This is a genomic window from Amycolatopsis sp. NPDC051071, assembly GCF_040682875.1.
Lineage (GTDB): Bacteria > Actinomycetota > Actinomycetes > Mycobacteriales > Pseudonocardiaceae > Amycolatopsis.
In genome coordinates, this window is record NZ_JBFBBY010000007.1 from 55,933 (window position 1) to 107,451 (window position 51,519).

General features: G+C 66.6%; 43 protein-coding genes. 17 read left to right on the top strand and 26 right to left on the bottom strand.

Annotated features, from left to right (window positions below):
- Positions 1–36: 36 nt before the first annotated feature.
- The gene (locus AB0M65_RS04115; RefSeq protein WP_364021059.1) at positions 37–636 is read right to left on the bottom strand and encodes a formylglycine-generating enzyme family protein; all 600 of its coding nucleotides are present in this window, start codon (positions 634–636) and stop codon (positions 37–39) included.
- A 46-nt stretch (positions 637–682) separates the two neighbouring features.
- On the opposite strand from AB0M65_RS04115, the gene AB0M65_RS04120 reads away from it, so the two are divergent.
- Complete coding sequence (locus AB0M65_RS04120) at positions 683–1,321, top strand: GNAT family N-acetyltransferase (protein WP_364021062.1); 639 nt, start codon at positions 683–685, stop codon at positions 1,319–1,321.
- On the opposite strand, the gene AB0M65_RS04125 is transcribed toward AB0M65_RS04120, so the two are convergent.
- On the bottom strand, positions 1,251–2,399 hold the full coding sequence (locus tag AB0M65_RS04125; RefSeq protein WP_364021064.1) for a Cmx/CmrA family chloramphenicol efflux MFS transporter: 1,149 nt from the start codon (positions 2,397–2,399) through the stop codon (positions 1,251–1,253). The two genes, AB0M65_RS04120 and AB0M65_RS04125, sit on opposite strands and share 71 nt — an antisense overlap.
- A gap of 722 nt (positions 2,400–3,121) precedes the next feature.
- Here AB0M65_RS04125 and AB0M65_RS04130 point away from each other — a divergent pair.
- Positions 3,122–4,201, top strand: a complete 1,080-nt coding sequence (locus AB0M65_RS04130) for a dihydrodipicolinate reductase (protein ID WP_364021067.1) — start codon at positions 3,122–3,124, stop codon at positions 4,199–4,201.
- Positions 4,198–4,677: a carboxymuconolactone decarboxylase family protein gene (locus tag AB0M65_RS04135; protein WP_364021070.1), complete on the top strand. Its 480-nt coding sequence runs from the start codon at positions 4,198–4,200 to the stop codon at positions 4,675–4,677. The genes AB0M65_RS04130 and AB0M65_RS04135 overlap by 4 nt, the downstream gene beginning before the upstream one ends.
- A gap of 41 nt (positions 4,678–4,718) precedes the next feature.
- Here AB0M65_RS04135 and AB0M65_RS04140 read toward each other — a convergent pair whose 3' ends face one another.
- On the bottom strand, positions 4,719–6,347 hold the full coding sequence (locus AB0M65_RS04140) for a GMC oxidoreductase (protein ID WP_364021181.1): 1,629 nt from the start codon (positions 6,345–6,347) through the stop codon (positions 4,719–4,721).
- Positions 6,348–6,504: 157 nt separating this feature from the next.
- Here AB0M65_RS04140 and AB0M65_RS04145 point away from each other — a divergent pair, with 157 nt between their 5' ends.
- The 3 genes from AB0M65_RS04145 to AB0M65_RS04155 all read left to right on the top strand — a co-directional run bounded on the left by AB0M65_RS04145 (position 6,505) and on the right by AB0M65_RS04155 (position 10,898).
- Positions 6,505–6,870 (top strand): RNA-binding S4 domain-containing protein, encoded by a 366-nt coding sequence (locus tag AB0M65_RS04145; RefSeq protein ID WP_364021072.1) that lies wholly within the window; start codon positions 6,505–6,507, stop codon positions 6,868–6,870.
- A gap of 252 nt (positions 6,871–7,122) precedes the next feature.
- Positions 7,123–9,450 (top strand): cellulose binding domain-containing protein, encoded by a 2,328-nt coding sequence (locus tag AB0M65_RS04150; protein ID WP_364021075.1) that lies wholly within the window; start codon positions 7,123–7,125, stop codon positions 9,448–9,450.
- A complete protein-coding gene (locus tag AB0M65_RS04155) occupies positions 9,447–10,898 on the top strand; it encodes a cellulose binding domain-containing protein (RefSeq protein ID WP_364021078.1) in 1,452 nt (483 codons plus the stop codon). The genes AB0M65_RS04150 and AB0M65_RS04155 overlap by 4 nt, the downstream gene beginning before the upstream one ends.
- Before the next feature lie 43 nt (positions 10,899–10,941).
- Here the strand turns inward: AB0M65_RS04155 and AB0M65_RS04160 are convergent, their stop codons facing one another.
- A complete protein-coding gene (locus tag AB0M65_RS04160) occupies positions 10,942–11,682 on the bottom strand; it encodes a class I SAM-dependent methyltransferase (protein ID WP_364021184.1) in 741 nt (246 codons plus the stop codon).
- Between the two features lie 113 nt (positions 11,683–11,795).
- On the opposite strand from AB0M65_RS04160, the gene AB0M65_RS04165 reads away from it, so the two are divergent.
- Complete coding sequence (locus AB0M65_RS04165) at positions 11,796–12,395, top strand: TetR/AcrR family transcriptional regulator (RefSeq protein ID WP_364021081.1); 600 nt, start codon at positions 11,796–11,798, stop codon at positions 12,393–12,395.
- On the opposite strand, the gene AB0M65_RS04170 is transcribed toward AB0M65_RS04165, so the two are convergent.
- The 4 genes from AB0M65_RS04170 to AB0M65_RS04185 all read right to left on the bottom strand — a co-directional run bounded on the left by AB0M65_RS04170 (position 12,376) and on the right by AB0M65_RS04185 (position 15,891).
- On the bottom strand, positions 12,376–13,209 hold the full coding sequence (locus AB0M65_RS04170; RefSeq protein WP_364021084.1) for a bifunctional 5,10-methylenetetrahydrofolate dehydrogenase/5,10-methenyltetrahydrofolate cyclohydrolase: 834 nt from the start codon (positions 13,207–13,209) through the stop codon (positions 12,376–12,378). The two genes, AB0M65_RS04165 and AB0M65_RS04170, sit on opposite strands and share 20 nt — an antisense overlap.
- Entirely contained in the window at positions 13,206–13,829 is a 624-nt protein-coding gene (locus AB0M65_RS04175) for a cyclodeaminase/cyclohydrolase family protein (RefSeq protein WP_364021087.1), read from the bottom strand. The genes AB0M65_RS04170 and AB0M65_RS04175 overlap by 4 nt, the downstream gene beginning before the upstream one ends.
- Positions 13,830–14,013: 184 nt before the next feature.
- On the bottom strand, positions 14,014–14,844 hold the full coding sequence (locus AB0M65_RS04180) for a peptidoglycan-binding protein (protein WP_364021090.1): 831 nt from the start codon (positions 14,842–14,844) through the stop codon (positions 14,014–14,016).
- Positions 14,845–14,925: 81 nt separating this feature from the next.
- Positions 14,926–15,891, bottom strand: a complete 966-nt coding sequence (locus AB0M65_RS04185; protein ID WP_364021093.1) for a tetratricopeptide repeat protein — start codon at positions 15,889–15,891, stop codon at positions 14,926–14,928.
- A 147-nt stretch (positions 15,892–16,038) separates the two neighbouring features.
- Here AB0M65_RS04185 and AB0M65_RS04190 point away from each other — a divergent pair, with 147 nt between their 5' ends.
- The 5 genes from AB0M65_RS04190 (at position 16,039) to AB0M65_RS04210 (ending at position 21,782) form a co-directional block, all read left to right on the top strand.
- On the top strand, positions 16,039–16,482 hold the full coding sequence (locus AB0M65_RS04190; protein ID WP_364021096.1) for a hypothetical protein: 444 nt from the start codon (positions 16,039–16,041) through the stop codon (positions 16,480–16,482).
- 187 nt (positions 16,483–16,669) lie between these two features.
- The gene (locus AB0M65_RS04195; RefSeq protein ID WP_364021099.1) at positions 16,670–19,009 is read left to right on the top strand and encodes a chitobiase/beta-hexosaminidase C-terminal domain-containing protein; all 2,340 of its coding nucleotides are present in this window, start codon (positions 16,670–16,672) and stop codon (positions 19,007–19,009) included.
- Between the two features lie 560 nt (positions 19,010–19,569).
- Positions 19,570–20,028 (top strand): MarR family transcriptional regulator, encoded by a 459-nt coding sequence (locus AB0M65_RS04200; RefSeq protein WP_364021102.1) that lies wholly within the window; start codon positions 19,570–19,572, stop codon positions 20,026–20,028.
- 26 nt (positions 20,029–20,054) lie between these two features.
- Positions 20,055–21,455 carry an MFS transporter gene (locus AB0M65_RS04205; RefSeq protein WP_364021105.1) on the top strand — a complete coding sequence of 467 codons (1,401 nt, stop codon included), beginning with the start codon at positions 20,055–20,057 and terminating at the stop codon, positions 21,453–21,455.
- Positions 21,456–21,488: 33 nt separating this feature from the next.
- Positions 21,489–21,782, top strand: a complete 294-nt coding sequence (locus AB0M65_RS04210) for a DUF1330 domain-containing protein (protein WP_364021108.1) — start codon at positions 21,489–21,491, stop codon at positions 21,780–21,782.
- A gap of 246 nt (positions 21,783–22,028) precedes the next feature.
- Here the strand turns inward: AB0M65_RS04210 and AB0M65_RS04215 are convergent, their stop codons facing one another.
- The 6 genes from AB0M65_RS04215 to AB0M65_RS04240 all read right to left on the bottom strand — a co-directional run bounded on the left by AB0M65_RS04215 (position 22,029) and on the right by AB0M65_RS04240 (position 31,442).
- Positions 22,029–22,235, bottom strand: a complete 207-nt coding sequence (locus tag AB0M65_RS04215) for a ferrous iron transport protein A (RefSeq protein ID WP_364021110.1) — start codon at positions 22,233–22,235, stop codon at positions 22,029–22,031.
- Positions 22,232–22,471 carry a glutaredoxin domain-containing protein gene (locus tag AB0M65_RS04220; protein ID WP_364021113.1) on the bottom strand — a complete coding sequence of 80 codons (240 nt, stop codon included), beginning with the start codon at positions 22,469–22,471 and terminating at the stop codon, positions 22,232–22,234. The genes AB0M65_RS04215 and AB0M65_RS04220 overlap by 4 nt, the downstream gene beginning before the upstream one ends.
- A gap of 3 nt (positions 22,472–22,474) precedes the next feature.
- The gene (locus AB0M65_RS04225; RefSeq protein ID WP_364021116.1) at positions 22,475–25,363 is read right to left on the bottom strand and encodes an AAA family ATPase; all 2,889 of its coding nucleotides are present in this window, start codon (positions 25,361–25,363) and stop codon (positions 22,475–22,477) included.
- 89 nt (positions 25,364–25,452) lie between these two features.
- Positions 25,453–25,647: a hypothetical protein gene (locus tag AB0M65_RS04230; protein ID WP_364021118.1), complete on the bottom strand. Its 195-nt coding sequence runs from the start codon at positions 25,645–25,647 to the stop codon at positions 25,453–25,455.
- Between the two features lie 13 nt (positions 25,648–25,660).
- Positions 25,661–28,540 (bottom strand): type 2 lanthipeptide synthetase LanM family protein, encoded by a 2,880-nt coding sequence (locus AB0M65_RS04235; protein ID WP_364021121.1) that lies wholly within the window; start codon positions 28,538–28,540, stop codon positions 25,661–25,663.
- Positions 28,541–29,513: 973 nt separating this feature from the next.
- Positions 29,514–31,442 (bottom strand): tetratricopeptide repeat protein, encoded by a 1,929-nt coding sequence (locus AB0M65_RS04240; RefSeq protein ID WP_364021124.1) that lies wholly within the window; start codon positions 31,440–31,442, stop codon positions 29,514–29,516.
- 243 nt (positions 31,443–31,685) lie between these two features.
- Between AB0M65_RS04240 and AB0M65_RS04245 the strand changes: the two genes are divergently transcribed.
- The 3 genes from AB0M65_RS04245 (at position 31,686) to AB0M65_RS04255 (ending at position 33,997) form a co-directional block, all read left to right on the top strand.
- Complete coding sequence (locus AB0M65_RS04245) at positions 31,686–31,916, top strand: hypothetical protein (RefSeq protein ID WP_364021127.1); 231 nt, start codon at positions 31,686–31,688, stop codon at positions 31,914–31,916.
- Positions 31,917–32,424: 508 nt separating this feature from the next.
- The gene (locus AB0M65_RS04250) at positions 32,425–33,102 is read left to right on the top strand and encodes a hypothetical protein (RefSeq protein WP_364021130.1); all 678 of its coding nucleotides are present in this window, start codon (positions 32,425–32,427) and stop codon (positions 33,100–33,102) included.
- A 25-nt stretch (positions 33,103–33,127) separates the two neighbouring features.
- Positions 33,128–33,997, top strand: a complete 870-nt coding sequence (locus AB0M65_RS04255; protein ID WP_364021133.1) for a 3-hydroxyacyl-CoA dehydrogenase family protein — start codon at positions 33,128–33,130, stop codon at positions 33,995–33,997.
- Here the strand turns inward: AB0M65_RS04255 and AB0M65_RS04260 are convergent.
- The 11 genes from AB0M65_RS04260 to AB0M65_RS04310 all read right to left on the bottom strand — a co-directional run bounded on the left by AB0M65_RS04260 (position 33,988) and on the right by AB0M65_RS04310 (position 48,054).
- Complete coding sequence (locus tag AB0M65_RS04260; RefSeq protein ID WP_364021136.1) at positions 33,988–35,382, bottom strand: lysine 2,3-aminomutase; 1,395 nt, start codon at positions 35,380–35,382, stop codon at positions 33,988–33,990. The two genes, AB0M65_RS04255 and AB0M65_RS04260, sit on opposite strands and share 10 nt — an antisense overlap.
- Positions 35,383–35,668: 286 nt before the next feature.
- Positions 35,669–36,457 (bottom strand): enoyl-CoA hydratase, encoded by a 789-nt coding sequence (locus tag AB0M65_RS04265; RefSeq protein ID WP_364021139.1) that lies wholly within the window; start codon positions 36,455–36,457, stop codon positions 35,669–35,671.
- Positions 36,458–36,479: 22 nt separating this feature from the next.
- Complete coding sequence (locus AB0M65_RS04270) at positions 36,480–37,688, bottom strand: YbfB/YjiJ family MFS transporter (protein WP_364021141.1); 1,209 nt, start codon at positions 37,686–37,688, stop codon at positions 36,480–36,482.
- Between the two features lie 185 nt (positions 37,689–37,873).
- The gene (locus AB0M65_RS04275) at positions 37,874–38,266 is read right to left on the bottom strand and encodes a cupin domain-containing protein (protein WP_364021144.1); all 393 of its coding nucleotides are present in this window, start codon (positions 38,264–38,266) and stop codon (positions 37,874–37,876) included.
- Between the two features lie 54 nt (positions 38,267–38,320).
- The gene (locus tag AB0M65_RS04280) at positions 38,321–39,301 is read right to left on the bottom strand and encodes a methyltransferase domain-containing protein (protein ID WP_364021147.1); all 981 of its coding nucleotides are present in this window, start codon (positions 39,299–39,301) and stop codon (positions 38,321–38,323) included.
- Positions 39,298–41,169, bottom strand: coding sequence for an FAD/NAD(P)-binding protein (locus tag AB0M65_RS04285; RefSeq protein ID WP_364021150.1), 1,872 nt, complete (start codon positions 41,167–41,169; stop codon positions 39,298–39,300). Before AB0M65_RS04285 ends, AB0M65_RS04280 begins: the two co-directional genes overlap by 4 nt.
- A complete protein-coding gene (locus AB0M65_RS04290; protein ID WP_364021152.1) occupies positions 41,162–42,061 on the bottom strand; it encodes an N-acyl homoserine lactonase family protein in 900 nt (299 codons plus the stop codon). The genes AB0M65_RS04285 and AB0M65_RS04290 overlap by 8 nt, the downstream gene beginning before the upstream one ends.
- Before the next feature lie 405 nt (positions 42,062–42,466).
- A complete protein-coding gene (locus tag AB0M65_RS04295; protein WP_364021155.1) occupies positions 42,467–43,372 on the bottom strand; it encodes a streptomycin biosynthesis protein in 906 nt (301 codons plus the stop codon).
- A gap of 587 nt (positions 43,373–43,959) precedes the next feature.
- Positions 43,960–44,664 (bottom strand): helix-turn-helix domain-containing protein, encoded by a 705-nt coding sequence (locus AB0M65_RS04300; protein WP_364021158.1) that lies wholly within the window; start codon positions 44,662–44,664, stop codon positions 43,960–43,962.
- A gap of 477 nt (positions 44,665–45,141) precedes the next feature.
- Positions 45,142–46,677 (bottom strand): N-acetylmuramoyl-L-alanine amidase, encoded by a 1,536-nt coding sequence (locus tag AB0M65_RS04305; RefSeq protein WP_364021161.1) that lies wholly within the window; start codon positions 46,675–46,677, stop codon positions 45,142–45,144.
- A gap of 372 nt (positions 46,678–47,049) precedes the next feature.
- On the bottom strand, positions 47,050–48,054 hold the full coding sequence (locus AB0M65_RS04310) for an aldo/keto reductase (RefSeq protein WP_364021164.1): 1,005 nt from the start codon (positions 48,052–48,054) through the stop codon (positions 47,050–47,052).
- Positions 48,055–48,149: 95 nt separating this feature from the next.
- On the opposite strand from AB0M65_RS04310, the gene AB0M65_RS04315 reads away from it, so the two are divergent.
- Positions 48,150–49,028, top strand: coding sequence for an AraC family transcriptional regulator (locus AB0M65_RS04315; protein WP_364021167.1), 879 nt, complete (start codon positions 48,150–48,152; stop codon positions 49,026–49,028).
- Between the two features lie 464 nt (positions 49,029–49,492).
- On the opposite strand, the gene AB0M65_RS04320 is transcribed toward AB0M65_RS04315, so the two are convergent.
- Positions 49,493–50,011: a PadR family transcriptional regulator gene (locus AB0M65_RS04320; RefSeq protein WP_364021170.1), complete on the bottom strand. Its 519-nt coding sequence runs from the start codon at positions 50,009–50,011 to the stop codon at positions 49,493–49,495.
- Between the two features lie 45 nt (positions 50,012–50,056).
- On the opposite strand from AB0M65_RS04320, the gene AB0M65_RS04325 reads away from it, so the two are divergent.
- Positions 50,057–51,430 (top strand): MFS transporter, encoded by a 1,374-nt coding sequence (locus AB0M65_RS04325; protein WP_364021172.1) that lies wholly within the window; start codon positions 50,057–50,059, stop codon positions 51,428–51,430.
- Positions 51,431–51,519 lie beyond the last annotated feature (89 nt).

Below are 51,519 nucleotides of genomic sequence, written 5' to 3' on the forward strand. Positions count from 1 at the left end.
ATTCAATCGTGTGATCGTCGGGCGTTGCCGCCGGGGTCACAGCGTCCGCGCGAGACGGAAACCGACGTCGTCGACGCGGAACGTCGGGTGACTGCGCCGCCGCACCGACGCCCGGCAGCTCCAGTGCTCGTCGAACCAGCCACCACCCCGCAGGACCCGGTACTCGCCGTACACCTCGGCGTCGTAGATGTCCCAGCACCATTCCCAGACGTTGCCCAGCATGTCGTGCAGGCCCCACGCGTTGGGCTTCTTCCCGCCGACGTCGTGCGCCGACTCCGTCGAGTTCTCGCTGTACCAGGCGATTTCGTCCAGCGGGCCGTAGCGAGGGCCGGTCGTTCCCGCTCGGCAGGCGTGTTCCCATTCGGCCTCGGATGGCAGCCGGTAGCCGTCCGCGGACGTGTCCCACCGCAAGGAATCAAGTCTGTACGCAGGCGTCAGGCCTTCGCGTTCGGACAGCTCGTTGCAGATGCGGATGGCGTCCAGCCACGAGACGTCGACGGCGGGTCGCCGGCTCGTCTCGCCCGCGGTGACCGGAACCGGCGAGAGCAGAAAGGACTCGACGCCGACCGTCCAGCTCCGCTCCGTCCGCCGGTCCGAAAGTGTCACCTCACCCGCCGGAACAGTGATCATCTCCATGGTCAGGCCGATGTTACTCAGGCCGCCGGTGCGTCATGATGAGCGCGTGCCCCTGCTCATCGAGCCGGTCCTGCCGTCCGGCACCTTCCGCGACGCGGGCCAGCCGTGCCTGATCGTCGACGAAAGGCTCGTGCTCCGTCCGTGGTGCGCCGAAGACACGGAGGCCGTCGAAGCGGCCTTCGCCTGCCCCGCGATCCAGCGTTGGCACGTCCGCCGCATCGACGGCGAAGACGAGGCACGCACCTGGATCGACGGATGGGACCGGCGTTGGACGGCCGAGACGGACGCGAGCTGGGCGGTGGTCGACGCCCGTGACGACCGGGCGGTCGGGCAGGTCGGCCTCCGCACCATCTCGCTTTTCGAGGCTTCAGCGCAGTTGTCCTATTGGGTTCTCCCTTCCGTCAGGGGCGCCGGGATCGCGTCCGGCGCGGTGGCGGCGTTGACGCGGTGGGCGTTCGAGACAGCCGGCCTGAACCGGCTCTCCCTCCTGCATTCCACCGCGAACGCCGCCTCCTGCCGTGTCGCGGACAAGGCGGGTTACGGCCTCGAAGGCACCCTGCGGTCTTCGATGCTGCACGCGGACGGATGGCACGACGTCCACGTGCACGCGCGGCTCAGGACCGACTCGGCACCTTCACCCGCCGGATCAGCAGCAGAAGCGGAACGACGGCGATCGCCGCACTGATCCAGATGGCGTAACGGTATTCGTCCGTCGCCTCGGTGACGAAACCGGCGAGTACCGGTCCCAGGAACGCGCCCGCGTTGAGCGCGACGGTGGCGAACGAACCGCCGAGTGTCGAAGCGCCGGAGGCCACGTGCATGACCCGGGCGACAAGTGCCGACCCGCAGCCGAACGACAGTCCACCTTGGACGGTCGTCACGACGAACAGGGCGACCGGATGTGCGCTGGTCGCCGCCAGCAACGCCCAACCGGCGGGCAGGGCGCACAACGCGACGACCAGACCCCGCCGGAGTCCGCCGTCACCGGTGCGGCCCGCGACCGTGACCCCGAGGAACGCGCCGGCACCGAAGGTCGCCAGCAGACCGGAGACCGCGCCGCTGGGAAGCCGGGCGACGTCGGTCGCGATGACGGCGAGGAAAGCGAACGTCGCGAAGGTCGCGCCGTTGACCAAGGCCGCGAGGATCATCGCCTGCCGCACGGAGTGATCCTTCAGCTCGCGCGTTTCCCGCTTGATCGAGATCCCACCGGGAGCGGCCGCGTCGGCCGGCGCCGAACGGAACACCAGCACCAACGCGGGCAGGCATAACGCGGCGACCGCCAAGAAGGCCGATCGCCAGCCGGCGAGGTCGCCGAGCGCCGCTCCGGCGGGCACACCGGCGACGCACGACAAGGTCACGCCCGCCAGCAGGACCGCGGTCGCTCGCGCCTGCTTTCCGGGTGCGGCCAACGAAACCGCGACGGGCATGGCGACGGCGAGGAATCCGGCGTTGACGACCGCCGCGACGATCCGGGTGCCGAACAGCACCGGGAAACTCGTCGTGAGCGCGCCGATCACATGCACCACCACGAACGCGGTCAGGAACCCGGCCAGCGCCCGGCGGCGTGGCCAGCGCGCGCTGAGCACGGCCATGGCCGGCGCGCCGGCGATCATGCCGACGGCGTAGGCGGACGTCAGCGCGGCGGCCGCACCGACCGGTACCGACAGGTCACCGGCGATACCCGGCACGAGACCGGACGCCATGAATTCGGAGGTGCCTTGCGCGAAGACGGCAAGGCCGAGGACGTAGACGAACAGGGGCAACGGACGACTCCCAAGCAGAAGGTGAGCAGGAGGAGCCGTGCACTGGACCGGGGAGAACCCGGCCGGGCGCACGGAAAAGCGCTGCGGTCACCGGGAAGCGAGAGAGAGGCCGATACCTAACGGCCGGACACGACGACTCGCCGCCGGATGACCGGCGGCGGGGTTCTGTCCGACTCGGGGCTCGTCACGAGAAGGCACACTACGCGAGCTCAGGTCCTCGTGAGTGATTTGGGTCGTTCTAGCGAAAGATGTTTCAGGTGCCTACGGCGGGTGAGCCGGGTAGCGGCCGGTCTTTGAAGGACTCCTTGAGGGACCCAGAGTCCTTCAAAGTTCCCCCTCACCCGTTCCGGAAGGCCATCACGAGCCCCCACAGCACCACCAGTCACCACGGTGGCGCGTGAAGGACCCCTTCCCCCCAGTACATGAAGGCCCCCTTCCTTGCGCCTAGGTACAGGAAGGGGGCCTTCCTGTACCTAGGCAAGGAGACATCACGGACCTGACCCACGATCAGCCCCGCAGCCAAATCCAGTAGGTACCCAAGACACGCTTGGCCCTAACGACCCAAATCACTCACGACCCACCTCGAAAAGCGGCCGTCGTTCCGCGTACCGGAACGCTTTCGTTGCCCACTTGAATAAAGCCGAGTAGTGCGTTCTGACCTGCGGTTTTCGTGATTGTTTCGGTACTGGGAACCGATCTTCGAATCGGTTAACCTCGACTTCATGATTCCCACAGTTGTCTGGGGTACAGGCAACATCGGCCGTGCCTCCATCCGGGCCGTCGACGCGCATCCGGCACTGGAACTCACCGGTGTGCTCGTGCACGACCCCGCGAAGGTCGGTCGCGACGCGGCCGCGCTCGCCGGTGTCGACGGTGAGCTGGGTGTGGCGGCGACCGATGACGTCGAAGCGATTCTGGCGGCGGGTCCGCGGGCGGTGGTGTACGCGGCGTCCGGCGACATCCGGCCCGCCGACGCGCTGGCCGATATCGTCCGCGCGATCCGTGCGGGCGCGGTGGTGGTGACGCCCGCGCTCTACGCACTGTACGACCAGCGCAACGCGCCCGAAGAACTGCGGGAGCCGGTGCTCAGCGCGATCGCCGATGGCGCTGGTTCCCTGTTCGTCTCCGGCGTCGATCCCGGCTGGGGCAACGACATCCTGCCGTTGCTGATCAGCGGGCTCGGCACCACCGTGGACGCGGTCCGCTGCCAGGAGATCTTCGACTACTCCACCTACGACCAGCCGGATTCGGTCCGTTACCTGGTCGGCATGGGGCAGCCGATGGACTACCAGCCGCCGATGCTGGCCCCCTCGGTCCCGACCATGGTGTGGGGTGGGCAGGTGCGGCTGATCGCCCGCGGTCTCGGCGTCGACCTCGACGAGATCCGCGAGACACTGGACCGCCGTCCGCTCGAAGAGACCGTGACCACGCGGGCGATGGGTGAATTCGAGGCGGGTACGCAGGGTGCGGTCCGGTTCGAGGTGCAGGGCATCGTGGACGGCGAACCCCGCATCGTCATCGAGCACGTCACCCGCATCCACGCGTCGTGTGCGCCGGACTGGCCGGCACCGCCCAGCGGCGACGGGGCGCACCGGGTGATCATCGAAGGCCGCCCGAGGATCGAGGTCTCCGTCGAGGCCATCGACGAGGGCGAGAACCGGTCGGCGGGCGGCAACGCGACGGCGGTCGGCAGGCTGGTCGGCGCCATCGACTGGCTCGTGGACGCCAAACCGGGGCTCTACGACGCCCTCGACGTCCCGTTGCGACCAGCCATCGGCAAGCTCGGAAGGAGCGCGCGGTGAACATCGACATCCCTGAGGGCAAGGACCCGATCGGCTACGTATGGGGTGAGATGGTGCCCGGCATCGGTGTCGCGGCGTCCAAACTCTCCCTTGCGGTCTACTCGCATACGACGCTCGGCCTCCGCGAGTTCGAGGCGGCGCGGCTGCGGATCGCGCAGATCAACGGGTGCGTCTTCTGCCTGGACTGGCGGACCGATCGCGACGGCGAGAAGGTCGAGGAAGGGTTCGCCGACGCGGTGACGGAGTGGCGGACGACCGAGGCGTTCGACGAGCGGACCCGGCTGGCCGCCGAGTACGCCGAACGCTACGCCCTCGACCACCACGGCATCGACGACGACTTCTGGAAGCGGATGGGCGAGTACTACAGCCAGCGGGAAATCGTGGAACTGAGCATGAGCATCGGTTCCTGGCTGGCCTTCGGGCGGCTGAACCACGTTTTGGGTATCGACACGGTCTGCGTGCTGCCGAAGATATGAGAATGGGCCGGGGCGCCGCCCCGGCCCATTCTTGATCGTCGTCACAAATCGGTGGCGACGATCTTTTCGATGTTCCGTTCCGCCAGTGCGGTAATGGTGACGAACGGATTCACCGACGTATTTCCCGGAATCAGCGAGCCGTCGATCACGTAAAGCCCAGGATAGCCGTTCAGCCGTCCGTAATTGTCGGTCGCCTTACCCAGCACCGCGCCGCCGAGCGGGTGATAGGTGAGATGATCGCCCCAGATCTTGTACACGCCGAAGAGGTCGGTCCGATAGATCGTCCCCTCCTTCGAGTTGATCTTGTCGAAGATCGTCTTGGCCATGGTGATCGACGGCTGTTTCCACGCCGTCTGCCAGTCGAGGTCGACCTTGTTCGCGGCCGCGTTCCAGGAGAACGACGCCCGGTTGGGGTTCTTGGTGATCGACAGGTAGAAGGACGCGTAGGTCTCGATGCCGGTCGGCAGCGGTGCGACCTCGGCGAACGCGCCGCCCGCGGCCCAGTTGTCGATGCCGGCGGTGGGGATGGACGACTGCAGCGCGCCGGTGGCGTCCCACATATGGTTGGCCCGGCCGCACATGACGTTCCCGTTGTCGCCCCAACCCTTCCCGACCTCGTTGCCCAGGTTGGGCAGCGCGCCGGTCGCCTTGAGCTTGACCAGCAGTTTGCTCGTGCCGACACTGCCCGCGGCGAAAAACACCTTGGCCGCTGTCACGGACTTCGTCGCCGTCACCGCGCCACTGGTGTTGAGCTGTTCCATCACGACGGTGTACCCGCCGCCGGACGACGGCGTGACCGACGTGACGCGGTGCAGGGGAGAGATCGTCACCCGCCCGGTAGCCCGGATACGCGGAAGATACGTCTGCTGCAACGACTTCTTGCCCGCGTTGTTGCCGTAGAGGATCTCGCCCGCCAGCGCCGACTTCGGGACGGTGCCCGCCTGTTCCTTCTTCATGTAGTCCCAGTCGTACACGTCCGGGACGAACATGAACGGGAAACCCGACCGCTGCGCGTGTTTCCGGCCGACGCGGGCGTACTGGTAGCACTCGGCCGTCTCGAACCAGTTCTGATCGATGGTGGAGACGCCGAGACCCGCGTTGGCGCGCGGATAGTAGACGCCGTACATCTCGTCGGCGTTGACCGTGGGCAGTACCGTGCCGAAGTTCTCGCGTTTGGGCGTGACCGCCATACCACCGTTGACCAGCGAACCACCGCCGACACCGCGGCCTTGGTAGACGGTGATCCCGCTGAACTCCTCGGCGTCGAGGATGCCGGTGTGACGTGGGACGTCCTTGTCGATGGGGAACCCGAGGAAGTTGCTCAGCGGCTGTTTGGTCCTGGTCCGCAGCCAGAACGACCGGTAGTCCGGGGTGGTGGTGTTGGCGAAGATCTTGCCGTCCGTCCCCGGGGTGTCCCAGGACATCCCCAGCTCGACGAGTTGGACGTCGACGCCCGCTTCGGCGAGCCGGAGCGCGGCGACGCAGCCCCCGTAACCGGATCCGATGACGAGTGCCGGGATCTGCGCCGCGTCCGCGATCGAGCGTTTCGCGGCGGGGCTGTTCCCGGCGGAGGCGAAGGCCGTCCCACCAAGCGCCGCAGCGCCTAAGATAGAACCAGTTCCTGTGATGAAAACGCGGCGGGATAATCGGCCAGAATCACTTCTCCGCATGGGTTCGTCGCTCACGTGATCTTCCTCACCGTTGAGGGATTTAGAACAAGTTATACCTATCACCCGGACGGGTGGCAAGAATGGCGAGGCTTCTTTTCTGCACACTCCGGCCAGGTAGGCGGGCATCGCGGGTGCGGATGGGCCACTATGTACGGCTGTGGAGTCCACTCGAGTTGATCGCTGGCTGTGGGCCGTCAGGCTGACCAAAACGCGGCCGGACGCGGCCGCGGCGTGCCGTGGCGGCCATGTGCGCGTGAACGGCAAGCCCGCCAAACCCGCGACCACGGTCGTCGCGGGCGACGAGGTACGCGCCCGGGTCAACGACACCACGCGGATCTTGGAAGTGACGCGGGTGATCCAGAAACGCGTCGGTGCCGCCGACGCGGCGACCTGCTTCATCGACCGGACACCCGCGCCTCCGCCCGAATCCGCCATACCGGTGGCGCGGCGCGAGCGGGGTGCGGGACGGCCGACCAAACGGGAGCGGCGCGTGCTGGACCGCTTCCGTACCGGAGAGGGCTAGCCACGACACTCACGTGCTTGGAGACGGATCTCGCGTGCTCAGAGACGTGACTCGCGTGCTTGGAGACGTGACTCGCGTGCTCAGACTCCGGCCAGGTCTCTGGTAGGCGGCGAGGGCGGTACTCAGGGCTCACATTCACATACATGGATGTCATTCACATCCGTTGACGGACGACAGGGACGTGAACTATAAAGACTGGGTCCGGGTGTACACGCCGCAACACCTTCCGTCAGTCCGTCACGGAGGTTTCGGGTGTCCCGAAAAAGCCCTCTTCGTCGTGCCGTCCTACCGGCGGTCGCCGCCGTGGTCGCCACCGCCGCCCTCCTGCAGCTGCCGCCCGGTGCGGCGGACGCGGCACCGGGTCCGGGTGCGCTGACCGGCCTCGATGTCGGCGCGGCCAACCGCCGCGCGCCGGTCGCGGGGCTCTACGATTGGTCCAAGGCCGGATACCGGGGCGGCGCCGCGCTGCCCGGGTCCGGTGAAGTGAATCCGAGCGCCACCTGCCAGGTCACCGCTGCCGAGCTGGCGAGTCAGTACAACGTCAAACCCGACGACGGCGCCGACGACACGAACGGGATCCAGGCGGCGATCGACGGGGTCAAGACCGCGTGCTCGCCGTCCGGGAGTTACACCAAGCTCAGCACGATCACCTTCCCGGCCGGGCGATTCGACGTCACGCACGAGATCCACGTCGACGCCGACTACCTGATCCTGCGCGGCGCCGGCAAGGACGCGACGAAGTTCGTCTACAAGCCCGACGCGAACACGCTCTACGACGCTCTCACCCCGGACGGTTCCGACTGGGACGAGGACGGGATGACCTCGGGTGCGGGCAAGGGTGGCTGGCTGTGGCCGGGCCGCGGCCTGTTCCGCGTCCAGTCCAGGGGAGTTCACGCGTCCTACGCGAGCGACTACGCCGCCGCGCCCGCCAATCGCAAGGACATCTTCGAAGGCACGGTCAACGTCCACTGGAAGGCCGGGGTCAAGCTGCGGGGCAAGGCCGGTGACACCGCCTTCGCCGCGCGGATGGGGGACCGCGTCGTCCCTCTCGCGAGCAGCGGTGCGCTGACCTCGCTCGCCGCCGGAAACCTGGTCAACATCCGGGCGGCCAACTCGCAGAAGTTCTACGAGCAGCAGCAGGCGACCCCGACCACGTTCCCGTTGCTGAACATGCATATGCGCCAGCAGATCTTCACGATCACCGCGCTCGACACCTCCGCACGCACCATCACCCTCGACAAACCGCTCGAGTACGACGTCCCGGTCACGTCCACTTCGGACGGTTCGGCCCCGATCGACGGCGCCACGTACGACTCCAAGGCGGCTCCGCTGGTCGACCCGGTCCTCGGTGTCGGCTTCGAGAACCTCGGGTTCACGCAGGACATGCCCGGCCTGAACCCGGCGGAGGCGAACAACAACTACGGCAACATGGCGCCCGCCGCCGAGATGCACGGCATCGTGTTCAAATGGGCGGCGAACTCGTGGGTCCGCGGCATCCGCGCGGAGATGACCGGGTCGCATCCGATCGTCACGGAGGAGGCCAAGAACCTCCAGATCGTCGACAACGAACTCAACGGATCGTGGAACAAGGGCAAGGGCGGCAACGGCTACTTCCGCGGCTCCCGCGTCTGGGACTCGCTCTATGCCGGGAACACCTCGACCCTGTTGCGGCACTTCACCTTCCAATGGTCCGCGTCGGGCAACGTCGTGATCGGCAACTCGTTCGACTCCGACCTGAACCTGCACGGCGGTTGGGAGCGCAACAACCTCTTCGAACTCAACACGGTCAAGGTCCCCTACGCGCACCGCTCCGGGAACTGCCGGGCCAACTGCGGCGAGGAGGGCGGCGGCGGACCGGACGACTCGAACTGGTTCCCGATCTGGTGGGGTGCCGGCAAGAAGGCCGTCAAATGGTCGGGTGCTTCCGGCTACCGCAATGTCTTCTTCAACAACGCCATGACCAAGCAGGCGACGGACGGCGGCCCGTATAACGACTTCTACGCCGACCGTCATCGCGTCTATGTCTTCGGCTGGGACGGCACCGCGTACAAGCACCTCGACATCGGCGGCACCACGATCGCCGACTGGGCCAAGAACGAGCAGCGGGACTACACCGGCGGGCACGGGGTCGACGCGACCAAGACCGACGCCACGTCGTCGCTGTTCCTGAAGTCCGTCGACGGGACTCCGCCGTCCTCGTCGACGGGCCAGACCAGCACGCCCACCTCGGCGACGCCTACCTCCACGACACCGCCGAACCCCGCTGCGTGCCTGAACGCGACGTTCACCCGCAAGTCGGTATGGGACAGCGGCTACGGCGGCGGGTTCACCGTCACCAACACCTGCTCGGCCGCGGTCACCTCGTGGGCGGTCGAGTTCGACCTGCCTGCCGAGACGACGATCAGCAGTTCGTGGAGCTCGGTGCTGACCAAGACCGGGCAGCACTACAGGTTCGGGAACGCGACGCACAACGGGAGCGTCAAACCCGGCGGCACGGCGACCTTCGGCTTCAACGCCGCCGGACAGGGGCTCCCGGCCGCCTGCACGATCGCCGGAACGAAGTGCGGAGGCACGGAATGACGAGGAAACGACTGCTCGCCGCGATCGCGGCCACGGTGTCCGCGGCGGGGCTACTCGGCGCCGTCGTCACCGCCGAGGCCGCCGCGCCCAGCCTGGCCGCGACGTTCAGCCAGGGTTCGGTATGGGGCAGCGGCTACGGCGGGAAATACACGCTCGCCAACTCCGGCGACGCGAACAGTACACAGTGGACGATCGAGTTCGATCTGCCTGCCGGGACGACGATCACCACGTCGTGGAGTTCGGTGCTGACCAGGACAGGGCAGCACTACAAATTCTCCAACGCGGACTTCAACGGCACGGTCAAACCCGGCGGCACGGCGAACTTCGGCTTCAACACCAGTGGTCTCGGCGTGCCGACAGGGTGCACGGTCAACGGAAACCCGTGCGGGGGAGGAACACCGACCTCGACCACCACGTCACCGACCACCACGAGCAGCAGGCCGCCGACGTCCACCACGACCACTGTCCCGCCGGGCGAGGTCGTCGAAGTGGACACCGCGGTGGAACTCCAGGCCGCGCTGGCGGCCGCGAGCCCCGGACAGATCATCCGGCTGGCCGCCGGGACCTATCGAGGTTCCTTCGTGGCCACGAAACCCGGGACGGCGAACGCGCCCATCACGGTGACCGGTCCGTCCACCGCGGTCCTGATCAACGACGGCCCGTCGGGTGAGGCGCCGTCGTGTCCGGTGCCGACGGCGGGCTGGGACCCGGGGTACGGGTTCTGGTTGTACGGCGCGCCTTACTGGCACCTCAAGGGTTTCACCGTGCAGGAATCGAAGAAGGGGATCGTCGCGGACGACTCCCAGCACACCGTGATCGACGGGGTCGGCGTGCATCAGATCGACGAGGAAGGCGTCCATTTCCGGCGTTCCTCGGCCGACAGCGTCCTGCGTGACTCGACGATCAGCCACACCGGCCTCGTGCAGGCTGGCTACGGGGAGGGCGTCTACCTCGGGTCGGCGAACTCGAACTGGCCATGCCACGGGAATTCCGGCGGCGTCGACCGCGGTGACCGGATCCAGGTGCTGAACAACCACATCGGACCGTACGTCGCGGCGGAGAGCATCGACATCAAGGAGGGCACCGCCGACGGTGTCATCCGCGGCAACACCTTCGACGGCCAAGGGGTCTCCGGCGAGAACTCGGCCGATTCCTGGATCGACGCCAAGGGAACCGGCTACGTCATCGAGGGCAACACCGGTACGTTCGCGTCGCCCGGGACTTTCGTGAACGGCTACGAGACGCACAATCCCGGAACCACGCCGTCCTTCCCGAACGGCTGCGGCAACGTGTGGCGGAACAACAAGTCCGATCTCGGCGGCGTGGGACAGTACGCCATCAAGATCACGTCGACGTCGAAGTGCTCGGAACGGCCCAACGTCGTCTACGCGTCCAACACCGTGTCGAGGGCGGTGAACGGGCTGACGAACATCCCGGTCACGCCCTGACGGACGCCGGTGGCGGGGGCGCGCGGCTTCCGCCACCGGCGGATCAAATCCGGACCGCGGTGATCGCGACGGTGGCGTAGCGCACGGTGAACCGGCCGCCCAGCCCGTCGATCGCCGCGCTGACTTCGGCGAGAATCTCCAGCCGCACAGCGGGTTCGACCCAGGTGAGCGAGCCGAAAGTCGGAAGCTGGTCCAGCCATTCGTCCCGTGTGTAGACCCGTTCCCAGTCGTAGCGACTTCGCTCCGGCTCGCCGAACCCGCCCGCCTCGCGGAGGCCGTCGGCGGCCTTGGCGATGAGCGGTCCGTAGGGGTCGGCGGACTGTTTCGGCACGCTCTTGAGATCGATCGGGGCATCGGGCACGAGCCGCCGGTACGCCTCCGACAAGGCATCCGTGACCGCTTCGGGTGGCTCGGGCACATGCCAGAACGCGGCCAAGAGTCCGCCCGGCCGCAGTACTTCCGCAGCTTTGGCCGCACCCGCGACCGGATCCACCCAGTGCCAGGCCTGCCCGGAAACGAGCAGGTCGAACCGGCGTCCGGCCGGCTCCCAGTCTTCGAGGTTCGAGACTTCGACGTCGATCCCGCTCGCGCGGGCGAACTCGGCCATCCGGGGATCCGGCTCTACGCCCACGACTCGGCAGCCTGCCTTCTGGAACTGGCGCGCCTCGATCCCGGTGCCGACGCCGACGTCGAGGGTGTCTCGTCCGGGAGCGGCCGTGACGAGGTGATCGATGAGTTCCGGGGGATAGGCGGGCCGGGTCCGGTCGTAGCGTTCGGCGTCCACGCCGAAGGATTCCGCGGCCTGTCGATAGCGGTGAGGCTCACGCCCCGACGGTAGAATGGGCATGCGCCCACCATAAGTGGGCAGTCGCCCACTCGTCAACGCAAAGGAGTCGCATGCCGACCGGGGTAGCCCTGCGCGAAGTCCGCGCACAGCTGTTCGACGCCGCCGACCGGGTCTTGCTCCGTGACGGGCCGAGCGGACTCACCAGCCGCGCGGTCACCACGGAAGCGGAGTGCGCGAAAGGCGTGCTGCACCGGCATTTCGACGACTTCGACGCGTTTCTCGCCGAGTTCGTACTGGACCGCGTCGAGAAGCTGGACGGCAGGGCGGCGGCCTTGAAGGAGTCCGCGGGGACCGGCGCGATTGTCGAGAACCTGGCCGAGACCTTGACCGCCGTATTCGAGTCGGTCGCCGTCGCGATCGTCCCGCTCGTGATCTTCCGCGACGAACTTCGCGCCCGGTTGCGTCGTGAATGGCCCGCCGGAGTCCCGGTGCTGACGCAGGCCGCGGTGATGATCGGCGGCTATCTCGCGGCCGAACGTGATCTCGGCAGGCTCGCCGCGGACGCCGACGTCGACACACTCGCGGCCACCCTCATCGGTGCCACGCATCTGCTGTTCGCAGACCGCACGGGTGCGGCGCCCGATGCGGAGCAGGTGCGGAGGACGGTGACCGCCGTCGTCGGCTCCGGGATCAGGCCCGCGCGGCGGTGACCGTGTGCTGGAGCAGCAGTGAGGTGGTGACCGGGCCGACGCCGCCGGGGACCGGCGTGATCGAACCCGCGATGCCCTCGACGGCGGCCTGATCGACGTCGCCGACGAGCCCGCCTTCCGGCGTCGGATTGGTGCCGACGTCGATCACCACGGCGCCGGGTTTGACGTGGTCCGCGCCGACGAAGTGCGCGCGGCCGACCGCGACGACCAGGACGTCCGCGGTCTTGGTGACCTCGGCGAGATCCTTGGTCCGCGAGTGACAGACGGTTACCGTCGCGTTCTCGCCGAGCAGCAGCAGCGCGGCCGGTTTGCCGACCACGGTGGAGCGGCCCACGACGGCGACCTGGGCGCCGGAGAGGGCGACCTCCTCGCGCTTCAGGATCTCCAGCACGGCCGCGGCGGTGGCCGGCGCGTAGGTCGGCAGGCCGGCGGTGAGGCGGCCGAGGCTGACCGGGTTGGCGCCGTCGACGTCCTTGCGCGGGTCGATGTGCGCGCCGACGTCGTCGAGTGTGACGCCCTCGGGCAACGGGGTCTGGCAGATGATGCCGTGGACCGACGCGTCCGAGGACAGCTTGTCGAGTTCCCGGGTGACGTCTTCGCCGGACGGCTTCTCCAGCTGGACCACACGGCAGTCGACGCCGACCTTCTTCGCGGCCCGCTCGATCGAGCGCACGTACCAGGCTGTCGCGTCGTCGTCGGTCGGCACGAGCACGGCCAGCGTCGGGACGGTGCCCGCCTCACGCAGCTCGGCGGCGGTCCGGGTGACCTCGGCGGTGATGGCGGCGGCGATCGCGCGCCCGTCGATCAGCGTCATCGGGCGATCCTTTCGCGGACCTGGGCGACGAGGGCGTCGGCGCGCCCGGCGGCGGGGGTGTGCTCGGCGAGGCGGGCCTCGGTCTCCTTGCGGAGCTGCTCGTCGGACATCGACGCGAGGTTGACCTCGACGTTGACCACGGCCGATTCGAGCGCCGACTTGGCGGAGGAAGCCGCGACCGCGATGTCGGAGATGACGTTGGTGTTGGCACCTTCGAGGATCGAGGCGGCGACATCGACGACCTCGGCCGCGAGGGCCGCGGTGCGCAGCGGGACTTCGGCGGCGCCGACCAGTGCGGCCTGGATCGCGGCCGAGCGGGCCTGCTTCTCGTCGTCGGTCGCCTTGGGGAGCTTGTACGCGGCGACCACCGCGTCGAAGGCGGCGGCGTCGTCGGCGGCGAGGCCGAGCGCGCGCTGACGGAGGTCTTCTGCCTTGCCGAGTGCCTCGGTCATGGTCGTCTCGTGCTCGGCGTACTTCGGCTTGCCGATGGTCAGGTTGCAGACCATGGAGACCAGGGCGGCGCCCACCGCGGCGTTCATCGCGGCCGCCGCGCCACCACCGGGCGTCGAGGCCTTCGATGCCAGCTCGTCGAGCCACTGACCGACCGGTTGAGCCTCCACGCGCTGTTCCCTTCCCGCTGGTTTCGCCGTCGCGCCGGAAGCCTACCCGGGGGTTCCCGGGGCGGCCGAAGGCCACCTGCGCGACGATCAAGATCAACGGGGAACCCCGACGCAAGTAGTCCTCTAGTTGCGGGTTAGGGGCCGTGTGACGACGGTCCGCGAAGGTGGCCTCCGGGACAGCGGATCAGGCCCGCAGGTACTCCTCCCAGGTGAGCTTCGGTGAGACGGCGGGGCCGTCGTCCGAGCCGCGGCCGGCGAGGCCGTTGTAGCCGAGGTAGTAGTCACCTGCCTGGTGCTGCGCACCGGACGACAGGTCCGGATCGGACAAGGCGATGGCGTGGATGTGGTAGGCGAAGCCCTGTGCCGGGGTCCGGACCCAAGCCGCGAAGCCCACCTGACGCAGCTTCTTCGCGACGTCGGTCCTCGTGGCCGAGGACATCCCTTCGACGCCGATGTCGAGCGCGCCGCCACCGTCGTGTGTACCGGCCGAAGCGCCGACGCCGCCGGGGTTGTACGAGCCCTGCGTGATGGTGAGTTGCCTGCCGAGAAGACCCTCGGTCTTCACCAGCATCGCCTTGGTGCGGGTGTTCATCGTCTTGCCGTGATAGGTCAGGCGGCTACCGGCGGCGACCGTCGCGGTGACGGTGTACCGGTCGGCACCCAGCTTCTCGAGCGAGGTCTTGCCCGGCAGCCCGGAGGCGTCGAGCCCGGTGTACCCCAGCGACTTCTGATAACTGGAGTACGCGGTGATCGTCGACGTGCCGAAGTGGCCGTCGACGTACTGCTGGTCGAGCAATCCCTTCGCGGCCAGCGCCTGCTCGACCAGCAGCACGCTGTCCTTGGCGCCCGGCGTCAAGGCGCTGTCCGCCCGGCGCGGGTCGATCTGTGCGGCCTTGAGCACCGCTTCCATACTGGCCGCGGGCAACGCGGCCGCGGTCGTTTCGGCGCCGGCCGGTGTGGCCACGCCGAAAGTGAGCGCGCTCGCTGTCGCGAGTACGGCTACCTTGGTCAACAATTCGTGCCTCCTGGACGAAACCGAAGTTTGTCCGGCCAGCATGAACAGAGTGAATACAAGGTCCGTACAAACGAAGGTTTCTCAGGTATGGGACGAGCCCGCGAACTGGGTGATCGCTTCGGACAAAGTGCGGCAATCGGGATCATCGAGATGTTTCGCGACTTCCTCTTCAAGTGGGCGAAGCCGGTCCCTTGTGCGGGCCGATTCGAGCGCGCCGGCGGTTTCGAGTGCTTCGACCCCGACGGCGAGAGCTTGATCGCAGTCTCCGGCGAGAACATGGCCGGTCGCCAGCATGATGAGGCAAAGTGACCGGCTGCGCCGCATTTCCGGGCCATAACGTTCAACCGCGTCCGTCAACGACGAGATGGCCAGGCCGACATGCCGTCCGCCGAGGTGCAACGCCAGATCCGTGTGTATCGAACCGGCCATCGCGGAAACGTCGACCTCGGTGAAGAACCTCGCCCAATCGGGTGGTTTCGCTTCACTCTTTCCGGCGAATTCCTCGCCGGCCCGATCGAGTAGTCCGACGGCCAAGTCCACCTCGCCCTTCTTGGCGTGAGCCCAGCCCTCGTTCGCGCTCAGGATGCTCGCGGCCAGTTTGGACCCCGACCGTTTCGCCGCCAGCCTGCCGAGCCGGAATTGGGCCAGTGCCTCGTCGGGAGCGCCGTGGTGCAGATGAACCCGGCCTCTGCGGTAATGGATGTTCGCGGCCAATTCGTCGTCGCCGCCATCGTCGGCCAGGCTCAGTGCGAGCGCGAGATGGTGGTGTGCCTCGCCTGCCCGGCCGCTGTCGAAACAGGTCCAGCCCGCGAGGTTGTGCAAATCCGCGACGGCGGAGAGGAGCATGGGCCGCACGGATCCGGAGATCGGCATGCCGAGCATCCGGTGGCCGCGCCGGATCCGTGCCAGGACGGCGTCGCGGCAGATTCCGCCGCCGTAGCGGTAATCGACCGCACGCAGGGCCCTGGTTTGTGTTTCCAGCGCTTCGACATCGCGGGCTTCCACCCGGTCCCGGGGGCGATGAGTGGCGGCTTCAGGATCTGTCATGGTCATTAACCCCTGACGTAACCCCAGGGCTATATCCGTGATTTCAAAGCGTAACGCCGCTCGTGGAGACGCGCAGGAGTGTCGCTCCGGCGAGAACGGGAGGAACCTGATATGACTTCCCATGGACGCCGAAAGGTCGAGACCCCCATGGTGCTACGTACTTCGTCACCCGCGCGAGCCCAGCTCAGACTGGTCTCCCCGGCGGGCGTGGACCCGGCGCCCAGGTACGGCGGGCTCGCCGACAGGCGGCTGGCCGCTATCCTCGCCGCCGAAGACGTGGCCGAGGAACACGGGCTGAGCGCGCACGTCCGGACCACCTGTTACGTGCACCGGTGCTGGGTGCACCAGTGCATCTCCGATCCGATGCACGTCCTGGTCGTCACCGGGCACCGGTGGTGCCGCCGGTGCGATCGCACGGTCGTCGTCGACGTCGACGAAACCGCGCCGGGATCGGTCGAGCTCTACTGCGACGGGTGCGGTGTCCCGCCGGACACGGTCGCGAACCGTGAAGTGCTCCTGTCCTGCCGGACCAGTCTGAGCGCGATGCATGGCGGGCAAGCGGCGACGTTGTACGTCGTTCCGGACCCCTGAAGGGGCCATCTGGCGGTACATGGGCTGCTGGACGGCCGTATCCGGCGAGGCCGTCAAGCGTAGTCAGTGGTTTGGACCACCACTGTTACCGAAGCGTGATCTGGACATATCGCGCGGAAGGTTACTTTGTTGTGGCGCGCAACGAATTGCTTCGCCCGTGGATTTCCAACGCCGGAGGTGTCACGACGTGAACCGGATCTTTGTGCGGCCCAAACGGCGGAAAGGGGGCCGAGGCGTGCTCGCCCTCGGCCTTTCCGCCCTCCTGATCGCCGCCGGGCTCGGCGGAGCCACCACCGCCTCCGCCGCGGTGGACTACAACCAGACAGCGGTGTCGCAGAGCGCGACGCAGGCACAGATCTCCTTCACGCCGACGACGGCCGCGCTCTACGTCGACCTCCACTACACCGGCGTTTCCGGGCAGGGTCAGCAAAACGTCCGCATGGTCAGCAGCGGCGGAACCTGGCGGCATACGGTCGGTTCGCTCAGCACCGGCACGGTGCTCGACTATTGGTTCACCTACGAGAAGAGCGGTCCGCAGTACGACACGCCGCATTTCAGCTACACCCACGGCGGTAGCGGCACCGCCGTCGCCGTGCCGACGTTCACTCCACCAGGCGGGAGCTACCCGAGCGCTCGCTCGGTGACGCTGTCGACCACGACCGCCGGTGCGACCATCCGGTACACAGTGGACGGTTCCACACCGACTGCGTCGTCCACTGTGTACTCCGGTCCGATCACGGTCTCGTCGTCTTCGACGGTGACCGCGATCGCGCTGAAGTCCGGTTCGGCGAACTCGGCGGTGACCTCCGCGAGCTACACGATCGGTTCGACGCAGGCGACCTGCCCGGTCCAGTCCGACACCCCGGACTTTGGCCCGAACGTGCGGATTTTCGACCCCGGTATGTCGGCGCAGTCGATCCAGACGCGGCTGGACGCGGACTTCAACCAGCAGAAGGACACCCTGACCGCGCAGTTCACCGAACGCCGGTACGCGCATCTGTTCAAACCCGGTGTCTACAGTGGGATCCACGACGACGTCGGCTACTACACGTCGGTCGCCGGTCTCGGGCAGAACCCGGGCGACGTCGTCATCAACGGTGACGTGACCGTCGACGCCTTCAACGAGTCGGACCAGGGCCACGCGCTGCAGAACTTCTGGCGCTCGGCGGAGAACCTGGCGATCGTCCCGAGCAGCGGCGCGAACCGCTGGGCCGTCGCGCAGGCCGCGCCGTTCCGCCGGATGGACGTCCGCGGCGGGCTGAACCTCTTCCCGGCCAGCTATGGCTTCGCCAGCGGTGGTTACACGGCCGACAGCAAGGTCTCCGGCAAGGCCGCGTCGATCTCGCAGCAGCAGTGGTACACCCGCGATTCCGGTTATGGCAGCTGGGAAGGCGGCGTCTGGAACATGGTCTTCTCCGGGACGAACGGTGCCCCGGCGAACACCTTCCCGACTCCGCCGGAGACGACACTCGGCACCACGCCCGTCTCGCGCGACGTCCCGTACCTCTACCTCGACGGTTCAGGTAAATACCGGGTGTTCCAGCCTTCCTTACGTACCAACGCTTCCGGACCGAGCTGGGCCAACGGCAGCACCCCGGGCACGTCGTCGCCGATGAGCCAGTTCTACGTCGTGAAGGCGGGGGACACCGCGTCGTCCATCAACACCGCGCTTTCCCAGGGCTGCGACCTGTTCTTCACGCCCGGCGTCTACCACCTCAACCAGACGCTGAACGTGAGCAAGGCCAACACCGTCGTCCTCGGCATCGGCTACCCGACGCTGGTGCCCGACAACGGGGTCGACGCGATGCGGGTGGCCGACGTGGACGGCGTGCGGCTCAAGGGTCTGCTGTTCGACGCCGGCACGACCAACTCGCAGTCGCTGCTCACCGTCGGCCCGGCGGGCTCGACGGCGGGCCACGCCGCCAACCCGACGACGTTGCAGGATGTCTTTTTCCGGATCGGTGGCCAGATCGCGGGTAAGGCGACGAACAGCCTGATCGTCAACAGCCGCGACACGATCATCGACCACATCTGGGCCTGGCGGGCCGACCACGGCAACGCGGGCACCTACGGGTGGACGATCAACACCGGCGACACGGGTGTGATCGTCAACGGCGACAACGTGTTCGCGACCGGGCTGTTCGTCGAGCACTATCAGAAGTACCAGGTGATCTGGAACGGCCAGAACGGCAGGACGATCTTCTTCCAGAACGAGATCCCTTACGACGTCCCGAATCAGGCGGGCTGGAAGAGTCCAAACGGGCTCAACGGGTACGCCGCCTACAAAGTGGGGGACAACGTGACCACGCATGAGGCGTGGGGCCTTGGCAGCTACTGCTTCTTCAACGACAACCCGGCGGTGAACCTGTACCACGCGTTCGAGGTGCCGAACCGCTCCGGTGTCCGGTTCCACAACATGGTGACGGTCTCGCTGAATTACAAGGGGACCATCACCCACGTGATCAACGACGTGGGGGCGGTGACCCCACCGGGGACGACGCCGAGCAACTTGGTCAGCTATCCGTAGTCACAACTGCCTTTCCTGACCGGTGCGGAGCTGGGCGTGACCGTGTGGATTCCGGGACGTCAGATGTCCTGGAATCCACACAGTCCTGCTTCACCGTGCGTTGGCGGGTTTCAGGTTCGCCGTTGGCGTATAACGCCCTATACCCGCCGGGTTTCCCTCGATGCCGTATCACGAATCCGGTGATCTGGCGGCGGATGAGGGGCAAGGCAATCGTGGCGTGGTGCCCGGGCTCGCTGTGACCGACTTGTTCGCGGGGTTGGCGGCCAGGGTGAAGGCGTGACTCGCGTGCTTGAGGACGTAACTCGCGTGCTTGAAGGCGGATCTCACGTGCTGGATGCCGAACTTAGGTGTGCGGAGCCTGAGCACGCGAGTTTCGGCTTTAAGCACGCGAGATACGGCTCTGAGCACGCGAGTGCGGTGCCGCGCCACCCCAGGCGCCACCTTTGCCGCACCCCTCAATAGAACCTGCTTTCCCAGGGCGTGACCTGCCTCGTCGGCCAATCTGGATCCGCACTCGGGAGATGCATAAAGGATTCATATAAAGTTGCTATGCTTCAGGCGTGAGTCTCCGAGACGCCACGCACGGCGCTTCCGATGCCATCGGGTCAGCCCTCTACGGTCTGGCCATCAGGGCCGTGAGACGCCTTCCCCGCGACATGAGCCTGACGTCCGCCGCCACCTTGGCCACCCTGGACAAGACCGGCCCGCGACGGATCACCGATCTGGCGGTGGCCGAGGGCGTCACCCAGCCCGCGATGACCGTCCTGGTCCGGGTGATGGAGGGATCCGGGCTGGTCGAGCGGAAGGGTGATCCGTCCGACAAGCGGGTCACGCTGGTGTGCCTGACCGAGGCCGGCGCGTCGTACGTCCGGACACGGCGCCAGGCGGGCGTCGACGCGTACGTGCGGTTGATCGACGAACTCACCGGTGACGAGGTCGAGGCCTTGGCGGCAGCCCTTCCGGCGCTGCTGCGTCTGGCGGAGCTCGAAAGCCACGCCCGAGAGGAGTCAGGGCGGTGACCGCGGCTCGGCCTCATGACGAGCCCATGAGCACTGCCCTGAAACGTTCCGAGGCACGTCTGCTGGTCCCCGCCCTGATGTTCATCGCCCTGGTCGTGGCGGCGGTCGCCAGCCTCGGGACGCCACTCATCACCAGCGTGGCGACCACGTTCCACGTCTCACTCGACAGTGCGCAGTGGACACTGACCATCGCCCTGCTCAGCGGCGCCGTCGCCACACCCGTCCTCGGCAGGCTCGGAGCCGGTCCTCACCGGCGGGCCACTGTGCTCGCCACGCTGGCGATCGGCGTCGTCGGTAGCGCGCTCACCGTGCTGCCGCTGCCGTTCGCCTGGCTGCTCGTGGGCAGAGCGGCCCAAGGCGTCGGACTTGGTCTCACAGCGCTGATGATGGGCGTGGCCCGCGACCATCTTCCCGAGGAGCGCAGCGCGCCCACGATCGCCCTGATCTCAGTGGTCTCCATCATCGGAGCCGGCGTCGGCTACCCGCTGGCCGCGCTGCTCGCCGAGTTCGGCGGACTGCGGGCCGCCTACGGGCTCGGCCTGCTCGTCACCGCCATCGCCTTCGTGACCGCGTGGCGCTCCATGCCCGCAGCCCCCGAAGGTCGCTCCGCTCACGTGAACGTGGCCGGTGCGCTCGTCCTGGCGGGTGGACTTTTTCTCGTCCTGTTCCTGGCAGGCGAGAAGAGCCTGTGGAGCCGACACCTCGCCCTGGCGGTGACCCTTGCCGTCGTCGCCGTACTCCTGCTCTGCGTCTGGACCGTTTCCGAACTGCGAACCAAGACGCCCCTGGTCGACGTCCGGGCGGTACGGCATCCGGCGGTCGCCGGGGCGAACATCGCCATGTTCGTCGGCGGGAGCGGCATGTACCTCCTGCTCACCCTCATCACCCGCTACGCGCAGACGCCGCACAGCGCCGGCTACGGCTTCGGACTGACCACCTTCGTGGCGGGGCTGGTCCTCATCCCGTTCTCCGTGCTGGGGTTTGTCGCCGGCAAGCTCACGCCGCGGGTCCGGATGCGGATCGACGGCCCCCTGCTCCTGGCCGGCAGCGCCGCCATCGTCGGCGGCGGGTTCGTCCTGTTCGCCACCGCCCGGTCCAACCTGGCCGAACTGCTCGCGGCCATGGGCGTGCTGGGCTTCGGCGTCGGCAGCTTCTCGGCCGCCATGCCCGGCGTCATCCTGGCCGTCACCCCCAAGAGCGAGACGTCGAGCGCCATGAGCTTCAACTACGTCGTCCGCAGCGTCGGGTACTCCCTGGGCAGCGCCATCGGCGGTCTGGTCCTGGCCGCCGGCACCGCCACGGGCAGCCTCTTCCCCGACGACAACGCCTACACCACCGCGGCGCTGGTCGGCATCGGCGCCATGGCGATCACGACGCTGACAAGCCTCGCCCTCGCCCGCCGACGCTCATCCGGAACCAACTCGTAAGTCCGATGCACTCATCCCAACACTGGAGGTTCCATGCCCAAGGGCTACTGGGTCAGCGCCTACCGCACCATTGCGGACCCCGAGAAGCTGGCTGCCTACAACAAGCTTGCCGGTCCAGCCGTCCGGGCCGCGGGCGGGCGGCCGCTCGCCCGCGACGGCCGGGTCGTCGCACACGACGCCGGAATCGCCGGGCGCACCATCCTGATCGAGTTCGACAGCTTCGAACAGGCGGTCGCCGCACGTGCGAGTGCGGCCTATCAGGAGGCGTTGGCCGCACTCGCTGACGGCGTCGAGCGCGACTTCCGCATCATCGAGGGCCTCGACTGACGTTGTCGTGAGTGTTTTGGGTCGTTAGGGCCAAGAGTGTCGGCCGATCGCGCGTGAAGGACCCCTTCCCTCGGCTCAGCCGAGGAAACTCGACCTTCACGCGCGACCCAAGTACAGGAAGGCCCCCTTCCTGTACCTAGGCGCAAGGAAGGGGGCCTTCCTGTACCTCAGGCGAGCACGCGGGCGCCGGTACCGAGCGGGGCGGGTCTCGTGAGTGATTTGGGTCGTTAGAACGACCCAAAACACTCACGACCCACGCGGTGTCGGAGGCGGCGGAACCGTCTTCGCCAGCACGATGTCCGCCAGCCGGATCGTCGCGAGACCGCGTTTGGTTTCCACCGTGCATTCCGCGTCGTCACGCGACCGGAGGTACCCGAGCGCGTCCGTGAACCCGCCCTCGATCCGGTACCGCACGACGACCCGCGTGCCGACAGGGACGTCGGGGAGGGTCATCGGCTCAAATGCGCGGTGAGCTCGTCGTCGCTCGGCTCGACCAGATGCGTGCCGTCCGGCCAGACGATGGTCGGGATCCGCCGTTCCCCGTTCTGCAGGGCGCGCACGGTCTTCTCAGCGCCGGAATCCGCCTCGACATCGAAGTAGTCGTATTCGACACCCTTGGCGTCGAGCAGGGCACGGCTGCGTTTCACGTCGGGGCACCAGCTTGCGCCGTACACGGTGAGGTCGCTCATGGTTCACAGCATGCCAGGCCGCAGCCCGGCGGCGTGTTCGGCGAGGGCGGAACGGTCGGTGAGACCGGTCTTGGTGATCAAGCTGGCGACGTGCTTCTCGACCGTCCTTGGCGAGATGTGCAGCCGTTGTCCGATGTCTTTGTTCCCCATCCGCTCGGCGAGCAGCACGAGGACCTCGTACTCACGCACGGTGACACCGGACGCGCGCAGGTCGCCGGGTACGCGGTCGACACCGGCCCGCCGCTGCCGGACGGGTGCGCCGAGCTTGCGGAGCAGGCTTCGGCAGGCACCGGCGACGGCCTGGATGTCCCTGCCGTGGAAGTACTCTTCGGCTTGGGCGAGCCAGCCTGCCGGATCGCCCCAGCCGTCGGCGGCGGCCGGTTCGGCGATCAAGCGGAGGCCGAGATGGCGGGCCAGCGGATACGGCGCCGACGTCTCCAGTGCGGCGGTGACCGCCCGTCCGGCTTCCGCCGCGTCACCCCGCCTGCCGTGCTCGACGGCGTGCGCGAGTTCCACGAACTGACGGTTCCACCGCATTCCGCTCACCGCGGACTCGGCGGGCGGGCAAGCGGCGCCGCCGAGGGTGTCCACGAGTGTCCGGAGCCCGTGCTGGCCGGCGAGATGAAACCGGCTCGGCCGCCGCTCCTCCAGTTCGGTGACTTGCCCGAGTTCCCGGCGCGCCCGCTCGAAGTCCTCCTCGAGCAGCGAGCAGAAGACCCGCCCGAGCCCGATGCTCAGCACCATCTCCTGCGCGTTCTCGCCGCCGATCGCCCGGAAGTCCTCCAGCGCCCGCTCCATCGCCGGACGGTCGGCCCGGTGCCCGGCCGACATCGCCCTGGTCATCTGCGCGTACTGGAGCAACGCGGTCAGCCGCAGCCTGCCGAGCACGGCGAGGTTCTCCTCCAGCAGCGCGTGCGCGGTGTCGAACTCGCAGCGCAGGATCGCGTGCATGGTGCGCACGGAGTCGACGGCGCAGTGCAGGGTGATCGACCCGGTCCGCTGGGCGTCGGCGCGGGCGAGCAGCAGGGTCTGTTCGTCGCCGTTCATCAGCACGCGATGCCCGCCGAGCCGGACCAGCGCCTGCGTGCGGAGATGGTGCAGGTGGTTGTCCTCCGCGGTCCGCCGCGCGAGCTGCATGTAGTGCTCGGACTCGGTGAGGTCCCGCGACAGTGCCAGCATGCCGAGCACCTGCAGCGCCTGGCAGACGACGAACGGCTGCCCGGTCTCCTCGGCCACCTTCCACGCCTGCCGCGCGAGCCGTTCCGCCTTGCCGGTGCGGCCGGGGACGTCGAGCCAGAGGTTCGCTTCGACGGCATCCAGCGCGGCCTGCTGCGCTGGGGAGATCGTCGAACCCAGTGGAGCGCGGGCACGCTCGATTTGGCCGAGGCATTCGTCGTGCCGCCCGGCGATATACGCGGCCCAGGCCAGCTGGGTGTGTAGCTTCGCCGCGCGTTCGAGGGTCCCGATCTCGCCGAACTCGGCGGAAAGTTCGACGGCGCGGTCGAATTGACCGGTCTGTCCCAGCGCGTACAGCAGGGTTTCGAGCACCTCGGCCCGATCACCCGCGTCGGCGCCGGCGAGCAGGTCGACGGCTTTGGTGAGCATCGTGACCGCCGAGTCCGCGGCCCCGGCGTCGAGCGCGCGGCGACCGGTCTCGGCGAACAGTTCTCCCGCCGCTTGTTCGTCCGACGCGGTCAGCCGCAGCGAAGCTACAAGGGCGCACAGGTCACCCGGCAGGCCGGGATAGAGCTTCTCGACGGCGTCCGCGGCCTGGCGTGCGTGCGCCGCTTTCCGTGCCGGGACCTGGCGTTCCAGCAGTGCTTCCGCGGTCAGCGGATGACGGAAGGCGTACCAGCCCGGGGTCGTTTCGTCGGTGGTCACCAGGTTTGCCGAGACCGCGGCGGTCAGATGGTTGTGCAAGGTCCGGTCGTTCATCCCGGTGACCGTCTGCACTACCGACAGCGGGAAGCGGCGGCCGATGATCGCGGCGACCGACAGCAGTTCACCCGCCTGCTCGCCCAGTTGGCCCATCCGGGCGCCGATACTCGTGACGAGCGCGGCGGGAACACGGGCACGCAGTTCGCCGATTACTCGCCAGCCGTCGCGGCCCTCGACCAGCAGACCGTCGTTCACCATGCCGTGTAGCAGTTCCTCGACGATGAACGGCAGACCCGCGCTGTTGCGCCACAACAACTCCGCCGCGGGCGCGGGCAGGCTGTCCGGTTCGGTCTCCAGGCAGGCCGCGGCGAGCCGCCGGGTGTCGGCGAGGCCGAGACGCTCGAGTTCGAGGACGGTGCAGCTCATCCGCTGCGCGCCGGAGGTCGCCAGGCGCAGCGCGTCGGATGGTTCGTTGCGCAGCGTGCCGACGAGGAGGGTGTGCGCGGCGGAGAGGTTGTCGACGAGGTATTCGAGGATGAACAGAGTTTCGGCGTCGGCATCCTGGAGGTCGTCGAGGACCAGGAGCGCGCCGCGCTCGCGGCTCGTGATCGCCAGTAGCCGGTACACGGCCTCGGCGAGGACCATCAGCGAGCCGGATTCCCGTGGGCGGTCGCCTTGGGACCAGTCGGGTATGAGCTGCGCGAGTACGGGGACGAACGGGTCGAGTTCGGCGGCTCGCGGTGGCCCGCCACCGCGGAAATGCGAGAGCAGTGCCTGCGTCAGTGGCCTGAAAGGGACCAACGGGCCGATCGAACTCGCCCTGCCCTGCAGGACCGGGATGTCCGCGGCGACCGCTCGCGACGCCGCTTCGATGGCGAGCCGGGACTTGCCGATTCCGCCTTCGCCCACGAGAAAGAGCGCGCCGCCGCGGCCGGCGATGGCGCGATCGAGAGCTACGGAAAGCTCGGCCAGTTCGGCGTCGCGGCCGATCACCCGTGACGAACGGATCCCCACCGCCGTGACTATAGCGAGCGGATTCCGCTGCTATGGCGAAGAGTTGATCACGAAGACGGGTGTCGGGAACCCGTCTTCGTGAACCTTTCTCAGATCCAGCCGCCGCTGAGGACGCTGACCACGGACGGCGAGTAGGGGTCGCCGGACAGGGTGGCGAGCGGGTTGGCGCTCAGCCGCGGCTTGCTGCCCGCCAGCGCGTGGTTGCGCGAGCCGACCTCGAGAGCTCGGGGCAGGGTCACGGCGCCGAGCGCGTCTTCGGTGGCGGACAGGTCTCTTTCATACATTCGGGCTATCTCCTCATACTCGGTTTGGCGGTGGGACAACGGTGGCCGCGGGATGCGGACGGTCGGGGCGGAGCAGCAGCGCGGACGGGACGCGGTCGCCGAACCCCAGCCGCAGCAGGCCGTAGCCGATCCCCGCCAGTCCGCTCAGGAACCCGGGCGTGGGAACCGCGCCGGGAGTCCCGCAGCGCGCGCCGCGCTGGTCGATGGCGGCGAGCAGGTGACCGGTGCGGCGCCGTACCGCGGCGGCGGCGCCAGTGTGCCCGTTCTCCGCCAGCACGCACAACACCTCGATGACCCCGGTTTCGCCGTGGCACAGGCTGAGATCCTTCAAAGGCGCCCCGTCGGACAACCGTTTCACCGTGCGGTCGAGTTCCAAGGCGCGGGCGGGATCGGGCAGGTGGGCGGCCTGGCCGAGCGCGGCGCCCGCGAGACCGGCGCACCAGCCGCCGGTGCTTTCCGCCCGATCGTCCGCCCTTCCGGGCATTTCTTCGCCGGTCCGGTCGTGTGCCCGCAGGACCCAGTCCATTCCCGAGGAACCGTGTGCGAATCCCGTCCCTTGTGGACGTTCGCGGTCGAGCAGCTGTTCGGTGTACCGGCCTGCCCTCGTCAGCGAGCTGTCGAGTCCTGTTTGGACATACACCGAGCGCATCGAGGCGACACCGCCCGCGAGTCCGGTCGTGAACCCGGTCGGCGTCTCGGCGGTGGCCTCGGGCATCAGGTCGACGGCCTGTTCGATGAGGTCTCCGGCGGGAAGTCCGACCAGGGTACTGAGCCGTGCGATCGTGTACGCGACGCCGCCGAGGCCGAGAAGGCCGCCGCAGCCGGCCGTGGCGGCCAGTTCGGGGTCGGCCCGGAGGGTCGCGAAAAGACCGGGCAGCGGGGTGATGGCGTACGCGGCGAGATCGCGGTAGCGCGCGATCCCGGTCAGTTCGGCGAGCTGGGCGAGGAACAAGGCGACCCCGCAGTAGCCCTCGCCGAGGCCGGCGCCCATCGGCAGCACGGTCCAGTACCGGTCGTCGACGAGTTCGATCCCGAGCCAGTTGGAGCGGTGCTCGTCGGAGAAGGCGTTGGCGACGATGTGATCAGCGATCCCGCAGGCGGTGACCAGCAGCCGTTCCGCGTCGGGTGCCTGGTTCGGCACGGCCGTCTCGGCGGTTTCGCCGCCGCCGTCGTGCCCGGTGGTCGCGGTGCTGATGGCGAGGGTGGCCGAGATCAGCCATTCCTGGTCACGTTGGTCGAGGGGGTCCATCTCGGCGACCTTCGCGAGCACCGTGTCCAGCGATGGCCGGCCCACGACGCCTTCGACGCTGTCGCCGCGTGAATCGAGCAGCGAGGTCGAACCGGGGTTGGACGTGAACATCGGGACGTCGCCCACCCAGAGGTCGGCCCGCTCGTGCGGCACGAGCCGCAGCAGCTTCTCCTCGCCTGCCGAGTCCTCTTCGAGCAGGTCGAAGGCGTGGTCGCGGTCGGCGGCGTCGCGGAGGAGATCCGGATGCGTGGTCTCGTCGAGCAGGCGGAAGTAGAAGTTCGTCGGCCGGATGAGTACCCGGATGGGGTCTTCGGCGCACCGCCGGAGGTGCTCGGCGAGTTCGTCCCGCGCGCCGGAGATCGCGTCGTAGCCGAGCCGGAAACCGGCCAGCAGTGCCGCGCTGTGCTCGGCGGGGGCGACGTCGCGGCCGTCGAGGCGCGGGAGGTTGTTCCCACCCGCGAGTTCGCCGGGTACGCGGACCAGCCGCATCCGGTCGGTGCCGGCGTCGGCCCAGTCGACCCGGTCGGTGGGCAGCCTGCCGCCGCGGCCGGCGAGCCCGGAGATGTCGACGGCGCCGTGCTCCCCGGCGAACAACTGGGGGAGCAGCAGCGTGCGCTGGACCGAACGCGCCAGCATCGCGGCCGCGGGGTCGCCGTCCTGCGGAACGGCAGGCGAAGGCTGGAAAAGGGTTTCGATGTCGATCAGCACCGGCTGGTCGCCACTCGCGATGATGTTCTCGTAGTGGACGTCGGTGGCGTCGAGTGCGTGCAGCAGCGCCAGCAGGATGCCCTGGCGCCGGTAGAAACGGTCGACGTCGGCGATGTCGGTGCACGACCGGTGCTCGACGAACCGGAGCCAGCCGTATCCGTCGCGCGGTAACGCGTCGGCGGTCCGCAGTTCGAGGCCGGGCAGCCGCTTGTTGAGCCGTTCGACGACGTCGGTGAAACGCGCGTGCAGGAGCAGCGGGCGGGGTTTGTAGATCACCTGTGCGCCGCTGGAGAACCGCAGCAGTTTGACTGAACGTCCGCGCGCGTGGGAGTCACCGATCCCGCCGGCCACTTCGATGAGCGTGCCGAGTTCGCCGTCCACGACCGAACAGGGCAGCGCGACGGCGTCCTCGGCGAAACGGGTGAGCATTTCGGCGTGGGCCTCGGCGGCGTGGAGGCAGGCCTGCGCGACGATCCGCGCCAGAACCGGATACTCGCCGAACAACCGGACAAGCCCCGCAGGCGTGGACTGCTGCCGCACGAAGTCGGCGAAGCGCTCTTCGGGTGTTTCACCGTGGAGGGCGTCCGCCTTGCGGGCTCGGTGGAGTTCGAGGACCAGCGTGCGCACCGAGAGCGTCAGCAGATGCTGGTCGAGTTGAGCGGCGAAACCCGCACGGAGTGCGCCGACGTCAGCGCCTTCGAGGCCCTCGGGGACTGCTTCACGACTGGCAGCGGCGACGAACGACCTGAAGACCCCGGCGAACTCGACACGCCAGTCACCGACTGGGGCTCGCCCCGGCAGAGGCGTGATGACGGCGTGTTCGGCGAAGTCCGCCCATGCGGGCTTGTCCACCGTCGGTTCGCGCGGGGTCTGGCCGTGCACCCACCACTCCAGCGGCAGGGACGTCGCCGGTTCTGGGAGCGTCACGTCACTCATGCTGTCAGGGCATCACGGTGCGCACATGGGGGCCGGACCCCCACATTCAGCGCACGCACGAAGATGACCGGAGAGTGACGATCGTGGTCGTGAGTGGAGAAGACGGTTCTTTGAGGGAAAGTCAAACGGGGCGTGGTGGGTTCGGCGGCGGCAGCGGACTCGTCAGGAAGCCAGAAGCTCCTGACTATCCACAAAGGACGCTTTTCGGGATTGGAGTGTCCGGTTTGAGCAATTTGCGCGGCTTCGCGAGGGGGTCGTGAGTGCTTTGGAGGGTTAGAACGCTCCAAATCACTCACGAGCCCACCATGAACAGCACATATAGGCGAAAACCGGGCATTTCGTCACCGGAAGGCGTCCTTCGTGGATAGCCAAGGCGCGGCCGGGCTCCGTCAGCCAGTCCGAACCCGCACGGCGAAGGCCTCCTTACTACCTTCAGGGTAGGCAAAGAGGCCTTCACGACCCCCGACCCGCCGCTTTCCGTGCCGATCCCGCGTTCGGCACCAAAATATGGGGTCCCGGCACCCATGCGCTGGGACCGGTCCCGGCGCGACCATGGTCGGGTGAGCGCGGAAGCAGGACATCTGGGGCCCGAGGTACCGCGGCGATCGTAGGGCGATCGCCGCGGCATCGGGCGCGGGCCGGTTCTGGGGGTCCGGCCCGCGCCGCCGGAGTGGGTGGCCGCACGCCGTCCACCACGCGGTGGCGCGGCCACGAGACCGCCGACCTGTGGCGCCCGGACCGGGACTTCTGGATTCTCGACATCGGTGAGCCGGTGGAGATCTCGCGGGGGTGGTCCAGGTCGGCGATGTTCATCGGCGCTCGTGCGCGCCGCGCCGGGACGGAGCCTGGTAGGGAGGGGTGGCGCTACTGACCAGAGCTTCGGAACTCGCGGGATCCGGGCGATCGCCTTGAGCGGCAGTCCGATCGACCTCCTCGGCGACGACGCTGACCGGTGGCCACCCGTGTGGTCCGATCAGGCCGGGAAATCACGCGCCATCCGTCGGCGCAGCCCGGTGGCGTAGGGCCCGTCATTCGCATGTTCGTACGCCACGATCGCCGCTTGCCAATGACCTCGGGCTTGCGCCGGGTCCCCTTGGTCCCTGGCCGTCTTGCCGAGCTGTTCCAGTGCGCGTGCCTCGCGGCGGCGGTCGCCGATTTCGCGACAGATCGTCAAGGCCTCGAGGTAGTGGGTGCGCGCCTGGTCATGGCACTTCTGGTGGCGAGCCATGGTGCCGAGGTTGTGTGCGATGTCGGCTTCACCGTGCCGCTTGCCGAGGAGGCGATAGAGGGCGAGCGCGTCGTCGTAGTGAACACGGGCGGCGCCGTAGTCACCCTGCAAGCGCAGGATCGAGCCGAGGTGGTGCAGCGCACGGGCTTCACCGCGATGGTCGTCGAGCGTGCGGTACACGACCAGGGCTTCGTGATAACGAGTCCGGGATGCGTCGAAGTCGCGCTGGTGGCGAGCGGCCCTGCCGAGGCCGAGAAGGGCTTTCGCCTCGCCGGGCCGGTCTTTCAGTTGCCGTGCCGCATGGAGCGCGAGCTGATAGACGGTGCGCCAGACCTCCCAGTTTCGTTGGAAGAGCAGATACCCGCTTAGCGCGAAGGTCAGCTGTGTGACCTGCTGATATTGGCCTGACTCGTGGGCCAAGGTGATGGCGTCGACGACATTGGTCCGTTCCGCCCGGAACGAAGAGCGGGACTTCGGAAGGGCGTCGGGTGACGGCATGAGGTCCTCGTCGACCAGCCGCATGGCATCGACGTAATAGTCGAGCAGACGGACGACCGCGGCGTCGCACGCATCAGCGGACTCGTCGACGGACACGCGGTGCTCCGCGTAGAGCCGCAGCAAGTCGTGGAACCGGAACCAGCCGCGAGGTTCGCCTTGCTCGATCATATGCGCTCTGCGCAGTCTCCCCAGTATCTTGGCGGTGTCCCGAGGCGGAAGATCGGCCAATGCCGCCGCGGCTTCGAAGCTGATCCGTGGTCCCCGGTTCAACGACAACAAGCGGAACAGCCGGGCGTCGTCGCGCTCCAGACGGGTGTACGACAAATCGAACGCGGCGCGCACGGCGAGGTCGCGGTCATAGCTGAGTTCGTTGAGCCGAGTGGTCGAGGACCTCAGCGCTGCCGCCATCTCACTGATCGGTTGATCCGGGTCGCTGACCAGGATCGCGGCGACAATGCTCAATGCCAGCGGTAAATACCCGCAGAACTCGGCGACCTCACCGGCCGCTTCTGCTCCCTCCACGACCCTGCGGTCCGCAGGGTTCGCAGTGCGCACGGCGGTGTCCAGCATTGCCACCGCTTCCACCCTTGGCAGTACGTTGAGATCGATCTTCCTGGCCCCGTGCAGGTCACCGAGGGTGTGCCTGCTGGTGACCAACACACGGTGAGGGGAACTCGGCAGCAGCGGCCGGACCTGGTCGGCAGACGACGCGTTGTCCACCAGGACGAGCACCCTGCCCGTCCGCTCGGAGAGCTTGGACCGGTACAACGCCTCGCGCGCCGACAACGCCGGTGGAATGTGCTCGCCGGCAACGCCGAGAGCCTGCAGGAACACCGACAACGCCTCACCGGGATCGAGCCGGTTGTCCGCCGAATAGCCTCGCATGTCGACGAACAGCACACCACCAGGAAACCACCCCGCACTGACGGCATCGTGCGCCGACTTCACCGCGAGCGTGGTCTTACCGACCCCAGCGAGGCCGGCGACCGCGGACACCACAACCGGGACGCTATCCGGCGACGGCCGCAGTGCGTCCGCTATCCGGGCGAGATCGGTAGTCCGGCCGGTGAAGTCGGCGTTGACCGGCGGAATTCCGGCCAACGCGGTAGGTGCTGACCCGCCGAGGTAGAGATTTCTCGCTACTTCTCCACTGATCTCGTTGTGCGACTCCACCATGCCCTATGTTCTACCGGCAACCCGCCAAGCCGAGGTGAGAACCGGCGAAATAGCACACGAGAGCCTCGCTGGCCCTCGTTCAGGTATCACTGTCTTCGTACCTCAGCGTGCCCATATGTCAGGGTGAATCCCAGCGTAGAGGGCCCGGTCGGTGGAGCGCCATGACGGGTAATTACCCATTCCGCCGGGCATGAATCCGCGCTGGCCGGGTATCCGGGCGGTTCGACGAGGAAAGGAGTCATTGTGACGAACACCGAGACCGGCCAAGTCACCGGCACCAAGGACAAGCACTACAACCTGATCTGGTTCACCGAAGCCTGTCTGTCCAACGCCCTGCGCATGGAGACCTACGCGAAGGACGCGGAGCGCGACGGGGACGACGAGCTGGCAGGCTTCTTCCACCGCGCCCAGGAGGAGAGCCGCAAGGGTGCCGAGCAGGGCAAGCGGCTGCTGGCGAGCCGACTGTCCCAGTAGCGGGCCGGAGGCGGTGCCCGGGACAGGATGAGCCGGTACCGGGCGCCGCCGGGGACCTCCGACCTCTCGAGTCATGATCCGCGCTTCCGCGGTCTTTCGCGGAGGGGGCTCGGTCCGGCCGGGTGACCGCCCGAATGGGGGATTCGGCGCGTTCCGTGTTCGCGGGGAAGTCCTGGCCTGAGCGTTTGTCTCGTCGGTCGTCCGGGTGAGTGACGACGAGCGGGCTCCGCTGAGGTGTGTTGTTCTTGCCCGGCAATACACCGTCACGGGAGGTGCTCGCGGTGTTCGGAGGGATGGTCGCACTGGGGATCAGATCGGGTTTGATCCATCGGGTCGGTGTCCCGGACGGCCGAGTGACGAGACTGTACGAGCACGCCGGAGCGTTTCCCGACGGTGTTGTAGTGCTGAATGGTGCCGTCTACTGGACCACGATGGGAGTCCCCGCTCGGATACCCGGGATGGCGGGGAACAGAGTCTGGACTACTCGCGGCGTGATGGCGGGCTGCACATGGTGGGCCTCGATGGCGCCCGCGCGCGTGACATCGTCCCGGCCGGCTCCATCACCACCGGCAAACAGGTTGTGTCCGACGGAGCCGCGACCTTGTACTGGGCGGACCGTGAGGGCTGCCGCGTCAGCCGTGTGCGGGTGGACGGCACCGGGCTCACCGACCTCGTGGTGAACAGCCGCGACGCCACCGGGCGGCAGGAGTGTGTCGGCGTCGCCGTCGATCCCGCCGCCGGATATCTGTACTGGACGCAGAAGGGGCCGGCGAAGGGCGGGCAGGGGCGGATTTTCCGGGCGGGCCTGGAAATACCGGACGGGGCCACCTCGGTGGATCGCCAAGATATCGAGGTGCTGTGGGAGAACCTCCCCGAACCGATTGACCTGGAGATTCGCGGCGACTGGCTCTACTGGACCGACCGGGGTGCCCCGCCGGACGGGAACACCCTCAATCGCGCGCCCATCCCGGACTCCGGCAGGCGGGGCACGGCACCGCGGATTCTCGCCGACGGCTTTCACGAGGCGATCGGCCTTGCCGTGGACGACGAAGCCGGAATCGTCTACGTGTCCGATCTCAGCGGGCGGATCTCGGCCGTGTCGCTACCGGAAGGACAGGGCAGCGGGATCCGTGTCCTCGCCGAACTGGGTGAGCCGGTTTCCGGGATCGCCGGAATCAGTGACTGAACAAGGAACGAAAGGCCGGATCGCCATGGCGTACACCCATGACTTCGAGGACATTCGCGACCGCCCGGTGGCGGTGTTCGGCGCGGGGACACTGGGGCGGCGCATCGCCCTGATGTTCGCCTCCAGGGGAGGAGCGGTGCGGATTTACGACCCGAGCGCCGAGCAGACCGCCGCGGCGACCGATTACGTGGCGCGGACCTTGCCCGGCGTGGTGGCCGAGCGCGGTCACGGCGAGGTCGGCCGCGCGGAGGCCGCGACATCGGTGAACGAAGCCCTCGACGGCGCCTGGCTTGCCGTCGAAGCGGTGCCGGAGCGGCTGGACATCAAAATTCCGCTGTGGGGACAGATCGACGAGGCGGCACCCGCGGACACGATCTTCGCCACGAACTCGTCGTCCTACCCCTCGCGGACGATGGTCGAAAAGGTGCGCGACAAGTCACGCCTGTGCAATATGCATTTCTACATGCCGCCCGGCTCCCCGGCCGTCGATCTCATGTCCGACGGCGAGACCGACCGCGGCTTGCTGGACACGTTGCTGTCGGTGCTTCCCGAGTTCGACATCCACCCGTTCGAGGCGCGCAAGGAAAGCGTGGGGTTCATCTTCAACCGTATTTGGGCGGCCATCAAACGAGAATCGCTGGCGGTTGTCGCGGAGGGCGTCGCTCGCCCCGAGGACGTGGACGGGATGTTCCGGATCAACTGGCATCTGCCCGTCGGGCCGTTCCAGATGATGGACCAGGTTGGGCTGGATGTCGTGCTCGACATCGAAAACCACTACGCGGAGGAAAATCCCGCGCTTCCCGCCGGTCCCAGAGAATTGCTGCACGGCTACGTCGACGCCGGAAAATTGGGTGTCAAGACAGGAGAAGGCTTCTACACCTACCCTCAGTCCTGAGTCCCGTAGATCGAGCTTCCCACGGTCTGCTCAGGGAGAGCATGCCCGATGCTTGTGATTGGACCTGTCGAGCTTTCTTCGAAGGGGAACCGGTCGCTGAAGGCGGGTTTGAGATCGCTCAGCCAGACCGCGGCAGGGTCGTATTCGGCGTAGAAGGGCTTGCCGACCAGGTCGGGATCGCGGGCCTGGATCAAGTGCAGGGCGAAGACCTTACGGCCTGCCAGCTCGGCCACCCCGTCAACGCAGACCTTGCCCGCCGTGGTCGACATGGAAGGTCCCCGCACGGTCCGTGCCAGGCCGGAGACCGCGGCATAGGCGCCGCGGAATATCTCATGCGCGCGCGTGAGCGACACCGCGAAGTAGTCCGCGGGACCGGTGTCGCGCTCCACGAACATGTAGTACGGGACCATGCCCAGGCGCACCTGCCGACGCCACATCGATTCCCACACCTCCCGCGAATCGTTGATGGAGCGGATCAGCGGTGCCTGGGTGCGGATGAGGGCCCCGGTGCTCCGGATCCTGGCAATCGCCTGCTCGACGATCGGGGTCTCGAGCTCTCGCGGATGGGAGAAGTGGGCCATCAGTGCCAGGTTCTTCCCCGAGCGGACGACCTGCTCGAAAAGCGCGAGCAGGTCCGCGGCGCCCGGGTCGGTCACGAACTTGCGTGGCCAGAACGCCAGGGCCTTGGTACCGATCCTGATGGACTCGATCTGTCCGAGCGCGAGCAGGGGTTCCACATACTGCCGCAGCACCGACGCGCTCATGATCATCGCGTCGCCACCCGTGATCAGCACGTTGGTGACCTCGGGGTGTGCGAGCAGATAATCAACGAGTGCCTGGACGCCACCGTCGGCCGCGATCCGCAAGCCGGGTTCACCGACGAACTGCGGCCAACGAAAGCAGTAAGTGCAATAGGCGTGGCACGTCTGCCCCTGGCGGGGGAAGAACAGAACCGTCTCGCGGTACTTGTGTTGTATACCCTCCAACACGTGTCCGTCCAAGACCGGCATGTTGAGCTGCACCTGACCCGCCGGGTGCGGGTTGAGCCGCATCCGCACCCGATGGGCAGCCTGCTGGACCTCGTGTCGCGGCGCGGCACGTCGCAGCAGGCCGGCGATGTGGGCAACGTCCTCCTCCGGCAGCATGTCCTTCTGCGGGAACATCAGCCGGTATATCGGGTCGTCAGGGGCCGATGACCAGTCGATCAGCTCATCGACCACGTAGTTGTTGGTCCGGAACGGCAAGACTTCCGCCACGGCTCGCACCGCCAGGCGCTCGGCGGGCGGCAACCCCGCGCGGGTGGTCAGCTGGTCCAGGTGTCTCGCGGTGAAGGCACGGAATCCGCGGTTCACGGAGGTTGTCTGGGCGGTATCCATCAGGGTCACGTGCGCACCTTTATTCCGCGGACGAAGGCCGCAAAGCCCTCTTTGATCCTGGACGGCCCCCGCGCCACGTGGGGCAGGGCCGGCGGGTCGGCGCAGTGAGGGCGTCTTCGCTGCTCAGCGTTCATGGTCGTCGTCTTCCTCCTCGAGAAAGAAAGCCGGCGCGATACCCGCCGCACGGCGGCTCGCCGGAAAGGCATCCGCGGAAGACCGGAATGACCGTAAGGGACTCCGCGGCGTTGCTGTCATGGCCAATCACGACACCATCGGAATCCTGATGGCCGTGGTATCAGCGGTGCTTGAACTGTGGTGTGCGTTTGGCGAGGAAGGCGTCCATACCTTCGCGCTGGTCTTCCGTGCCGAACAACGCTTGGAACATGCGCCGCTCGTAGGTCAGTCCCTCGGACAGCGGGCTTTCAAACGCCCTGTTCACGCATTCTTTGGCAAGCATCACACTGGGCATGCCCAAGCCGCAAATGGTGTCGGCCGCTGCCAGCACCTCCTGCATCAGCTCATCGGCCGCCACCACACGCGACACAAGCCCGGAGCGCTCAGCCTCGGCGGCATCCATCATCCGGCCGGTCAACACCATGTCCATCGCCTTGGCCTTGCCGACCGCACGCGGAAGCCGCTGCGTCCCGCCGGCGCCAGGCGCGATGCCTACCGTGATCTCGGGCTGGCCGAACCTGGCTGTATCGGCGGCGATGATGAAGTCCGCCATCATCGCCACCTCACAGCCGCCGCCGAGTGCGTAGCCCGCCACAGCGGCGATGACGGGCTTCCTTACCTGGCGCAGCGTTTCCCAGTTGCGCGAGATGAAGCCGGCTTTGTAGACCTGCATGAAGTCGTAGTCCTTCATCGCCGCGATATCGGCTCCGGCGGCGAATGCTTTATCGGTGCCGGTCAGCACAAGGCACCCGATGCTCTCGTCCTGGTCGAAAGCAAGTAGTGCCGCACCCAGTTCGTCCATGAGCTGGTCGTTGAGGGCATTCATCTGCTTCGGCCGGTTGAGCTGAATCAGGCCGGTCTTCAGCGGGCCATCGCCGTGCACGCTGATGAGCAGGTATTCGTAGGGCATGCCGCTCCTCCTGGGCTTTGGGTCAGGTTGGCCGACCGCTGTCTCCATCGTACGATCGGCTCAGCTGATCAGCGGCCGGACGCTGCAGGAGGTTCACCCCTGCGGCGGCCGCCAGCAATACCGGCGAAACCCAGAAGCCGGCAGAGATGTTTCCCGTGGCATCGGAAATCGCCCCCGCCAACATGGGGGAGACGGCCTGCCCGAACGCGAACGCGACAGTCAACAACGCGATGGCCGCCGTCCACGACGAGACTGGCAGTTGCCGCTGCGCCACAATGGTGATCGCGGTCGGACCTGCCAAGAAGCTACCCCCGAAAAGGATCGCGGACACGAACATCGCTGCCGGACTCGCGGGAAAGACAAGTACAGGCAACGTGCCCAGCATGACCGTCGCGAACACCATGGACGGCCCTCGAGCTTCCCGAACAGATCCAAGTACCTTTCCCCACAGCAGGGTCGCTACGGCCGACACGAGTCCCAAGACAGACCAGAACCAAATCACCTGCCCGCTGCTTCGCCCCTGCTCCTGCAACAGCGCGATAATGAACGTCATGTAGCCGACATAGCCGGCTCCGAACAGCCCGTACCCGATGAATGTGGGTACGATCTGGCGGAATTCCCGGCCTCCCAACAAGGCGATGCGCCCACCCGACGGCTCTCGAACACTACGGGCGGCCCACCAAGCCGCCGGCAGGCACGCAGCGCCGATAAGGCCGAGAACAATCCACCCCGCCGGCCACTGCTGTGCACCTTTGTTCAGAACGATGGGAATGGCCACACCAGCCACGAGGATGCCGACGCCAACGCCTGCGACATAGAGACCGACAAGTGTGCCGCGTCGGCGCGGATTCTGCGCCGGGCAGATCGCGGAGGCCAATCCGGCGCCCAGGATGAAGGTAAGAGCCGTCGAACCGCCTCCGATGGTCCGGAGAGCCATGAGGGCGAACACATTTGTGGTGGCTGCGGTGACCAGCAGAATCACGACACTTACGGAGAAACCCAGGAGAAACGTACGGGCCATACCCCAGCGATAAGCCGCCCAGGCCGCTACCAGTGCGCCCACAACGTAACCTGCGCCGTTCGCGGTATTCATCGCGCCGGCTTCGACATACGTCCATCCCAGATCCGCGCGCATCGGCGGCAGCAGCAAGCCGTAAGAGAACCGGGAGAGCCCTAAAGCGACCGCTGCACCCCCGGACAACCCCAGCGCTGTGATGACCTCCCTCCACATTCGCCTGCGACTGTCGTCAGCCTTCGGGGGTGAATCTGCTGTCACTGCCACTTACCTCAAGACGCGGTTTTGAAGGAACACCAATAAGCTTGACTCCGCAAGCTCGACGAACATCGCGCTCGCCGGCAGGGCCTGCGGACTTGCTCGCGGTCCGCTCCGAGCGATCGTCTGCCGGTCCGCGTCCGCTACGGAGCAGCCCTCTCCACTGTAGCGAGCGGCATGGTGTCGTTGACGACGAAGACGCACAGCACCTTCAACGGATCAGGGCCGGGCACCCGCGCGTAATGCACAGCGTCAGCAGGAACCGTATAGGAGCTGCCGATTACGTGATGCTGGTCAGGCAGGCCTTCGACGCACAAGTAGAACTCACCACCGATCACGTAGCCAGTCTCGATACCGGGATGGGTGTGCGGAGACGCACTCGTGCCGGCCGGGACCTCGATGATGCTCGTGTTGATGACGTATCCATTCGGAAACTCGGACTTCTGCAAAAGCGTCCGCTTGATATTTCCCTGGACATGTACTGCGCCTGCCGACGTCCCAACGGTCGGTTCGTTGGATGTTTCGAGGTCTCGCATGCTACTCCTCCTAGGGCGGTTGCGTACATTCTCTTGTCAGCCACTGCGTCGTCACTACATCTTGACACCAATTGCCACCACAGCGGTGCGCGGGACTTCCGCGATGTAGTGCTCTTGCTCGCGGCGAACCGAGATTGGTCCGAGAGTCTCCTCGACGAGAGCTTCGAGCCTCACCTCGACGTCTTGCTGCGAGCCTGAGATTTTGCAGAGGTCATATCCGCTGTATAGATGCATGAGCGCGTTGCGTCTTGCCTCCTCGGCCGTCTGTCCATCCAATATCAGCGGATCATGAATATCACATATTTTCATATCGCAAAAGTCGGCGTCGGCAAAGAGCTCGCGGATCTCTGCGCGAGTGAGATGCTCGTGCGGGTGACCTGTGCGCGAATATGGATGCACAACGTCGTCGAAGAACCGCGCGGCACCTTGGCCTGCCTCGAACGCGTGCAGCACAAGCCGGGATCCGGGCTTGAGCGTGCGGTATGCCTCCAAAACGGCCAGCTGCCGGGCATGCGGACTCAGAAGTTGCGTGCCATAGCCGATGAGAACGCCATCCAATGAGTCGTCCCGAAACAGGCTTCTGGTCGCGGACTGGCGAATATAGGGCAGACCATGTGCGCGACAAGAGCTTATCATCAGATTTGAGATATCAGCCGTGAATACAGTGGGCGAATTATTTCCGAGGGTTGCCGACAGCTGCGCAACGGTGCCACTGCCGCCAAGGACGTCAAGTACCCGGAGGGGTGACCCGGGCATTTCGCCAGAAACTGGAGAGAACCACTCCAGGAGGCTAGTCATGCCAACTCGTCGGCTGTTCGAACTGTTTTGCGCCTGACTCCAAGCCAGTCCGCGGCCTCCTGTGTCCTGGTCTTCGAACTCCCAGGACAACGTGTTCAGTTCCTTGATGTAGTCCTCGATCGCGTCGGCCTCGATGCGCTCTGGATCGAGCAGTTCGTACAGATCGGGGTACTTTTCGCGAATTTCCTGTAGATAACCATGAAAAGTAAGATCGGATATGTAGTTGTTGCTGGTCATCGGACTGCCTCCGAACGAATATCAGGCGTAGCCGTTGAGCGCGTAGAGCCAACTGTGGTGATATCGTCAAAAACCCCGAGTACGATACGTTCGGCATCGACAGTCTGCCTCGACGTGATTCCCGGACGTGGTAAGGCATGTGTATAGAAGTGCGGCCCTTCGACCACAAACCCGACGGCCCACAACCTGGGGTGAACTCGACCGTCAGCCTTTTTTACCCGTAGGTTCTCGTCGATGTCGATCCCCGACGGATGGTACTCGCCGTTCATGAATGGCCTGACCAGACCGCGTCGCAAAAGGTTTGCGGACAAAGAGGAAGAGTCAGTGCAGGGCGAGTACTTGTCGAGTCGCGCAGAAATTACTACGTCGATGGCGATGGATACTGGACCATCGGGGAAATCTAGCGAAATCCGGTAGTTGCTCTCATGGTCGGGCGTCTCAATCCTGCTGGCAGCGCCACCGGCGACATCGAGGAGTCCAGCTTCGAACAGAGCCAGCCATTCTTCATTGCGGCGCAGGGGAGGGCCAAAGGAAACTCGGTTCACGATCGGGTCGAATTTCTCGACGAAATAGCGATGCGAGGCAGGTGTCAAGCCACCATACTCCACCGCTGCGCGAAATGCCTCGCGGGCATCACGCAAGACGTCCGTCGCGGCCTTGACGCCGCTTGTGCGGTTGCCACGATACGCTTCGCCGAGATCGTTTGTCATGAACGCCAGAAGCCATCGGCGAAACTCTACCGGCGATCTGAAGTGCTCGTCTTCCAGCGGCCACAGGATCCGCCGGATCAAACGAATTTCCTCCGGCGTCGGCGTGAAGCGGGTTGCGTCGACGTGCTCATTGGATTCCGCGGTCCGGTAGGCATAGGCCATTTCAGTAATGGTCAGCGGCAGAAGATCAGTATTGAAATCAATCCGCGCGTCGCCCAGCGTCATGGCGCGGGCACGAAGCCGAGCCACGGCCTGCGGGGTGAAAAACTGGCAAATATGGCGGCCGGCCCGCCCCTTCTGGTTGACACCACGGGCTGCGAAAGGCAATGCCTGACGAGAGCAGAGCCAGATTCGTGGCTCACGTCCAGAAGCTTTATAGATTAACCTGCCCTTCTCGGTCCGATACCTGCCACCACGACCAAGGGTAAGCGCCGAAACCACATCGTGAGCAGTAAGACCGAGGCCCTGGACCGCCACCCGCGCATGGCTTGCGATCGCGTCCAGCTTGCCAATGGGGTAGGGAGACGCAAAGTAGGTGAGATGTGGGTTCGCGGATCCGTTATCCTGCGCGAAAGTGGCTAGCCGCCGATCCTCATCTGTCTGCGTACGTTGACCGTGTCCCATGGCAAGCACGGAATAGCGCGCAAAGACTGTCTGCCCATTGTCGAGATCAATCGCGTACACATCATTCTCGAACCGCACGTCAAGTGCCCGTGCGCGCACGTGCTGGACGCCGATATTGAGAGGCAGCGCGGAGACGACCTCGCGGCCGAAGGCAGCCAGGTACTCGCCAAGGAGGACGCGGGGGAGGTGGCTTCGCTCCGTCACCGGTTGCCCTTCATACCTGTCAGGAGCACGGGCTCCGTCCAGCTGCCGGCGATAGCGCTGTTCAGCGGCCCAGTCGAGCACCGATGGCGTGCTGTCACCTCCGACGGAACTCAGCGGCGGGCGCATGGTGACCTGAGACGCGAGGGTGTTGATCAGAAGGTGGCTGGGCTGATCTGTGGGATGACTTCCCTCGCCGAGGTTTCCTGGATCAATCACCAACACATTGAGGCTTATGTGGTGGGGTAGCCGTTTCCGGTGCTCCACAAGCCGCTCAAGGATGCTCAGCGCCCGGGGGCCGCCGCCGATGATGGCAAGCTCGAAGCTAGACATCGGCTGTGTCCGCAGGCGAATCTTCGAAGGACAGCCGTGTGACCGGGTTGGCGTGCACCATCGCGATGTCCGAACTGAACTGAGAGAGAGGAAATGCGGTCAGGGCTAACGGATCGTGTCCCGGGATGATGCGATCAAGGTCTTTGGCCCGCGCCGCGATACGTGCGAGACCGTCGAGATACTCCCCGAGGTCGACAAAGCTCGGGAAGGGAATGTTCCGACGAATATTCTCGTAATAGTGCAGGGCGTCGCTGGCGAGTATGATCTCGCCGCGCGCTGTGGCAACGGTGACGAACTGCAGACCTTTGGTATGGCCACCACATAGGTGCACGGAGATGCCTGGCGCGATCTCCGCGTCTCCATCGACGAAGTGCAGCCGACCCTCATAGAGACTCTGCACGGCGGCAGCCACGTCGACGGCCTCGTAGTTCTTTCGCAATTGTGGATGCCGCATGCTGTGCCCTGTGCAATATTGCATCTCGGTGGTTTGCATATGAATTCGCGCGCCAGGAAATTCGGCAAGGTTTCCAGCGTGGTCATAATGCATGTGGGTCACGATTACGTCGTTGATGTCATTGGCATTGACACCCAGGCGCCCCAGAAGATCGACCGGATGTGAGTGGTAGTGCCGACCACGCCGGACGGCGGTTTCAGGTGTGAACCCGGTATCGACCAGCACAGTGCGCCCTTGCCCGCGAATTAGCCAAACGAAGAAGTCAAGCGGCATTTCAGGCATATGGAGCGGATCTTCGCCGAGAAAGTTGTCGGCACTCCTGCGGCCGTAGTGTGAGGCGTACCGCAGGGCGAAAACCTCGTAAACAGGTGAATCGGAAGCATTCGGGGTCATCGCCGGACCGCCGGGAAAGCGGGGGCGACGGCGTTCGTGCACCACAGGATTCCGCCGGGGCGGGTGATGCCCGCCGGAAAACGATTACCGACGGTTGTAGAGAATCGCGCAAGCGAGGCTCTGGGAGATACAGTGGGTATGGTTGTGGCTGTCGGTAGACCTAGGAAGATCATAGCTATAGAACGTAGCGGATAACAAACATTGACGGCAATGGGTTGGTTTGACTCATCAAAAGGCATCCACGCCGGAACTACTGGCGCCACGACGAAAAGAGCCCAGCCAATGGCCGGGCCCCTCCGCTATGAACGATGTCCGTGGCCACAACGCCGCGGCACATGTGATTGACATTCAGCCCAGTCCGAGCGCAAGTTCGGCAAAGTGAATATCTTGTTCATTGACAGCGAAACGACGAGATCTTAGGTGTTCCGGTTGCGGTCCGGTGCGCCGTCGCTATCCGGTATCGCGGTTCGGCTGCCTCAGTTCCTTGGCGAGATTTCTCCATCGTTCGGCACATACCAAGGCGAGTTCGGCGAAGTTGTCGCGGCGGTATTCAGGAACACTTTGAATGAGGTTGTTTCGCTGGTCATCATTGATGTCACAGATACTGAGCCATTGAAGCAAGGTTCGCGCGACGGCATTGAACCGCAATGAAGGGTCCTTGCGCAGGCCCTGCAAGTCCGGGCCTGCCGCCGAGTCCTGCCGAGGCGGCTCCGGTGGCACCTTGTCCTTCGAATACTTTATCGGTACAGGATCGTCGCCGCGTTGCAGCCGGTCGCGGACATCGCGGGCCGTCCCCATCGAGATTCCGGCCGTGCTCGCGATCTCACGTAGCGGGGCATCTGGTCGTTCGGCGATGATCTTGGCGGCTGCTCGACGTCCTTCCGCGGTCGTCAGCGGCCGTATCCTGCCGTCTTTGCCGATCCGGGCTTGCGACTGAGAGGAATTGTCAGTCGCACGGCTTCGGATCGCTCCTACCGTCGGTGCGCTTAACCCCGTCACCTCGGCAATAGCCCGATCCGACCAAGCTGCTTGCGACTCCAGTATCCGTAAGACCGCCGCCTCGCGATCTGCTCGAGTAAGCGGGAGGCCATGCTGCACATTCGACTGTACGGACCGCACGAACGCTTCGAAATCCGTACCCTCAAAGTAGGTAACCGCGATTTCCGAGTCTCCACGCAGGCGGGCAGCGAGGATTCGATGTATCCCATCGATGACCCGCATCGTGGACCGATGCACAAGAACCGGCGGCAGAGGTGCCCCCGCAACGGCGAGCAATTCGACGTGCTTTGGGTCCTCCCCGTCAAGCCGCGGTGAGTCGGCAAGCATCAATGTATCCAGCGACACTGAATCCGACATCGTTTCCCCCACCCCAAGATGCCCGAGTCGTTCACCTCCGACTGAGTTACCACTGTTGCAGACAGGATCCCTGGTTGGCAATCGTTCCTTGAGGCAGGCCGGCGGGTCATCTCACCAGATGCCCGCAAGTCCAACGCCTACCCTGCGGCAGAGGTCTCGACCATCGCAGCTCTATAGTCCCGATGAGCGGACAGGCATTCGCCCTTTTGTTGGCACCTTCGCCACTTGACCGCGAGTTTTGTCAGATGCCGTCCTTATTTCGCTCCGGTCACCAGGGAGTACGTTCTGGTGCCTGCACCACACCCGCCTGAGTTTCGCCAGTGCGCCGTTGAGCTGGCCCGTCTGGGCGGCAAACCGGTCACCATGCGGCGAAGGATCTCGGGATCAGCGAGTCCCGCCGGCGGGACTGGATGGCTCAGGCCGATACAAAAATTCTCCCGAAGTAACGTTCCCGCTATTACGAATGGCGTGACCGGCCCGTCTCGACAGCGCGGTACCACCTCGATGAGGCGATAGATTGGCAGTCGTGACAAGGGTTTCGGATCGGGTGACGGTGGCTGCCGTGGTTGTCGTGCCCGGGATGCGGTTCAGGCCGGCAGCTCGCCGTTGAGAACTGCCACGCCGAGGCCGGACACCTGGTGGATGACGGCGCCGCCATCGCGCCGGGTGGTGAGTAACCCGGCCTCCCGCAGCACCCTGGCGTGCTTGCTCGCGCTGGGAGGGGACAGCCCGATCCGGCGGGCGAGGTCGGTCGTGGTGACCGCGGTAGTGCTGGCGCGCAGTGCGGCGGCGCGGGCGCGGCCCAGCAGGGTTGTCACCGGATCCTGCGCGCCAGGCTCGTCCGGCGTGAGCCAGGCGAAACCGGGGCTCACTGGGTAGGCCAGCACCGGGGGCAGATCGGCGTCTTTCAGGGTGACCGGATGGTGGCGGCAGAAATGCGACGGAAGGAGCACGAGGCCTCTGCCGTGCAGATGGAGGTCCTGGTCGACGTAGTCGAGCACCTGCAGCACCGGTGGCCGCCAGCTGACCCTCGGATGCAGGGTCGCGAGCAGCCGGTCGACCCCGCCGGTCAGCAATACCTTGCCGCGCCGCGATCGGTCGGCCTCGACGTGCGCACGCAGCCGCCCCCGATATGGCGCGACCGCCCACTGGTAATACTCGTCCAGAGCGGTACCGAGTTGCCGCAGTGCGGTGACATCGCCGTCCGCCAGCTTGCGCGTCCATGGCGTCGGCGGCCGTTGACCCGCGAGACAGGCCAGGTCCTCTTGTAACCGACGGCGTGGAGTGGACATTATCCGATCGACCAGCGTAGTCGAGTCGGCTTCCCCGCGACCCGGAGTGAGAAAGTCCGCAGAATAACCGCGAGGTGGTGCCAACTCCAGCAGAAGCGGAATCCAGGGTGGAAGTTCCGTCCTGATCCGGTGCCGCCAATGGTCGAAAGTGAGGATATCGTCCGGCTCCTGTAAAAGGTGCAAACTGAACAGCGTCTCCCATGAGGAATCGGCGTCATCCGCAATGGTTATCCGAGAAAGATCCGTGTCGGTGAAGTGAATCCGCAGCACCCTGGCTCCCCCCGAGGTTGCTTGCCCGAAGCGCTTTTATCGCACCATTTCCATGATGTTGTCCTTGCGTGGAACGGAAAACCCGCCAATCGGGTCAAACCGGCCGCGGGTTCCTCGTCCGCTTGGCGGAACCTGTCTCGCGGCACGGACACGCCGTGGCGGGCGAACACGGTCGGTTCGAAGGCCACGGCGTTCCTCCCTGCCCGCTCAGTCCGCTGCGGTGCCGCTCAGGTCGGTCCACCACCAGTTACTACCGGGCTGCCAGGAGGCCTGGTGAGCGCGCCCGTTCAAGCCCTGCACGGTGACCTGGAGTTGGTTCCCGAAGGCCATCGCGGTGGGAGTTCCGGTAAGCCCGCCCGACGGCCCACCGGCTACCTTCTGCCAGTCGGTCCAGCCATTCGCCGACCAGGAGTTCGTCCAGAGCTGGCTGTCGGTGCCCAAGGCCGCCACCCGGACTGTGGACCCGACGACCGCGGCGGACGGGTCACCGAAGATCGCGCCGCCCAGGTTGTGCCACGTCCAGCCGCTTCCCTGGTTCCACACCGCCTGATGCACGTTGCCGTTGAGCCCTTGCACGAACGCCTGCGCCTGCCCGCCGAAACGGATCACCGAGGGCGTTCCGGTCAATCGCGCACCGGGCTCACCGCTCTTCGTCCAGCCGCCCCATCCCGAGCCGCCGAGTACGTTGCTGTACAGCCGCTGATCGGAGCCGAGCGCGTACACCTGTGCCTGTCCACCGAAGTCGAGTGCCGACGGATCGCCGACGATCGTGCCCCCGAGGTTTGTCCACCGCCACGCGCCGCCTGACCAGCGTGCCTCGTAGACCTGGTTGTCCTCGCCACGGGCGATGACATGGATGTTCTGGCCGATTACGACCGCGGACGGGTTGCCTCGCAGCCGAGCCGGTGTTCCGCCAGCCTCCGCCCAGTTCGACCAACCGCCGGAGGGATCCCAATACCGGGTCCGCAGCTGACGGGTCGCCCTGTCGATCCCGAACACGTGCAGCTGCCGCCCGAACGCGACGGCGGCCGGCTCACCCGCGAACGATCCACCGAGGTCGGCCCAGCCGCGCCACGCCGAACCGTCCCATACCCGTTGCTGGACGCTGTTGTCCCGCTGACGCTGGAAGATCTGATACTGCCCACCGAACGGCACGGCCGCGTCCCGCTTCCCTCCGCGCACCTTCTGCAGGTAAGCCGCATGCCGTTCGTACCAGAACTTGCCGGGATCGGAGTTGCCCTCGTGCCCGGAGAACTGGCTGTGTCCTTTTATCCCGCCGCTCTGGTCCTTCGGGTCGGAACTGCCGGTCCTCGGAATCAGGTAACGTTCACAAAGATCGCGTACCAAAGCGGCCGACGAACGCATCATGATGTCGGTGTACCACTTCTCCTGGCGACTGGTCGCCTCGTGCTCGATGCCGATCGTGTCGCTGTTATGCCCGTGCACATGATTGGCCCGGTCCTGATTCTGCACCATCTGCGTGATATCACCGTCGCTGGACCTGATCACGTAATGTGCGCTCGTCTGCTTCTCGTTCGGGTTGGCGAAGAACCGGATCGTGCTGTCGTAATCCGGTACAGCGGGCTCTTCGGGATCGAAGGTGTGCAGTGCGATCGCGGTGATGGCGTCGCCGTTTCGGTCACCCCAGTTGTGCGGATCCGCCGCCACCCATCGCGCGACGGGATAGTCCGGTCTGGCCAGCAGCGCGGCATCGGACGCGGTCGTCGGGATCAGTGATGTCACCAAGACACCTGTGACCGCCAGTGACGTAGTCAATGATCGCCTCATGAAACCTCCCCTGGTTCGAGACCGAGCGGAGACCTCTCCTGGCACTATCCCTCTGGTCTCCGCTGGTTCGTCGAGCAAACCAGCAGCGTGAGGTGGTGTTCCACGGTTTTCATCGTGAGGAAACGTGGGGCGAGGCAACCGGACGCGTAATGAGACGGCGTCGTCGGCAGGTGTCTCGAAGCCCGCAGGCCCCGCCTCTGCGGGGTGGCCTTGCTCATTTTCGCGCTGCAAGCAAGTGGCGACATCCTGCCCGGCACGCCGGTTCGTTCTCATCCGTTCGAGTCAGCTGGACATGGGCCAAGGGCGCAGCTCGCCCGATTGATCACCTCACCAGGTCGGCATCATCGTCTCGGGGTAGCGGGAACCGGCCGCGCCCCTGGGAAGGACCTCCCGCACTCGCGCCAGGTCGTCCGCCGTCAGCACCACGTGCGCCGCCGCCACGTTCTCGGCCAACCGCCCCGGGTCGCGCGTGCCCGGGATCGGCACGACGTCGTCGCCCTGTGCCAACAGCCATGCCAGCGCAAGCTGCGTCACCGTCGCGTCCTTCTCCCGCGCCAGCGCGGTCAACGCCTCGACCGCGGCGACGTTGCGCTCGTAGTTGCCCGGCTGCCACCGGTCGTCCCAGCTGCGCATGTCGTCCGCCGGGTACTCGTCCGCCGGCTTCACCGCGGACGTGAGGAACCCGCGGCCCAGCGGCGAGTACGGAACGAACCCGATGCCCAGCTCCCGCACCACCGGCAGCACCTCGACCTCGACCGCGCGCTCGAACACCGAGTACTCGGTCTGCAGCACCGACACCGGGTGCACGGCGTGCGCGCGCCGCAGCACGTCCGGGCCCGCCTCGCTCAGCCCGAAGAAACGGACCTTGCCCTCGGTGACCAGCTCGCCGACCATGCCCGCCACATCTTCGATCGGCACGTCCGGGTCTACCCGGTGCTGGTAAAGGACGTCGACGTGGTCGGTACCCAGGTACCGGAGGCTGTTCTCGGTGACCTCGCGGATGTGCTCGGGCCTGCTGTCGAGCTTCGCGCCCACGTTCGCCGGGTCGGTCAGGTCGAAGCCGAACTTCGTGGCGAGCACGACCTCGTCCCGGAACCCGGCCACCGCCCGCCCCAGCAGCCGCTCGTTGCTGCCAGTGCCCATGCCGTACAGCTCGGCGGTGTCGAACAGGGTGACGCCCAACTCGTGGGCGCGGCGGATAGTGGCGATGCCGCCCGCCTCGTCACCCGCGCCGTACGCCATCGTCATGCCCATCGTGCCGAGGCCGATCGCGCCGACCTCCAGGCCCTGCGTGCCGAGCACGCGCGTGGGCAGGTTCTGCTGTTGTGTCATGCCCTCGACGCTAGAGCGCACCCGGCGCGCCGGCATGATCGCTGAACCGCATAGGATTGCCTGATCCTCTCACCCATCCTGTTTGGAGCAGCCCCGTGCTCGACCAGCTCGCGGCGGCCGTGGGCCGTCACCGCAACGGCCTGTGGTCCGGCACCACCGCCGTGCCCCGGCTCACCGTGGTCGCCCTCGACGAGGTGGTCAACCCTCTCGACATGCGCTACGAGCCGATGGTGTGCTTCATCGCCGAGGGCTCCAAGCGCACCGTCACGGGGGAGCACAGCCGGTCGGCCCGCCGCGGCGAAATGTTCCTCAACTCGCTCGACCTGCCGGTGACCGCCGTGTTCGAGGAGGTGCCGTACCGCTCGGTCGTGCTGCACCTGGACGGCCCCGCCTTGGCCGACTTGCTGCTCGAACTCGACGGCGAAGCCCCGGCCGCCCCGGCCGCGGGCCAGGTCTCCGCCGCGATGACCCCGGAACTGGTCGACGCCGTCACCCGGTGGGTGCGGCTGCTCGACACCCCCGACGACATCGGGCCGCTGGCCGCCCGCGTGGAGGCCGAGATCCTCTACCGCCTGCTCGGCAGCACACTTGGCCCGACCCTGCGCCAGTTTGCGGCCACCGGCTCGGCCTTGACCAGGGTGCGTGCCGCAGCCGACTGGATCGCCGCCCACTTCGCCGAGCCCATCACCGTGGGGCAGGTCGCGGCGGTCGCGCATATGAGCCCGGCCACCCTGCACCGGCATTTCAAGGCCGCCACCGGCATGAGCCCGCTGCGGTTCCAGAAGCACCTGCGACTGCAGGAGGCACGGCGCCTGCTAGTGGCAGGCGACACCACGGCCGCGCACACCGCCGATGCCGTCGGTTACGCCAGCGCCACCCAGTTCACCCGGGAATACCGCCGCGCCTACGGCCTGCCGCCGGTGCGCGACGCCGCCCGCCTGCGCGGCAGGCTTACCGACAGCCGCTCCTCGTAAGCCGTTCCGCGTAACGGTTCGTGGCCTTGGCTGATCGGGTGGAGCGGTCGTGCTCGACGTGGAGGAGCACCAGCGCGGCGGCGGCGATCCCGCCGATAACCCAGATCATCCGCTCGAACCTTGACGAGATCGGCAAATCCAGCGCGCGCGCCGCGGGAGCGCGTCGCACACGACGCCATACGGATCCAGGGAGACCCGCACTGCCACTCGGCCTGCGCGGACGCGGACATCGCGTATGGCCCCATCGTCGTGTCGTCGACGCTACCCGTGATCGGTACGGCGGGGGAGCAGCAGCACGCCCAGACGGTGGCCATCAGGCAAATCGAGCTTCGTCCGGAGCCGCTCAATGCTGCTCTGCGCTCTGGGACAGCAGCACAAGTTGGAGATGGAGACGAGCATGGCGGTGGTCGGTGGACCGGATGGGACAACCCGCCGGCTCCGAACGGCCCCGCGGCACGGTTCTTCTACTGGGCGGCCTGGAACCGGCGCCGAGCTTCGGTGATCCAGCTCAGCATGGCCTCCAGCATGCGGGCCCGGAGGTCCAGTCCCATCGCCTTCGGGTCGGTAGGCTGCTCCACTTGAGCCAGTTCGGCCAGGTACTCCCGCAGCGGCGCGAGTTCCGCGGTGAGCGCTTCCTCCTCACGCGCCAGCACCCACAACGCGTCTTTACTGTCTAATGTGGACACAAGCAGCGCGCGGAGCGTCGACTCGTCGCGGACCGTCCGGTCAGGCTCCACCTCCACCAGCCAGCGGCGCAACTCGGCCCGGCCTGCCGGGGTGGCCGCGTAGGTCCGCCTGCCCCGAGGGCCCTCGGCGACCTCCTCGGCGAACCCAGCTTCGGTGAGCTTCGCCAGCTCGCCGTACATCTGGTTGCGGCGGGCGTACCAGACGCCCCGCATCACGTCGTCGAACTTCTTCGCGAGGTCATAGCCGCTCTGTGGGCCGGGCAGCAAGGTGGCGAGGACAGCGTGGCGCAGTGACATGCGAACTATTTTGACAGATCAGTTATGATCGGTCAACGTTGACCTATGGATGACCGCCGAAAACGCTTGATCCTCCTTGCGACCCTCGCCGGCGTACTACTCAGCGCCCTGGACGGCACCGCCACCAGCACCGCCATGCCGAAGATCGTCGAGCAACTACACGGTGAGCAGAGCCTGACCTGGGTCATGACCGTGTACCTACTGGTCTCGACCGTGACCATCCCCATCTACGGACGGCTGGCCGACCTGCACGGCCGCAAGATCCCCTTACTGACCGGCATGACACTGTTCCTCACCGGGTCGGCCCTGTGCGCGCTGGCACAAGACATGCCGCAGCTCATCGCGTTCCGCGTGGTGCAAGGCGCGGGCGCGGGCGCCCTGATGACCGTAGGCATGACGCTCGTACGCGATCTGTACCCACCGGAACGCTCGACCGGCATGATGCGGATGCAGACGCTCATGGCCGGGATGATGGTGATCAGCTTCATCGGCGGCCCCGTGGCAGGCGGCCTGCTCGCCGACCACCTGGGCTGGCAGTGGATCTTCCTGGTCAACCTGCCGATCGGGGCCGCCGCCATCGCCGTACTGGCCAGGCTCGTCCCGCACGACCGGCAACCCGACCGCGACACCGGTAGATTCGACACCGCGGGCGTGTTGCTGCTGACCGTCGGCATCTCGCTGGTCCTGGTGGCGCTCAACAACTCCCTCGGTATCGCCCTGCTCGCCGTCGGGATGGCCCTGCTTGCGACATTCGTCTTCGTGGAACAGCGAGCCAGCGTGCCGATCGTCCCGCTGCGACTGTTCGGCAGCCGCCCCTACAGCGCGGTGACCCTGGCCGGATTCCTGTTCACCGCCGCGACCATGCCCGCCGGGCTATTCCTCGGCCTCTACTTCCAGCAAGTGCGTGGCTACGGCGCCACCGCGTCCGGGCTGATGGTGCTCCCGCTGATGGCCGGCATGCTCATCGGCAACCGCGGCACGGCACTGGTCGTGCTGAAAACCGGGCACGTCAAAGGAATTCTGGCCGCCGGCGCGGTGCTGACGACGCTCGCGTCCGCGTCGCTGGCGGCGATCGACGTGCTTCCCCTGTGGCTGACGATGCTCTGCGTGGGACTGATCGGCCTCGGTACGGCCCCATCGATGGGCGGCATCACCACCGCCGCACAAATGTCGGTCGAGCGCCGGGACGTCGGCTCGGCGACCGCCAGCCTGCTTCTGATCAAGCAGCTCGGCGGCAGCGCCGGTCTGGCCATCGGACAGAGCATGCTCGTCAGCGGCGCGCCCCACGGCCTCGCGCACGCGATCGGCGGCACGATCGCGGTCATTGGCGCCGCCGGCGGCGTACTCGCCCTCGGCGCGGTCCTCGCTATGACCAACCTGGACGTCATGCCCGCCAGGCAACAGGAGAAGGTCGCCTAGGGCGTGTCTGGCAAATCTGTTCGATGGGGTTCGTGATCCAGGTGGTTCCTGGTGGTGTGGGCCCTTCGGCCTCGTACTGGGCGTACTCG

Coding starts and splice junctions, on each gene's coding strand:
- AB0M65_RS04320 (WP_364021170.1), bottom strand. CDS start 50,011: ATGTCACTGCGCCACGCTGTCCTCGCCACCTTGCTGCCCGGCCCACAG.
- AB0M65_RS04220 (WP_364021113.1), bottom strand. CDS start 22,471: ATGAGCGACCTCACCGTGTACGGCGCAAGCTGGTGCCCCGACGTGAAA.
- AB0M65_RS04285 (WP_364021150.1), bottom strand. CDS start 41,169: ATGTCTAGCTTCGAGCTTGCCATCATCGGCGGCGGCCCCCGGGCGCTG.
- AB0M65_RS04310 (WP_364021164.1), bottom strand. CDS start 48,054: ATGACACAACAGCAGAACCTGCCCACGCGCGTGCTCGGCACGCAGGGC.
- AB0M65_RS04250 (WP_364021130.1), top strand. CDS start 32,425: ATGGTGGGCCTCGATGGCGCCCGCGCGCGTGACATCGTCCCGGCCGGC.
- AB0M65_RS04275 (WP_364021144.1), bottom strand. CDS start 38,266: ATGCGAGACCTCGAAACATCCAACGAACCGACCGTTGGGACGTCGGCA.
- AB0M65_RS04280 (WP_364021147.1), bottom strand. CDS start 39,301: ATGACCAGCAACAACTACATATCCGATCTTACTTTTCATGGTTATCTA.
- AB0M65_RS04300 (WP_364021158.1), bottom strand. CDS start 44,664: ATGTCCACTCCACGCCGTCGGTTACAAGAGGACCTGGCCTGTCTCGCG.
- AB0M65_RS04210 (WP_364021108.1), top strand. CDS start 21,489: ATGCCCAAGGGCTACTGGGTCAGCGCCTACCGCACCATTGCGGACCCC.
- AB0M65_RS04155 (WP_364021078.1), top strand. CDS start 9,447: ATGACGAGGAAACGACTGCTCGCCGCGATCGCGGCCACGGTGTCCGCG.
- AB0M65_RS04190 (WP_364021096.1), top strand. CDS start 16,039: ATGGTGCTACGTACTTCGTCACCCGCGCGAGCCCAGCTCAGACTGGTC.
- AB0M65_RS04205 (WP_364021105.1), top strand. CDS start 20,055: ATGAGCACTGCCCTGAAACGTTCCGAGGCACGTCTGCTGGTCCCCGCC.
- AB0M65_RS04130 (WP_364021067.1), top strand. CDS start 3,122: ATGATTCCCACAGTTGTCTGGGGTACAGGCAACATCGGCCGTGCCTCC.
- AB0M65_RS04115 (WP_364021059.1), bottom strand. CDS start 636: ATGGAGATGATCACTGTTCCGGCGGGTGAGGTGACACTTTCGGACCGG.
- AB0M65_RS04295 (WP_364021155.1), bottom strand. CDS start 43,372: ATGTCGGATTCAGTGTCGCTGGATACATTGATGCTTGCCGACTCACCG.
- AB0M65_RS04270 (WP_364021141.1), bottom strand. CDS start 37,688: ATGTGGAGGGAGGTCATCACAGCGCTGGGGTTGTCCGGGGGTGCAGCG.
- AB0M65_RS04170 (WP_364021084.1), bottom strand. CDS start 13,209: ATGACGCTGATCGACGGGCGCGCGATCGCCGCCGCCATCACCGCCGAG.
- AB0M65_RS04185 (WP_364021093.1), bottom strand. CDS start 15,891: ATGACAGATCCTGAAGCCGCCACTCATCGCCCCCGGGACCGGGTGGAA.
- AB0M65_RS04230 (WP_364021118.1), bottom strand. CDS start 25,647: ATGTATGAAAGAGACCTGTCCGCCACCGAAGACGCGCTCGGCGCCGTG.
- AB0M65_RS04235 (WP_364021121.1), bottom strand. CDS start 28,540: ATGAGTGACGTGACGCTCCCAGAACCGGCGACGTCCCTGCCGCTGGAG.
- AB0M65_RS04265 (WP_364021139.1), bottom strand. CDS start 36,457: ATGCCCTACGAATACCTGCTCATCAGCGTGCACGGCGATGGCCCGCTG.
- AB0M65_RS04240 (WP_364021124.1), bottom strand. CDS start 31,442: ATGGTGGAGTCGCACAACGAGATCAGTGGAGAAGTAGCGAGAAATCTC.
- AB0M65_RS04325 (WP_364021172.1), top strand. CDS start 50,057: ATGGATGACCGCCGAAAACGCTTGATCCTCCTTGCGACCCTCGCCGGC.
- AB0M65_RS04140 (WP_364021181.1), bottom strand. CDS start 6,347: ATGCGGAGAAGTGATTCTGGCCGATTATCCCGCCGCGTTTTCATCACA.
- AB0M65_RS04165 (WP_364021081.1), top strand. CDS start 11,796: ATGCCGACCGGGGTAGCCCTGCGCGAAGTCCGCGCACAGCTGTTCGAC.
- AB0M65_RS04215 (WP_364021110.1), bottom strand. CDS start 22,235: ATGACCCTCCCCGACGTCCCTGTCGGCACGCGGGTCGTCGTGCGGTAC.
- AB0M65_RS04255 (WP_364021133.1), top strand. CDS start 33,128: ATGGCGTACACCCATGACTTCGAGGACATTCGCGACCGCCCGGTGGCG.